The sequence below is a fragment of the Ahrensia kielensis DSM 5890 genome, assembly GCF_000374465.1.
GTDB classification, from domain to species: Bacteria; Pseudomonadota; Alphaproteobacteria; order Rhizobiales; family Rhizobiaceae; genus Ahrensia; species Ahrensia kielensis.
In genome coordinates this window covers 1-57,671 of sequence record NZ_KB894534.1, presented here as the reverse complement: position 1 = coordinate 57,671, position 57,671 = coordinate 1, and the positions used below count along the sequence as shown (strand labels likewise).

General features: G+C 46.8%; 51 protein-coding genes and 1 pseudogene (1 of these 52 running past the window's edge). 17 read left to right on the top strand and 35 right to left on the bottom strand.

Annotated elements, in window-relative coordinates; all coding sequences use genetic code 11:
• Positions 1-592, bottom strand: partial view of an ABC transporter substrate-binding protein gene (locus tag C504_RS0115780; protein WP_018690339.1) — the 5' portion only. 455 nt of this gene lie to the left of the window's left edge; only the first 592 of its 1,047 coding nucleotides appear in the window; its start codon is at positions 590-592; its stop codon lies beyond the left edge, outside the window.
• A gap of 158 nt (positions 593-750) precedes the next feature.
• Between C504_RS0115780 and C504_RS0115775 the strand changes: the two genes are divergently transcribed.
• A complete protein-coding gene (locus C504_RS0115775) occupies positions 751-1,656 on the top strand; it encodes a LysR family transcriptional regulator (protein WP_018690338.1) in 906 nt (301 codons plus the stop codon).
• Between the two features lie 421 nt (positions 1,657-2,077).
• Here C504_RS0115775 and C504_RS0115770 read toward each other — a convergent pair whose 3' ends face one another.
• Both C504_RS0115770 and C504_RS0115765 read right to left on the bottom strand, forming a co-directional pair.
• Positions 2,078-2,974, bottom strand: a complete 897-nt coding sequence (locus C504_RS0115770) for an MBL fold metallo-hydrolase (protein WP_026317574.1) — start codon at positions 2,972-2,974, stop codon at positions 2,078-2,080.
• 22 nt (positions 2,975-2,996) lie between these two features.
• Positions 2,997-3,638 carry a DsbA family protein gene (locus tag C504_RS0115765; RefSeq protein ID WP_018690336.1) on the bottom strand — a complete coding sequence of 214 codons (642 nt, stop codon included), beginning with the start codon at positions 3,636-3,638 and terminating at the stop codon, positions 2,997-2,999.
• 95 nt (positions 3,639-3,733) lie between these two features.
• Between C504_RS0115765 and C504_RS0115760 the strand changes: the two genes are divergently transcribed.
• Positions 3,734-4,642 (top strand): LysR family transcriptional regulator, encoded by a 909-nt coding sequence (locus C504_RS0115760; RefSeq protein ID WP_026317573.1) that lies wholly within the window; start codon positions 3,734-3,736, stop codon positions 4,640-4,642.
• A gap of 303 nt (positions 4,643-4,945) precedes the next feature.
• On the opposite strand, the gene C504_RS0115755 is transcribed toward C504_RS0115760, so the two are convergent.
• From C504_RS0115755 to C504_RS0115740, 4 genes are all read right to left on the bottom strand, one after another.
• The gene (locus C504_RS0115755; RefSeq protein WP_018690334.1) at positions 4,946-5,722 is read right to left on the bottom strand and encodes an IclR family transcriptional regulator; all 777 of its coding nucleotides are present in this window, start codon (positions 5,720-5,722) and stop codon (positions 4,946-4,948) included.
• Positions 5,723-5,731: 9 nt separating this feature from the next.
• Positions 5,732-7,090 (bottom strand): TRAP transporter large permease, encoded by a 1,359-nt coding sequence (locus C504_RS0115750; protein WP_018690333.1) that lies wholly within the window; start codon positions 7,088-7,090, stop codon positions 5,732-5,734.
• Positions 7,091-7,092: 2 nt separating this feature from the next.
• Complete coding sequence (locus tag C504_RS0115745) at positions 7,093-7,758, bottom strand: TRAP transporter small permease (RefSeq protein ID WP_018690332.1); 666 nt, start codon at positions 7,756-7,758, stop codon at positions 7,093-7,095.
• Positions 7,759-7,869: 111 nt separating this feature from the next.
• Positions 7,870-9,102, bottom strand: coding sequence for a TRAP transporter substrate-binding protein (locus tag C504_RS0115740; RefSeq protein ID WP_018690331.1), 1,233 nt, complete (start codon positions 9,100-9,102; stop codon positions 7,870-7,872).
• Between the two features lie 123 nt (positions 9,103-9,225).
• On the opposite strand from C504_RS0115740, the gene C504_RS0115735 reads away from it, so the two are divergent.
• The 4 genes from C504_RS0115735 to pta all read left to right on the top strand — a co-directional run bounded on the left by C504_RS0115735 (position 9,226) and on the right by pta (position 14,847).
• The gene (locus C504_RS0115735) at positions 9,226-10,842 is read left to right on the top strand and encodes a GMC family oxidoreductase (RefSeq protein WP_018690330.1); all 1,617 of its coding nucleotides are present in this window, start codon (positions 9,226-9,228) and stop codon (positions 10,840-10,842) included.
• A gap of 48 nt (positions 10,843-10,890) precedes the next feature.
• Positions 10,891-12,672, top strand: a complete 1,782-nt coding sequence (gene xsc, locus C504_RS0115730) for a sulfoacetaldehyde acetyltransferase (RefSeq protein WP_018690329.1) — start codon at positions 10,891-10,893, stop codon at positions 12,670-12,672.
• A 64-nt stretch (positions 12,673-12,736) separates the two neighbouring features.
• Complete coding sequence (locus C504_RS0115725) at positions 12,737-13,777, top strand: YeiH family protein (RefSeq protein WP_018690328.1); 1,041 nt, start codon at positions 12,737-12,739, stop codon at positions 13,775-13,777.
• A gap of 38 nt (positions 13,778-13,815) precedes the next feature.
• Positions 13,816-14,847, top strand: coding sequence for a phosphate acetyltransferase (pta, locus tag C504_RS0115720; RefSeq protein ID WP_018690327.1), 1,032 nt, complete (start codon positions 13,816-13,818; stop codon positions 14,845-14,847).
• A 113-nt stretch (positions 14,848-14,960) separates the two neighbouring features.
• On the opposite strand, the gene C504_RS0115715 is transcribed toward pta, so the two are convergent.
• The 11 genes from C504_RS0115715 to C504_RS0115665 all read right to left on the bottom strand — a co-directional run bounded on the left by C504_RS0115715 (position 14,961) and on the right by C504_RS0115665 (position 26,884).
• The gene (locus tag C504_RS0115715) at positions 14,961-16,238 is read right to left on the bottom strand and encodes a TRAP transporter large permease (RefSeq protein WP_018690326.1); all 1,278 of its coding nucleotides are present in this window, start codon (positions 16,236-16,238) and stop codon (positions 14,961-14,963) included.
• A 12-nt stretch (positions 16,239-16,250) separates the two neighbouring features.
• Complete coding sequence (locus C504_RS18085) at positions 16,251-16,796, bottom strand: TRAP transporter small permease (RefSeq protein ID WP_018690325.1); 546 nt, start codon at positions 16,794-16,796, stop codon at positions 16,251-16,253.
• Between the two features lie 59 nt (positions 16,797-16,855).
• Entirely contained in the window at positions 16,856-17,845 is a 990-nt protein-coding gene (locus tag C504_RS0115705) for a sialic acid TRAP transporter substrate-binding protein SiaP (protein ID WP_018690324.1), read from the bottom strand.
• Between the two features lie 56 nt (positions 17,846-17,901).
• Positions 17,902-18,672, bottom strand: coding sequence for an SDR family oxidoreductase (locus C504_RS0115700; protein ID WP_018690323.1), 771 nt, complete (start codon positions 18,670-18,672; stop codon positions 17,902-17,904).
• Positions 18,672-19,703: a zinc-dependent alcohol dehydrogenase gene (locus tag C504_RS0115695; protein WP_018690322.1), complete on the bottom strand. Its 1,032-nt coding sequence runs from the start codon at positions 19,701-19,703 to the stop codon at positions 18,672-18,674. Before C504_RS0115695 ends, C504_RS0115700 begins: the two co-directional genes overlap by 1 nt.
• A 7-nt stretch (positions 19,704-19,710) precedes the next feature.
• The gene (locus C504_RS0115690) at positions 19,711-20,808 is read right to left on the bottom strand and encodes a mandelate racemase/muconate lactonizing enzyme family protein (RefSeq protein ID WP_018690321.1); all 1,098 of its coding nucleotides are present in this window, start codon (positions 20,806-20,808) and stop codon (positions 19,711-19,713) included.
• Positions 20,805-21,806 carry an ABC transporter permease gene (locus tag C504_RS0115685; protein WP_018690320.1) on the bottom strand — a complete coding sequence of 334 codons (1,002 nt, stop codon included), beginning with the start codon at positions 21,804-21,806 and terminating at the stop codon, positions 20,805-20,807. The genes C504_RS0115690 and C504_RS0115685 overlap by 4 nt, the downstream gene beginning before the upstream one ends.
• Before the next feature lie 5 nt (positions 21,807-21,811).
• On the bottom strand, positions 21,812-22,804 hold the full coding sequence (locus C504_RS0115680) for an ABC transporter permease (protein WP_018690319.1): 993 nt from the start codon (positions 22,802-22,804) through the stop codon (positions 21,812-21,814).
• Positions 22,801-24,303 carry a sugar ABC transporter ATP-binding protein gene (locus C504_RS0115675; RefSeq protein WP_018690318.1) on the bottom strand — a complete coding sequence of 501 codons (1,503 nt, stop codon included), beginning with the start codon at positions 24,301-24,303 and terminating at the stop codon, positions 22,801-22,803. Before C504_RS0115675 ends, C504_RS0115680 begins: the two co-directional genes overlap by 4 nt.
• Before the next feature lie 89 nt (positions 24,304-24,392).
• Entirely contained in the window at positions 24,393-25,364 is a 972-nt protein-coding gene (locus tag C504_RS0115670) for an ABC transporter substrate-binding protein (protein WP_018690317.1), read from the bottom strand.
• Between the two features lie 50 nt (positions 25,365-25,414).
• Positions 25,415-26,884, bottom strand: a complete 1,470-nt coding sequence (locus C504_RS0115665; protein ID WP_245555243.1) for an aldehyde dehydrogenase family protein — start codon at positions 26,882-26,884, stop codon at positions 25,415-25,417.
• 209 nt (positions 26,885-27,093) lie between these two features.
• Between C504_RS0115665 and C504_RS0115660 the strand changes: the two genes are divergently transcribed.
• Both C504_RS0115660 and C504_RS0115655 read left to right on the top strand, forming a co-directional pair.
• Complete coding sequence (locus tag C504_RS0115660; RefSeq protein ID WP_018690315.1) at positions 27,094-27,804, top strand: FCD domain-containing protein; 711 nt, start codon at positions 27,094-27,096, stop codon at positions 27,802-27,804.
• A complete protein-coding gene (locus C504_RS0115655) occupies positions 27,805-29,421 on the top strand; it encodes a GMC family oxidoreductase (protein ID WP_018690314.1) in 1,617 nt (538 codons plus the stop codon). It begins immediately after the preceding gene.
• 260 nt (positions 29,422-29,681) lie between these two features.
• On the opposite strand, the gene C504_RS18975 is transcribed toward C504_RS0115655, so the two are convergent.
• The 3 genes from C504_RS18975 to C504_RS0115645 all read right to left on the bottom strand — a co-directional run bounded on the left by C504_RS18975 (position 29,682) and on the right by C504_RS0115645 (position 33,467).
• A complete protein-coding gene (locus C504_RS18975; protein ID WP_245555242.1) occupies positions 29,682-29,984 on the bottom strand; it encodes a transposase in 303 nt (100 codons plus the stop codon).
• A 520-nt stretch (positions 29,985-30,504) separates the two neighbouring features.
• Positions 30,505-32,364 carry a TRAP transporter large permease gene (locus C504_RS0115650; protein ID WP_018690313.1) on the bottom strand — a complete coding sequence of 620 codons (1,860 nt, stop codon included), beginning with the start codon at positions 32,362-32,364 and terminating at the stop codon, positions 30,505-30,507.
• 68 nt (positions 32,365-32,432) lie between these two features.
• On the bottom strand, positions 32,433-33,467 hold the full coding sequence (locus C504_RS0115645) for a TRAP transporter substrate-binding protein (RefSeq protein WP_018690312.1): 1,035 nt from the start codon (positions 33,465-33,467) through the stop codon (positions 32,433-32,435).
• Between the two features lie 184 nt (positions 33,468-33,651).
• Between C504_RS0115645 and C504_RS0115640 the strand changes: the two genes are divergently transcribed.
• From C504_RS0115640 to C504_RS0115610, 7 genes are all read left to right on the top strand, one after another.
• Positions 33,652-34,317, top strand: a complete 666-nt coding sequence (locus C504_RS0115640; RefSeq protein WP_245555240.1) for a GntR family transcriptional regulator — start codon at positions 33,652-33,654, stop codon at positions 34,315-34,317.
• A 365-nt stretch (positions 34,318-34,682) separates the two neighbouring features.
• Positions 34,683-36,176 carry a Na+/H+ antiporter NhaC gene (nhaC, locus tag C504_RS0115635; RefSeq protein WP_018690310.1) on the top strand — a complete coding sequence of 498 codons (1,494 nt, stop codon included), beginning with the start codon at positions 34,683-34,685 and terminating at the stop codon, positions 36,174-36,176.
• 360 nt (positions 36,177-36,536) lie between these two features.
• On the top strand, positions 36,537-37,013 hold the full coding sequence (locus C504_RS0115630; protein ID WP_018690309.1) for a YciE/YciF ferroxidase family protein: 477 nt from the start codon (positions 36,537-36,539) through the stop codon (positions 37,011-37,013).
• 372 nt (positions 37,014-37,385) lie between these two features.
• The gene (locus tag C504_RS0115625; RefSeq protein ID WP_018690308.1) at positions 37,386-37,904 is read left to right on the top strand and encodes a DUF421 domain-containing protein; all 519 of its coding nucleotides are present in this window, start codon (positions 37,386-37,388) and stop codon (positions 37,902-37,904) included.
• A gap of 193 nt (positions 37,905-38,097) precedes the next feature.
• On the top strand, positions 38,098-38,382 hold the full coding sequence (locus C504_RS0115620) for a BON domain-containing protein (RefSeq protein WP_018690307.1): 285 nt from the start codon (positions 38,098-38,100) through the stop codon (positions 38,380-38,382).
• Between the two features lie 462 nt (positions 38,383-38,844).
• A complete protein-coding gene (locus C504_RS0115615) occupies positions 38,845-39,204 on the top strand; it encodes a PRC-barrel domain-containing protein (RefSeq protein WP_018690306.1) in 360 nt (119 codons plus the stop codon).
• Between the two features lie 115 nt (positions 39,205-39,319).
• The gene (locus tag C504_RS0115610) at positions 39,320-39,937 is read left to right on the top strand and encodes a hypothetical protein (protein ID WP_018690305.1); all 618 of its coding nucleotides are present in this window, start codon (positions 39,320-39,322) and stop codon (positions 39,935-39,937) included.
• A gap of 77 nt (positions 39,938-40,014) precedes the next feature.
• On the opposite strand, the gene C504_RS0115605 is transcribed toward C504_RS0115610, so the two are convergent.
• The 12 genes and pseudogenes from C504_RS0115605 to C504_RS19130 form a co-directional block, all read right to left on the bottom strand.
• Positions 40,015-40,773 carry a flavodoxin family protein gene (locus tag C504_RS0115605; RefSeq protein WP_018690304.1) on the bottom strand — a complete coding sequence of 253 codons (759 nt, stop codon included), beginning with the start codon at positions 40,771-40,773 and terminating at the stop codon, positions 40,015-40,017.
• A gap of 88 nt (positions 40,774-40,861) precedes the next feature.
• Entirely contained in the window at positions 40,862-42,706 is a 1,845-nt protein-coding gene (locus C504_RS0115600; protein ID WP_156815979.1) for an acetyl-CoA hydrolase/transferase C-terminal domain-containing protein, read from the bottom strand.
• Positions 42,699-44,771, bottom strand: coding sequence for a 3-hydroxyacyl-CoA dehydrogenase NAD-binding domain-containing protein (locus C504_RS0115595; protein ID WP_018690302.1), 2,073 nt, complete (start codon positions 44,769-44,771; stop codon positions 42,699-42,701). Before C504_RS0115595 ends, C504_RS0115600 begins: the two co-directional genes overlap by 8 nt.
• Positions 44,771-46,066, bottom strand: coding sequence for an acetyl-CoA C-acetyltransferase (locus tag C504_RS0115590; RefSeq protein ID WP_018690301.1), 1,296 nt, complete (start codon positions 46,064-46,066; stop codon positions 44,771-44,773). Before C504_RS0115590 ends, C504_RS0115595 begins: the two co-directional genes overlap by 1 nt.
• Entirely contained in the window at positions 46,063-48,348 is a 2,286-nt protein-coding gene (locus C504_RS0115585) for an acyl-CoA dehydrogenase (protein ID WP_026317571.1), read from the bottom strand. The genes C504_RS0115590 and C504_RS0115585 overlap by 4 nt, the downstream gene beginning before the upstream one ends.
• A gap of 201 nt (positions 48,349-48,549) precedes the next feature.
• Positions 48,550-49,632 carry an endonuclease/exonuclease/phosphatase family protein gene (locus tag C504_RS0115580; RefSeq protein WP_018690299.1) on the bottom strand — a complete coding sequence of 361 codons (1,083 nt, stop codon included), beginning with the start codon at positions 49,630-49,632 and terminating at the stop codon, positions 48,550-48,552.
• A gap of 236 nt (positions 49,633-49,868) precedes the next feature.
• Positions 49,869-51,527 carry a sensor histidine kinase gene (locus C504_RS0115575; protein ID WP_018690298.1) on the bottom strand — a complete coding sequence of 553 codons (1,659 nt, stop codon included), beginning with the start codon at positions 51,525-51,527 and terminating at the stop codon, positions 49,869-49,871.
• Positions 51,528-51,813: 286 nt separating this feature from the next.
• Positions 51,814-52,299 (bottom strand): MgtC/SapB family protein, encoded by a 486-nt coding sequence (locus tag C504_RS0115570; RefSeq protein ID WP_018690297.1) that lies wholly within the window; start codon positions 52,297-52,299, stop codon positions 51,814-51,816.
• 307 nt (positions 52,300-52,606) lie between these two features.
• Positions 52,607-52,825 carry a hypothetical protein gene (locus C504_RS0115565; protein ID WP_018690296.1) on the bottom strand — a complete coding sequence of 73 codons (219 nt, stop codon included), beginning with the start codon at positions 52,823-52,825 and terminating at the stop codon, positions 52,607-52,609.
• Positions 52,826-52,961: 136 nt separating this feature from the next.
• Positions 52,962-53,552 (bottom strand): exopolysaccharide biosynthesis protein, encoded by a 591-nt coding sequence (locus C504_RS0115560; RefSeq protein WP_018690295.1) that lies wholly within the window; start codon positions 53,550-53,552, stop codon positions 52,962-52,964.
• Between the two features lie 23 nt (positions 53,553-53,575).
• Positions 53,576-53,770, bottom strand: coding sequence for a DUF3008 family protein (locus C504_RS0115555; protein WP_026317570.1), 195 nt, complete (start codon positions 53,768-53,770; stop codon positions 53,576-53,578).
• A 261-nt stretch (positions 53,771-54,031) separates the two neighbouring features.
• Positions 54,032-54,151 (bottom strand): annotated as a pseudogene (locus tag C504_RS19130) (DDE-type integrase/transposase/recombinase); the annotation flags it as partial.
• A 370-nt stretch (positions 54,152-54,521) separates the two neighbouring features.
• Between C504_RS19130 and C504_RS18080 the strand changes: the two are divergent.
• Positions 54,522-54,914, top strand: coding sequence for a response regulator transcription factor (locus tag C504_RS18080; protein ID WP_018690293.1), 393 nt, complete (start codon positions 54,522-54,524; stop codon positions 54,912-54,914).
• 102 nt (positions 54,915-55,016) lie between these two features.
• Here the strand turns inward: C504_RS18080 and C504_RS0115545 are convergent, their stop codons facing one another.
• Positions 55,017-56,075 (bottom strand): sensor histidine kinase, encoded by a 1,059-nt coding sequence (locus C504_RS0115545; protein WP_018690292.1) that lies wholly within the window; start codon positions 56,073-56,075, stop codon positions 55,017-55,019.
• 141 nt (positions 56,076-56,216) lie between these two features.
• Between C504_RS0115545 and C504_RS0115540 the strand changes: the two genes are divergently transcribed.
• On the top strand, positions 56,217-56,576 hold the full coding sequence (locus tag C504_RS0115540) for a response regulator (RefSeq protein ID WP_018690291.1): 360 nt from the start codon (positions 56,217-56,219) through the stop codon (positions 56,574-56,576).
• 268 nt (positions 56,577-56,844) lie between these two features.
• Here the strand turns inward: C504_RS0115540 and C504_RS0115535 are convergent, their stop codons facing one another.
• Positions 56,845-57,429, bottom strand: a complete 585-nt coding sequence (locus tag C504_RS0115535; RefSeq protein WP_018690290.1) for an Arm DNA-binding domain-containing protein — start codon at positions 57,427-57,429, stop codon at positions 56,845-56,847.
• Positions 57,430-57,671 lie beyond the last annotated feature (242 nt).

The window sequence follows — 57,671 nt, the reverse complement described above, 5'->3', positions numbered from 1 at the left end:
CCCAACCCGTAGCAACATCGACCTGCCCGGTCATTAGCGGAGACATATCACCACCCATAACTGAGACTTCTACATCGTCTTCAGAAATACCATTTTTAGCCAGAAGTGCTCTGATTAAAATGCGCGCGGTACCCTGCGTAGCGACTTTCTTACCAATCAGATCTTGCGGAACTTTAACATTACCCTTGTCGCTAAGCGAAAAGTAAGTGAATGGGTGTTGCTGGTAACCAGCGGCAATACATTTAATTGGAAGTCCAGCAGAGCGCGCCAACATTAGCGAAGGGCTGGATGAAATTGACCCCAAATTATTGGCACCTGATGCAACAGATGCAACACCATCAATATTTGGACCACCGGCGACAATCTCTAATTCGAGGCCTTCTTCTTCAAAGAAACCACGGCCAGCAGCAACCACTTCACCAAGAACACCATTTGAAGCAAGCCAACCAAGTTGCAATTTAATTTTATAAAGATCTTGAGCGCGACCAGGGACAACTGAGAGCAGCGAACCAGCGCTAGCAAGCCCTGCAGCCGCACCAACCCCCTTTAGAAGGGTTCTGCGTCCTATGGACAAAGCGGGGTCGTTTTTCATGTTACTTACTCCTTTATTGAGGGGGGATTGTCGGAAACAAACGAAACTGAAAACCTCTGATTTGAAGCTAACAATAGAATTTGCAATGCTGATAGTGCTATATGATGCTAACCGTGAGGCATTTTTTGCACCGGCATAAACAATAGGCAGTGATAATCATGCACAGCACATTTCTTAGGTATTTTGATGAGGTTGCGCGTCAGGGTTCGATTAGAAAAGCAGCAGCCGTGCTTAATATGTCATCAACAACGGTCAACAGAAAAATCATCAGCACGGAGAAAGAATTAGGCATAAAACTTTTCCACAGAAATCCTGGCGGCGTGAAGTTGACCAGCGCGGGCAGTATTGTCCTAGAACATTGCCGAAAGACATTGTTCGAGTATGATCGAATGAGTGTCTTAATTGAAGATATTCGTGACATGCGTACGGGGCATATGGAGATTTTATCTCTAGACTCAATTACATTAGGTATACTGCCGCGTGTCCTCAGCCAGTTCTCAAAGAACTACCCGCAGGTTACTTATTCAGTAAAAACGGCACAGCCAGACGATGTGGTAAAGGCCATTGCAAATGGTGATGCGGATATTGGTTTATCATTCTGGTTCGAGGATCAACCAGGAGTTCGTACTCTTACTGAAAAATCTTGCCCAATCGGTGCCGTTATGGTGCGTAATCATGCACTGGCAGAACGCAACAAATTATCTATTGAAGATTTGAAAGGCTACCCGCTGATCCGTACTATTGATGCGCGCGGCGGTCACTCTTTACTCGATCGAATCTTTGATAATCTGGCACCATCACTGGGCACACGTACGTTCACAAACTCTTTGCCGTTAGCCAAAGAGATGATTTTGCAAAATTCTGGCATTGGAATGTATACCAAGCTTGGCTTCTTGGATGAGATAGAAGCTGAGACTGTGCGGTTTATACCGCTTGATATTGCCGAACTAAACAGCTTAAAGATTGCAGTGCTTGTATCATCGAAAGTGAATTTCGCACCAGTAAAGCATCTACTTTGTAACGAAATCGCAAAAACCTTTAGGGCAATTCGAATGGACTCATGACCTGCAATCTATGAAAAAAACACTATTTTTTTAATAGTAGCTAAGTAATGTCAGTAAATGATATTAGAGCCTCTGCTAAAAATTTTGCAATTCACTTAATCATGGAGACTGGCAAAGAAACTTCATGAAGCGCTGTAAAAGTAGCGCCACAGTTCTGTTAACAATTGGTATTGTAAAGTTCTGGTTGCTCACGAAACAGTTTTAATGAGCTCATAATTTTAAAACGAGAAACATTCGCGAACAGAGATCGAGACGCGATTTAACATAAATTACGTATACTTCACCACTTCATGCCACGGTGAATACTGACAACACTTGCGCCTTCGATCACAATATAAAAGGAAAACGCCCTAACAGATTGGCCGTTTTCCTCTTACGTTTACTCAAAGATCGAATGATACCCTAGTCAAAATGGGCTAAACTATCCCCACTTCATTTCGCCAGTTAAAACCTTTGCACCAACACTTAATGCAACGCCCATTCCCAGTTCAGGAAAGCGTGTTGTCATTGCTTCAATTAGTTCTGCTGATGAGTTTGTTTTCTCTAATTCTTCTTCTATGGCTAAAAGATAATCCTTGGTAAATTGCGCGGCTGCAATTCCCAATGGCGCGCCAATCGTCATGTGGCCTGGAATAATAATCTGAGGATTTAGAGCAATTATTGAATCCAGAGTATCAACCCATGCACGTCGCTGTTCTTTAGTTGGCGTATCTGCTGTCCACACATGCGTGCCAGAGAATACCAGTACACCTCCAAACACAGCTTTCAGGTCATCAACCCACAGATAGCGACGATTGGCCAATCCTTCAGAAGGGATAACATCGATTATATGGCCGTCGACGTTGAGCGTTCTGCTGTCATCAATCACAGGAATGATAATGTCACTAACAGATTGCGGGCCATTTTCTCCGAGTTGAGAACTCCAAGTCTCAACTTTCTTTGCAACATTAGCATTGATTGCATCAACTGTTTCTTTTGCCGCAATGATGCGGACATTGGGGAATGCTTCAACAATTGGTCGCAAGCTGAAATAGAAATCAGGATCGCTTTGGCTAACATAGATCGTTGACAACCTAACGCCCATAGCCTTAATTTCATTGGCAACAGCAAGACCATCCTTCAGGGTAAATCCGCCATCAATCAAAACGCCTTCATTCTCGCCGTACACAAAAACCGGTGCACGGTTGAAGCCGTTTTCTCCTGCCGGAAAATGAACCCATTTTAGTCCTTGCGATTCTGCAAATGAAATGTTGGGTGATATTATGGCGGCTAAGCTCGCTGTGCCTGTAAGTTTTAAAATAGTTCTACGATTCATCATTAAGTCCTTATGAGATGAGGGGTTAAGCTAGATCGAGTGAAGTCAGAACAGCATCTGTTCCAGAATAGAGTACGTCTGCGTTTAGAACGCGGTTTTCGCCGCCCGCGCCTGCTATCAGAGCTGGGACCCCTTGCAGATTGAATGTCGACATCATCTGCCGTGCGGTTACGATGCTCTCACGCACCAGTTGTAATAGAGATTTATCAGGCGCCTTAATGCGTGCAGCCGCATTAAGGAGGCCTAGATCTTCAAGAAGCAAAGCGACAACAACAGGTGATGTCACATCCTTGCCATGAACATAGCGTGCCGTTTGGATGGTCACGAGCGCTTCGACAACGCGATCGGGAGTAGTGTTAGCCACCGCAGTGACCGCTTGTGTGGCGACAGTAGAATCGAGCAACGCAACCTCAGATCCCAATACGTCACGACGGTAAAATTCGCTAAATTCTTTTCCACTCAAGGCGGCAATACGCTGATCATTAGCCCATGCTTTTGCTGCAAAGCTTTTGATCGGGCGTGCGCCATTGTATGAAAATAACCCTGTCACCAATGGGTTCAGATTAATCGATGGATGTTGTCCAAGTGCAACTATTGTGTCTGAGGCGCCGTAGCACCACCCACATAGGGGATCAAAAAGGTAATGCAAATTGATTGTCGGGGTCATATATTGTCTCCTTAATCGGAGATATAGAGGCTGGAACAAGTCATGATAAGATAAACGTTTTTGACAAGCTGTATGCTAAAAGCTTACAATCATTCATGTCCAAAGCTCACAATCTAAATAGACTTTCATATTTTGCAGCCGTAGTCGAAACTGGGTCTTTTACCAATGCTGCCGAACGCCTAAGCGTGACTAAAGCTGTAGTCAGTAGTCAGGTGTCACAGCTCGAACAAGAGCTTCAGGCAACGCTTCTGGTTCGCAACACTCGAAAAGTTAGCACAACCGAAGTTGGCAAAATTTTTTACGAGCACTGCGCATCGATTTTAAATGAGGCAGAAGAAGCATTCAGCGCACTTTCGCAACTGACTGAAAACCCAATAGGAACATTGCGAGTTACAGCACCCAATGACTACGGGAAGGCCATAGTTACACCGTTAGTTGCAGCCTTCCGGCGCAACTATCCCGATTGCCAGGTTGAGCTATATTTGGGGGACAATCATAGCGACCTCATGGCTGGGAACCTTGATCTAGCAATACGTGTTGGTTGGCTTCGCGATTCAGGATTACTTGCACGCAAATTGGGAGTATTTAAACAACTTCTAGTCGGCCCTGCGGATAAATTCGCTCTGCTATCTCACATCAAGCATCCCAATGATTTAGTTGGCATCGATTTCATAGCAAACACCGCAATATCAGATCCCTTGCAGTGGCAGTTCAAAACGACTGGCAATAAACGAATATCGGTAAAACTAAAAAGTAATCTATCGATTAATAGCGCGCCTGCGATCAAAGAGGCAGTCAAAAATGGTGCTGGCCTTGCTATACTGCCAGACTATCTTGTTCAAAAAGACCTAATCGAAGGAAAACTAATACAGGTTTTACCAGATTGGCAGCTCCCAGAAGGCGACATCTCCGCGGTCCTCCCTGCATCAAAATTCCGCGCTGGGAAGGTCACTGCCTTTATTGAAATGCTAAGACGTGCAGAAAAAGCGCGTATCGATAGTTGATATAGGAGAATATCAATGAGTTGCATCTAATTCCAGTACAGAAAATTTACTGCCACAGAATAACCGCGAGGCTTGATATTATTATACCTCTAATGAAGTTTGAGCTTCAATTTCCAGCAACGTAAATGGCAAATCATTTCAAGAAATATCCCGCCTCTCATTGCAACCTGCATTTAGAACTGGTGGCCTGCCCCCTTACTTTGGAAGGGGCAACGTAGAATAGAACATCAATTAAAGTGCTCTTTTCTCTATACTTACCAAACGCTTCACCTACAGCACACGATTACTTGTGGGATTAAACAGTTAGACTAACAAAGACGATAAGTGCGCAGCGGCCTGTTTCAGCGCGTCAATATGCTGTAGCGCGCCCTTCATAGACAGACGTTGCACCGGTGCGTGGAAAGAGAGCGTTGATACCAGTCGACCATTTGCTTCGGTGATGGGAACGCCAACGGCGATCATACCATCCATGAACTCTTCCTCATCTATGGAATAGCCTTTTTCGCGCACGCCCTCAATTTCTAGGATTAGCTTATCCGGATTGGTCAAAGTTCGTTTGGTATGTTGTTTTAGTATGGTGGCGTGGACATAATTATCCAAGTGCCGAGGACTGAGCGAGCTAAGATACAGTTTTCCACTTGCGGTACAGTAAAATGGGACTCGCGTTCCAATCGGCAGCTGTATCCGTAAGGGCCACTTTGTTTCAACACGGTCAATATATATCATACCGTCTCGTTCAGGCAGCGCTACATTCAAGGTCTCCCCGATTTCTTCGCCAAGCCTAGTCAATATCGCCAATCGTGCAGTTCGAATACGTAATGACGACAGAATACCAGATGAAAGAGCCCGCATCCGCTGTCCAGGTGAATAGCTGCGTCCGTCTATATCACGTTGGATAAAGCCTTCGGCTTCCAACGTGGCGAACAGTCGATGAATAGTGGGTTTAGGTAAGCCCAGAACTTGGTTGACTTCGGTCGGTGTTATGGGAACACCGACCGAAGCCATTTCTTCAAGAACCATCAATAGACGAAGATTGGTCGGGATGACCCCATCTTCATTGGTATTTCCAGGTTCGATCATTTAAATTCTCTATATTTTCGGCACCAGCACCAGCGCCAATTGCGGTATCAGTGCTACAAGGAACCATGTAGTGAGCAAAGCCACTAAATACGGTAATGTATATTTCAGCAACCGAAAGTATGGAACCCCAGTTACGCCAGATGCGACATAGAGATTCAGACCATAGGGCGGTGTGACAAATCCGATTGACGCGCCGACAAGAAATATCACTGAAAAATGGACTGGATCTATACCCACAGAGGCTGCAATCGGCGCCAAGATTGGAGCGAGAATGATGGTCACCGGAAGCGATTCCAAAACCATGCCTGCAACAAAAACAATCGCCATACTTGTCAATAGAACCGCATAATAGCCGCCCATGCCCGTGACAAAATCGCCAATGATCTGCTGTGCGCCTAGCAATGACAGGTTTTGTTGCATTACCACTGAAACGCCGATCAGTGGAGCGAGAATGCCCGTAATCTGCGCGGACCTCACAACAACTGAAGGAACTTCAGTTAATTTGAAACCTTCAACCACCAGCATATCAGCATAGGTTTTATCCTGAACCGGTGTCTCCGCATCATTTTTCATCATCTTATTCAGCGGATAGCAAATTATACCAACGATCAAACAGAATCCAACGGTCACTGCCGCAGCCTCTGTAGGAGAGAATTTTCCTGTGTAAATGCCCCACAGCACAAGACCAATAGCAAAAAAGCCAAGCCAAGCACCAAAGCCGGTTTTCAAAATGCGATTGATGTTCAGCGGTATGAGGTGTCCCCAACCATTAATGCGGCAGATGATCCAGCAGACGAATTGCATAGCGAACACCATCAACACGCCAGGAACGATACCAGCGATGAACAGATCGGAGATCGACAGGTTCATCAGATAACCATAGACAATAAATATGATCGACGGAGGAATGATGATGCCCACCGTTCCGCCCGCTGCAGCCGTTGCAGCCGAGAACCGTTCGTCATAACCGCCCTTGACCATTTCTGGATGAAGCATCGATCCAATTGTGGCGGTCGTGGCCGAGTTCGAACCTGATATCGCAGCGAACAAACCACAGGCGCCGATCGCGGCCATCGCCAGACCGCCGCGCAGCCAGCCCAGACAAGAATAAGCAAAATCAGACAAGCGTTTGGCGATGCCGGACTTGTTGATTAGATCTCCTGTCAAAATAAATAACGGCATAGCCAAGAGTGCAAAGCCATCGGTAAACACATCTGACAAAGCTGAGCCAATGTTGTCCAGTGACTGCCCCAAAACAAAGGTGGTGCCGACCACCCAATAAGCTATGATCAAAAAGACAGGGACGCCCAGCATGAATAAAAATGTGACGCCCAGTGAAATGATAGTAATTATAGTACTGTCAGCCATGATTAATCCGCTCCGATCACGGTTGGTTTTATCAACACTTCGCCACTGCGAAAGTTGGCAATATCCTCGAACCAGTTTTCCAATACACGCCCAGCCATAAGGATAAAGGCGATGGGAACCGTGATAAGATACCACCACTGCATGAAATTATCGGTGCCCGCCAAAATTTGGAAATTCGCTGCGGAGTTGGCTGTAACGCGTGTCGCGGTGACCACGACGATGACGCAAAAACCAATCCATAAAATCATGTCCAGCGTCAGGCATCCCATCTGCAGCCTACGCGACATCACGCTGCGAAACTCGGCAAAGCCAAGATGCGTACGAAGGCGGATATTGTAAGAACATCCAAACCAAGTCATCACCAAGAACAGGACCGGCGGAAATGTCGTCGACCAAGGTGCTTGAACTGAAAAAACGAACCGCCGGATCACCTCAACAAAGATGATGATAGCAATGGCCAAGTATGTATAGACCATCACGCTGCGTTCAAAATGCCGACTGATCAGCGGGAACTTTTTGTATAGTATCGTTACGATCAAACCGCCTAACACGGTGGCAAATGTGCCGACGACCCATATGCCCTGACTGCTTAACGATTTGCTGATTGTCCAAGAATCGCCGCTGCCTAGAGCAGACAGAATTTCCATGACATCTGACCATAAGGACATTGTCGTCTCCTCCCTGAATTGGCCACCCCGCGTGCGAGAACCCTCTGGCCAATGTGTTTAAAATGCCAACTGCCCCAGATTAGGGGCAGCCAAGTTTTTATCGGTTGCTTGTTAGCCTTTCCACCATCGGCGTGGCTCGACATTCTCCGCTCTCATGTCGGCAGGAATTTCACGCGCAATATTGTAAATCTCTTGGTAGGTGTCGATGCCGCCAGCCCAATTATTAAGACGCTCGCGCCACTGTTCCCACAACTGAGGTTGGAACTCCGGAGAGCACATTTCCTCGGCCATCTTGATCTCGCTGTCCGGCAAGAAGGCGCAACGCACATTGTCCTTCACAAACATCGTTTCTGGCAATTGCGGGTCTGAGAAGCCAACCGTATTGACCAGCGCAGCTTCGTTTGCACCTTGTACGTGAACTTGTGCCCAGTAGGCTGATTCCATGACAGCGTCTTGTAGATATTCTTCAAGACCATTGAAAACCTTGCTCGACATAGATGTATGTTCAGTACCGCAGAAGAATTTCAAATCCACAGATTGCGATACAACCGGTGTCATTCCGGCATAGGCTACAGCAGAGGCCCAAGTTTCCGCACCATCAATCAACCCCTGACGAAGACCGTCGAGAGTTTCCTCCCAAGCAACAGGTACTGGGTTGAGGTTCAGCGCTTCCATCGCGATGCGGCCCAGCTGAGTGCCTGTCACGCGATTTTTGGTGCCAAATAATTGCTCCAATTTGGTTACAGTGGGCTGATCCTCCCATTTCAAACCCAGTTGAAGACCCCGCAATTCGCAATGCGAGAACAGAAACTTCAAGCCGTGCCGTTCTTCCAATGGATCACGTAAGATGCGCTGTGATTCGGGACTATAAAGGAAGTGATATTGCGACGCCCGAGTTGGGAACATGTAAGCATAGTCAAGAACGTTTAGATATGGTGCCGCCCCTGCCGAGTTCTGGGTCGATGCAGCATAGATGTCTACAATTCCCAACTGGGTTTTTTCGACACAGCTCGTCTGACCGCAAATCTGGTTGTCGCCAATAAATTCAATGCGGATTTCGCCATCAGTGCGGGCCTCAAGATCGCGTGCGAACTCCAGTGCTCCCATACGTTCTATTAAAAGGTTACGGGCATTGAAACCAGATGCACCGAACTTGAGTGTGTGCTTGGCTGGCTTTGAAAAACGACGCTCATAAGTCGACTCAGCGGCACGCGCCAGATTGCCGATACTCATCGCGCCGCCAAAGGTTCCGGCGGCCAACAATGTTGAACTCATTCCGTATTGTCCTGCCAGTTTAAACAGATCGCGTCTGCTGATCTGGCTCAGTTTATCTCCAACGCCCATGTGGTTCCTCCCTAAATGGTGATTGCATTATTGATACTTGCAGTCTCATTAATAATCACATATTGAAAGCTACGCAAGGGAAAAGATTCGCCGCTAAAGGCCCTTTTTCAGAAGGAGAATGCGATGGGAATTATTGAGGCAGACTACATAGTCGTGGGCGCAGGCTCTGCTGGATGTGTACTGGCGAATCGCCTGAGCGCCGAACCGTCGGTTAAAGTTGTCCTGCTTGAAGCTGGCGGCCGTGACTGGAACCCTTGGATTCATATCCCTGTCGGTTATTTCAAAACCATCCATAATTCCAATGTCGATTGGTGCTATAAAACTGAACCCGATCCTGGTTTAAACGGACGATCTATCGAATGGCCGCGCGGCAAAGTTTTAGGCGGATCATCCTCACTAAATGGACTTCTATATGTACGCGGACAGGCACAGGACTATGACCGCTGGCGTCAGATGGGCAATACGGGCTGGGGCTGGGATGACGTATTACCACTGTTCAAACGCGCTGAATGTAACGAGCGCGGTGCTGATGAATTTCACGGCGATCAAGGACCGTTGTCCGTATCGAACATGCGCATCCAACGTCCAATCACCGATGCTTGGGTCGCCGCAGCGCAGGCAGCAGGATATAAGTACAACCCCGATTACAACGGCGCCGATCAAGAAGGCGTCGGTTTTTTCCAACTGACCACACGCAAAGGTCGGCGATGCAGCGCGGCCGTGGCCTATCTGAACCCGGTCCGTTCACGCGACAACCTGCAAATAATCACCCATGCGCAGGTCGAAAAGATCGTAATTGAAAACAAACGTGCTGTTGCCGTCACCTACACGGATCGCAATGGAACACTTCAAACCGTAAAAGCCAACAGAGAGATTGTCTTGTCAGGCGGCGCGATCAATTCGCCGCAATTATTGATGTTATCAGGCATCGGCGAGCCTGAACAATTAGCAGAACACGGCATAGAGGTGCAGCAAGATTTACGCGGCGTTGGCAAAGGTTTGCAGGATCATTTACAGGCTAGGCTAGTTTACAAATGCAATGAACCTACGTTGAATGACGAAGTCTCCTCGCTATTGGGGCAAGCCAGAATCGGGTTGAAGTATCTATTATTCAGATCTGGCCCCATGACTATGGCAGCTAGCCTAGCAACAGGTTTTTTAAAAACACGAGAAGAAGTCGAAACGCCCGACATTCAATTTCACGTTCAACCTCTGTCTGCCGAAAACCCAGGCAAGGGAGCTGACAAGTTTTCCGCCTTCACCATGTCGGTCTGTCAATTACGCCCGGAAAGCCGTGGAGAGATCCGCTTGGCCAGCAACGATGCCCGCGCTTATCCGAAGATCATCCCAAATTACTTGTCCACCGAAACCGACTGCCGCACCATCGTCGCTGGTGTGAATATCGCCCGAAGCATTGCTCGTCATGCACCATTAGATAACAAGATTTCAGAGGAATTCCGCCCTCACCCCGATCTCGACATGAACGACTATGACGCAACTCTCGATTGGACGCGCAACAACACCGCCTCGATCTATCACCCGACAGGTACCTGTAAAATGGGTCAGGGCATAGACGCAGTCGTCGACGAACGTTTGCGCGTACACGGCATTCGCGGTTTGCGTGTAGCAGATTGCTCGATCATGCCGGAAATCGTTTCGGGCAACACAAACGCCCCCGCCATAATGATCGGTGAAAAGGCCAGCGATATGATCATCGCCGACCAAAACAATTCGATCTGACAGCATCACCCCCACGACACATCTTTTATTTTCTAGAGGAGACAACCAATGAAGATGACCACCGAAGAGGCCTTTGTTAAGGTTTTACAGATGCACGGTATCGACAATGCCTTTGGCATTATCGGGTCCGCAATGATGCCAATTTCTGATCTGTTCCCAGCCGCAGGCATTAAGTTTTGGGATTGCGCTCATGAAACTTCAGGCGGAATGATCGCTGATGGCTATACCCGCGCCAGCGGAAAAATGAGCATGGCCATTGCGCAAAACGGCCCTGGCATTACAAACTTCGTCACGCCAATCAAAACGGCGTACTGGAACCACACCCCTATGTTGCTGGTGACACCACAAGCCGCCAACAAAACCATCGGACAAGGTGGGTTCCAAGAGATTGAACAGATGAAACTGTTCGAGGACATGGTTTGCTATCAAGAAGAGGTGCGCGACCCTAGCCGTATCGCTGAGGTTTTGAACCGTGTGATTGAGAAGGCATGGCGCGGATCTGCTCCAGCGCAAATCAACATCCCGCGCGATTATTGGACACAAGTAATCGATATCGAGCTTCCCCAGATTATTCGTCTGGAACGCCCCGCTGGCGGTGCGCAGGCTGTAGCCGAAGCTGCAAAATTACTCTCCGAAGCCGAGTTTCCGGTGATATTGAACGGAGCGGGTGTCATTCTAGCAGGTGCGATTGACGCCAGCGCGAAGCTGGCTGAGGCGCTGGATGCTCCCGTAGCGTGTGGTTATCAACACAACGATGCTTTTCCTGGTAGCCATCCGTTAGCTGTTGGCCCACTGGGTTATAACGGTAGCAAGGCCGCGATGGAGTTAATCCAAAAAGCTGACGTTGTGCTAGCCCTTGGCAACCGCTTGAACCCATTTTCAACACTACCGGGCTACGGTATCAATTATTGGCCGAAAAACGCCAAGATCATTCAAGTTGATATCAATTCCGACCGGATTGGCTTGACCAAGAAAGTAGATGTCGCAATTCAAGGCGATGCAAAACGAGTAGCCGAACAACTACTCGAACAACTAAAGGACGGTGCGGGCGACAAAGGTCGCCAAGATCGCAAAGAGTTGATTGCGTTTACTAAATCACGCTGGGCGCAAGAACTCAGCTCAATGGATCATGAGGATGATAACGACGAAGGCATCACATGGAACGAACGCGCGCGAAATCGCCAACCTGACCACTTGTCACCACGTCAAGCTTGGCGCGCGATCATGTCGGCGATGCCTAAAGACGCGATCGTCAGTTCTGATATTGGCAACAACTGTGCAATCGGTAACGCCTATCCGTCATTCGAAGCTGGTCGCAAATATTTAGCACCAGGTCTGTTTGGTCCTTGTGGATATGGCCTACCTGCAATCCTTGGCGCCAAGATCGGTTGTCCAGATGTACCGGTAGTTGGTTTTGCGGGCGACGGCGCGTTCGGCATTTCAATGAACGAGATGACAGCTTGTGGTCGTGGCGACTGGCCACCAATAACCATGATCATCTTCCGCAACTACCAGTGGGGTGCCGAAAAACGCAACACAACCCTGTGGTTCGATGACAATTTTGTTGGCACTGAACTGGACTTGAATGTGAACTATGCAAGGATAGCAGAGGGGTGCGGACTAAAGGGTGTTCAGGTAACAACAATGGAGCAATTGACAGATGTCTTGAGCACCGCCGTTAAGGAGCAGATGAACGACAACGTCACAACCTTCATCGAAGTTGTTCTGAACCAAGAGCTTGGCGAACCTTTCCGCCGTGACGCCATGAAGAAACCGGTAACTGTAGCTGGCATCAACAAATCAGACATGTGCCAACAGCTCATCAATTAACTTAATCAAGGGGGCGGTCCTTTCCGCCCCTTACCTATTTCTAAAGCCGTTGGAGACTTGTTAAATGGCCGGAGCAATTGCCTCGAACCAAAAGCTAAATGCGCGTATTTCTGAGTTCATGGCGAACAATGCGCCGGGATTTTTGGTGTCTGTTATCATTGCTATAACGGCACAATTCCTTTCAGAGCACTATGGTGCACCGGCTATGTTGATGGCCCTACTTTTGGGCATTGCTTTTCATTTTCTCGCTGAAGAGGGTCGTTGCGTGCCGGGTATCGCATTTACTTCGCGTACGGTTTTGCGTATCGGCGTGGCTCTTCTTGGTACGCGCATTAGTGTCGAATTACTCGTTGGGCTCGGTCCAAGTTTAATTGCACTGGTTGTTCTTGGCGTTATCTTAACGATTTTGTTCGCCCTGTTAGCTGCTAAAATGTTAGGGCGAGGCTGGCGGATTGCACTTTTAACCGGAGGCTCCGTGGCAATTTGCGGTGCATCTGCTGCTATGGCAATTGCCGCTGTGCTTCCCAAGAACGAACATTCCGAGCGCAACCTGATCTTTACTGTGCTCAGTGTCACAGTTCTGAGTACCGTGGCGATGATCGCTTACCCGCTCATCACTCAAACACTGCAGTTGGATGAGCTGCAAACTGGTGTGTTTCTTGGCGGCACCATTCACGATGTAGCGCAGGTGGTCGGCGCAGGCTTCTCGGTATCCGAACAAACTGGTGAAACCGCAACATTAGTCAAGCTGATCCGCGTCACCATGTTAGCACCCGTGGTACTGGTATTCTCGTTGGTGATACGCAGCTTTGCCGACGACGCGGCCAATGATGGCGGCAAGCGCCCGCCGCTGATCCCGTTTTTTGTCCTAATGTTCCTGCTACTCGCCGCGATCAATTCTTTTGGCCTGATCCCGGCCATTATGCAGACCGCCCTCAGCGATCTGTCCCGTTGGGCGTTGCTGATCTCGATTGCAGCCGTGGGAATGAAAACGTCGCTCAAAACCATTCTCGATGTTGGCGGGCATGCCATCATACTCATTGTGGCCGAAACAATATTTATCGCAGGATTCATTCTGTTCGGCATCAAGTGGCTGGCTGGATAATCCCCCTTTCCTATTCCTGAAATCGACGGAGCCTTATTATGAAGCCTCTACAAATCCTGTTGGCCAACGCCGCCAAGTCAGATCACAAGATCGCGCTCAGCGAGGGGAGCGATCCACGCGTGATTGAGGCTGCGATCATGGCTCGAAAGCAAAAAGTCGCACGAATTGTGCTCGTGGGAAATGCTGCTGAAATCTGCTGCAAACTAGCCGCAGCCGGTGGCGGTGCGTTAGACGGTATCGAAATTCACGATCCAACAGACACACCCTTAGCCGAACAAATGGCAGGCATTTATCTTGAGTTACGCAAGCACAAGGGCGCAACATCAGAAGCAGCCGCAGCTGCCGTTCAAAACCCTCATGTCTTTGCCGCCTTACTCGTTCGTATGGGACTTGCCGATGGCACTGTCGGAGGAGCCGCGACCCCTACGGCCGAGATTGTGCGCACAGCAATCCAAATCATTGGCACGGCTCCCAATGCGCGATTAGTATCCAGCTTTTTCCTGATGTTGTTCTGCAAGGATCATCACGAAACCAAAGGCGCACATATTTTTGCAGATGCTGGTCTTGTCATTGAACCTAATGCCCGCGAGATGGCCGAAATCGCTTGTGCATCAGCATCATCGCTAAAACAGCTCGTGGGCGATACTCCTCGGGTGGCAATGCTGTCATTCTCCACCCGAGGCAGCGCAAGCCATGTAAAAGTAACAAAGGTTGTAGAGGCCACCCAACTGGTTCGCGAGATGGCTCCAGACATGATCGTAGACGGTGAGATTCAGTTTGACGCTGCTTTTGTGCCTGATGTGGCCAAATCAAAATCCCCAGATTCGCCTCTCGCAGGGGCTGCAAATGTCTTTATCTTCCCCAATTTAGAATCGGGAAACATCGCTTATAAAGTCGCACAGCGCATCGGCGGGGCAGTCGCGATCGGACCAATATTGCAGGGGCTTGCTAAACCCGCCAATGATCTATCGCGCGGGTGCACAGCTGAAGATATTCTACACATCATAGCTGTAACAACAGCACAGGCGGGTCAATTGCGGAGCCATTCTAAAGACCAAGCTTGCCATTAAGCTCGCTACAAGTTCTTTATTCGCCCCTAAGCTCCGCAATATAAGGATAACAGCCTCTTAGTTAAACCAGAGAGATGACGGCATGAGCAACAAAAAGCTCGAAAGTTCATTTTTCAATGATAGAGCACTTCTGGCAACCACAGAGCGATCTGCGGAAAGACCATAATGAGAAATAGGACGGCCAATAGCGGGATCAGAAACGGCATGGTCGCACGCACGCAATCTTCGAATCGCACATTGGCGACCTCAGCGAGTACATAAAGAACCATCCCAATTGGCGGCGTTAAAAGCCCGATCATGAGGTTCAAAACCACTAAAATCCCCAAATGAATTGGATCGATGCCAACAGTGTTTGCAATCGGAATCAGAACAGGAACAAGTATCGTGATTGCCGCAATTGTCTCCATGAACATACCGATGAGCAACACCAATATCATCATCATGAAAAGAACACCCATCTTACTATCTGTGATGCCTAGCATTGCATCGCCTAGAACAACCGCGGCCTGATTCGCAGTTAAAATCCAAGCAAAGATCGCAGCAGCAGCCACAATCATCAAAATCGCAGCAGATGTTTCGATCGTATCCATTGAAACACGCATCAAGTGCTTCCAGTTCAATGTGCGATATATGGCGAGCCCCAGAAACAATGCATAGAACACGGCTGCGACAGCAGCTTCAGTTGGCGTAAATGCACCCGTTGCAATACCGCCCACAATGATAACAGGCGTCAGTAACGGCAAAAATGCCGCGCGAAAAGTGTGCCACAAAGTACACAGCTCGAAACCACCATCTTTGGGATAGTTACGCCGTATGGAATACCACGCAACCATGATCATTAACGCCACCGCCATCACGAGCCCAGGCACAAGTCCAGCAGCGAACAATTCACCAATAGATACAGATGCCATAACCCCGTAAATCACTAGCGGCAATGAAGGTGGAATAATCGGCCCAATGGTCGAAGATGCGGCGGTCACGCCAACGGCAAAATCACTGTCATAACCAGCATCGCGCATTGCCTTGATTTCCACATTACCAAGCCCGCCAGCATCAGCAACGGCAGCACCTGACATGCCTGCAAAAATGACACTTGCGCCAACATTCACATGGCCAAGACCGCCCGGCAGCCAGCCCACAAGAGAACGTGCAAAAGTGAATATCTTAGCGGTGATGCCGCCAGTATTCATCAAGTGGCCTGCGAGGATAAAAAATGGAATTGCAAGCAGCGGAAAACTATCCACGCCAGCAACCATATTATGCAGGACTACAACATCAGGAATGCCTGCGATTAAAACATAGATAAGGGATGCGGCACCGAGCGAGACGGCGACGGGCACCCCCATAATCAGAAACAGAACAAGAAAGACGAAAAGTAATGCAAGAGCCATGATATTTCTTTCTTAGCCGAAATTATCGAGCTTCTCGGCGGCAATGACATGCGCATCGCGGCGAAGTAATTGGATAATTCGAACGAATGCAATCGCCGCCATTAAAAAGCAGGATGCGGTGACCGTGTAATAGATGAGCGATTTCGGAAGCGGCACCGAGGCCATATATTGCGCCTTGGTTTTATAAGCCAATTCCATTCCCAAAAAGCCAAGCCATCCGAAGAAAAATGCTGTAATAAATTCGGCGCTTACCGCAACGGGCTTAATCATCCAGCGTGGTAAAAAAAGATAGAAAAATTCGAGGTAAATATGCGACCCTTTGCGCACACAAGTAATCGAGCCCACAAAACAAAGCAGGACGAGAAAATAGCGTGAAACCTCTTCGGTCCAACCAAGACTATCATTGAGAACGTAGCGCGTAAAAAACTGGGCCGCGACAAGGCCAATCAAAGCAACAAAAATAGCAATCACTGGATAATCCATCCAGCTTATATCCGAGATATCATCCGTTATCTCTAAAACGTCAGGCAATTCAGCCTGCTCTTTTTCAATGTCCATCAACGCCCCTCCCCAATGGACGCGCCCAAGCAATTAAGGGCGCGCCACAAAGTAATAGTTTAATTACTGCCAGTCAGTGCTTGAAGTCTTCCATACAGCTCTGGCGAAAATGGAAGATCGCCAGCGGTAAGAGCTGGTTTAACGGCCGCTATGAAAGGCTCGCGGTCAACTGTGTTCACCGTAATGTTCTTCTCCTCAAACCAAGCCACCAATTCCTTTTCGGCCTGTTCGATTTCATCGCCCGCAGTTTCTGCAGTTTCTATAAGTGCAGTGACGACGGCCGAGCGATCCTCTTCGCTCAAACGTTCCAACACGCTGCTTGTCGTGACGGTCAAAATTGAATTATTGATGTGGCCCGTCAAGTTGATATTGGATTGAACTTCATAGAACTTTTTAGCTTGAATTGTAGTCAGAGGGTTTTCCTGAGCGTCAACAACACCTTGTTGCAAACCAAGATAAACTTCTGAGAATGCCATTGGCGTTGGGTTTGCGCCCAGTGCTTTTGGAAAGAGAACATAGGCTGGCGCATTCGGCACCCGAATTTTCAAGCCCTTCATATCTTCTGGCGTTAAGATCGGTTTATTCGCCGTCACATGGCGAGAGCCATAATAGCTGATCGCGACAATCTCGTTACCGCCTGTTGCTTCTTTATACCCTTGAGCCAGCTCTTTAAAAAGGTCGCTATCTCTGTAGAGTTTCCAATGGTCTAAATCACGCAAAGTGAATGGAAAGTCTGTGATTGAAATTGGACCGTAAGATGTGCCTGCAAAGCCAGCACCTGTATAAATAATATCAACCGTTCCAAGGCTCAAACCTTCGTTGATCGCATCTTCTTTTCCAAGTGCTGACGCTGGAAAAACTTCGACTTTAACACGTCCGTCAGTCGCGCTTTCTATTTGCTCTGCTGCGGCCAACGCTGCCGTATGCAGCGGATGAGACACCTCATAAACATGAGCAAATTTGAGTATATCGGCTGCCCAAGATGCTGATGCTGCAAATGAAACTGCAGCCGTAATGGCTACACCACTAAGTATTTTAGATAACTTCATAAACGTCACTCCCATTAAGTTTAAAGTTTAATTTTGATGGCATCTTAAGCCGGTTTTCACCGGCCCATCCACCCGCCATCAACCGTTAGAATCTCTCCGCTTACATAGTCAGAAGCAGAGGAGGCCAAAAACACCACAGGACCGGCAAAGTCTTCTGGTGTACCCCAGCGGCCAGCTGGAATACGTTCAAGGATAGATTTTGAGCGCGCAGCATCGGCTTGCAATGCTTGCGTATTGTCAGTCGCGATATAACCAGGGGCAATGGCATTCACATTCACGCCTTTGCCTGCCCATTCATTGGCCAAAGCTTTGGTCAATTGGCCAACACCGCCCTTAGATGCAGCATAACCGGGAACTGTAATCCCGCCCTGAAATGTCAAAAGAGATGCGGTAAAAATTATTTTTCCGCTTCCACGCGCAATCATGTGCGCCCCGATTTGCCGCGTCAAAACAAATTGCGCTGAAAGATTGGTTTCAATAACTTCATCCCACAATTCATCATCATGTTCAGCAGCAGGCTTACGTTTGATGGTGCCTGCATTGTTTATTAAAATGTCAATCGCGGGGTGATCTGCAAGCACCTGATCTGCAAACTTCCGCAAGGCTGCACGGTCAGAAAAGTCGCATTGATAGGAAGAGAATTTACGGCCAAGCGCACGTACCGAACGGCCCACTTCGCCCCCATCTTCTTCCAGTGTTGCGCTAACACCAATGATATCTGCGCCAGCACTTGCAAGCGCTTCGGCCATTCCCCGTCCGATACCGCGCTTTGCACCTGTTACGAGCGCGGTTTTACCTGATAGGTCAAATGATTTGAGAATATTCATTATGCATCCTGCTTAATTTTAATCATGGATTTCATGGCGTTCGGGTTAGATGTAAGCGCCTCAAAAGCTCTTTGAATTTCATCAAGTGACTTGATGTCCGTGATAAAACTATCGCAATCAACCACGCCTTCGGAAAGTAATTTCATTGCCTGCTCATAGTCGGATTTGAGATAAACGCGGGCACCAATCAATTCGAGCTCGCGCCAGAAGAACCTAAACATATCGATCTGCGGTTTGCTCGCATGAATAGCAACCATAACGATCCGGCCGCGTACCGATGCAGCTTCTGTCATCAAATCAACGCCGGGCTGTGTGCCCGAAACTTCAAAAACAACATCAGCACCTTTGCCACCAGTTTGTTCTTGAATGGATTTGGCAACATCAACATTTTTCGGATTGAGTGTCTTGAACCCAAGCTTTTCAGCATAGGCGAGCCGGTTTTCATTGATCTCAGAAATAGTCACATTGCCGCCCGCATGGCGCGCAACAAGTGCGATCAACATTCCAATTGGCCCACCGCCAATAACCAGAACGTCTTCACCTTGAGAAACTTTACCGCGATCAACATCATGACACGCAACCGCCAATGGTTCGATTAATGCTGCATGAGACAAGTCGAGATCATCGGGAAGCACATGTATGGTGTGCGCAGCGACATTCCATTTTTGTTGAAATGCACCCTCGGTATCAATACCGATGAATTTCAAATTATGACAAATATGCTCGTGACCTGCATCACATGCCGGACAATCACCACAATGATCAAGTGGGCGCACAACAATATGCTGGCCGATTTCTAGTCCCTCAACATTATCACCAATGGCGGCGATAACGCCCGACATTTCATGACCAATCGTGCGTTCAAAACCAACGCGCGGGTCCATATGGCCAAGGTAAATATGAAGGTCAGTGCCGCATATACCGCAATAAGCCACATCAATTTGCACTTCACCTGCGCTGGGCGGTGCAATTGATTTATTGTCAACGGTGAACGTTTTATTGCCGCGATAAGTGGCTGCCTTTATGGACATAAATTTCTCACTTTTTAAGAATGTTAGCAGTGTTTAGTTTTTCCCAATCAAACGTCACACCAACACCCGGCGTGTCGGGCGCAATGGCGCGTGCATTTTCGATGACCAGTGGACGCTTTGTGTATTCATCGATCGGGAATGAGTGAACTTCCAGCCAGCCACTATCGGGCAATCCGGAAAGCAAGCTGACGTGCAATTCCTGCATGCCATGGCTGCAAATCGGAACAGCATGTTTTCTTGCAAGTTCGGCGACCTGCAAAAATCCGGTTATGCCACCACAGTTGGAAGCATCAGGCTGGATGAAGGAAAGCTTGGCATGATTGAACGCCAGTTCAAATTCATGAATTGTGTGTAGGTTTTCACCCATTGCAAGCGGCATGTTTGCAGTATCTGCAATCTTCGCGAAACCGAAATAGTCATCAGGAATAGTCGGCTCTTCAAACCACAAGAGATCAAACGGTTTGAACGCTTCGCAAGCCGCAATTGCTTGATCAACAGACATCGAATAATTGGCATCCACCATGAATGCGACATCTGGACCGACAAGATCACGAACAGCAGCGATGCGTTGAATATCCTCAGCCAATGTTGGCTGCCCGATTTTGATTTTTACGCCATTAAAGCCGCGTTTAAGATGCTCGTTTATGCCTGCCAATAGTTTCGGCAATGGGAAGTTGAGATCAATACCGCCGCAATAGGCTTTACAGGATTGACCTGCACCACCTGCCATTTTCCAAAGTGGTTCACCGCGTTGTTTTCCGCGCAAATCCCACAAGGCAATATCAATTGCAGAAATTGCAAAGGAGGCGATGCCGCCGCGCGCAACATAATGAACATGCCATTGCATCGCGTCGTAAAGAGCTTCGATTTCGCTTGCGTTTTTGCCAATCAAAGTTGGCGCAAGATCATGCTCAACCATCGCTAGGATTGAGTGTCCACCCTTGCCGCCAGTATAGGTGTACCCCGTACCTGTGCTGCCGTTTTCAAGTGTAATTGTAACTGTAACCAGTTCGAAGAAATGATGATCGCCATGCTTAGCATCGACAAGAACCTCGGCGAGAGGAATGTGAAATAAGCGCGCATCGATTGACTTAATTATACTCATGCGACACGGCCTTTTCTTTTGTTGCGTGACATCACACGCGCTTGGAAGAGAATTACAGCAAAGAGGAAGCCGCCCCGGATAACCATCTGCCAATAGGCACTAATCGTGATGGTACCCAGTCCGTTTTCAAAATTGAGAATATTGAAAACAAGGCCAAGCAACAGCGCTCCGGCAACCGTTGCAGGAACCGAACCCAAACCGCCCGTCAGCAACGTGCCGCCGACAACGACAGAAGCGATTGCAGTTAACTCCCAACCTATGCCTTCAAGGGGTTGGCCCGCACCAAAACCAGATGCGAGAATAACGCCGGCTAATCCTGCACAGCCGCCTGACAGAAGATAGACGAATGCCTTCGCGCGGTTAACTTTCAAGCCCATCAACATTGATGCGTCTTCGCCGCCGCCAATCGCCAAAACTGTACGGCCCAGCGATGTTTTCTCAAGCAGAAACCACAATGCAATGACGACGATACCCACAACCACAATGGACCAAGGCAAAATATTGTATATTTTTTCCATACCCATCTTGGTGAAGTTTGATCCCCAATCTACCGCAATCGTGTTGGCACCGGAAATAACAAGCGCGCCGCCTTTAGCGCCGAGCATAGTTGCTAGAGTGGCGATGAAAGGCGGGATGCGAAGAACGATAATAAAGAACGCATTCAACCCGCCAAATGCCACTCCCGCCAGCACAGCCAATGGCAAAGCAATCTCAATACCGTGCGGTGAAAGATAAGCGGCAATCACCGAAGTAAAAGCTGCAACAGAACCAACAGACAGATCAATTCCGCCTGTCATAATGACAAAGCTCATTCCAACCGAGATGATGATGAACATCGAATTGTAGTTCAAAAATGAGGATATGTTGTAGGCACCGCTAAAATTATCATATCGGAGCAATCCAAATAGGATGAGCGTTGCAAGTGCTACCCACACGGCCATCGACTGAGGATTTCTGGATATATACTTACGCAAATCAAAAGCGTTGGAATCTAACATAGCTATTACTCCTTACGCGCTTGCTGAATATAAACGGCTGCGACAATGATGAGAGCCTTGGCAATCAAGGCCACTTCATCTTCAACCCCATTTGCCAGCAGCGTATATTTTACGAGTTGAATTATGACGGCGCCCAAAATGGCTCCGAATATCGGCGCTCGGCCGCCTTGTAGAAGCGCGCCGCCAACAACGGCTGCCGCAATAGCATCAAGCTCCATAAGGTCGCCGTTACGCGCAGCATCCGAAGCCGAGTTAATGGCAACAACGATCAATCCAGCCAAACCTGACAAGGCACCACAAATGATATAGACCGCAATTTTTACGCGCCGCACGGGGCCACCAGACAAGGTCGCCGCGCGTTCATTACCGCCAATAGCAAGCACATAACGGCCAAAAATTGTACGGCTAATAATCCAAAAAAGAACACAAGCAATGGCTATTGCGAGCCAACCCTGAAACGGCAAGCCGAGGATTTTTCCAGTACCAAGATAACTAAAGTTTGGATTTTTAAACGTTTGCAAATTGCCGTTTGTGAGCACCTGAGCAATGCCGCGCCCTGATATAAACAGGATAAGCGTGGCAATGATCGGCTGCACTTTGAGCACCGAAACCAAAACACCATTGAAAAGACCGCACGCCATTGCAACCAGCAGCGGAAAACCAATAGCCAAGGCAACGCCAAGGGCTGGGTACATTTGCCCAAACTCAGATTGGAAAATCAGCGGCGCAATAGCACCGGCCAAAGCCATGATCGCACCAACAGAAAGATCAATGCCCCCCGTTGCAATAACCAAAGTCATACCCATTGCAACGATAGCGATGGTTGCAACCTGGCTAATATTCACAAACAGCGTTTGTAACTGCAAAAAGTTCGGCGTTACTAAAATATTGAATCCAAGGATCACGACCAGAGCAACAAGGCCGCCATGGTTTTTCAAAACCTTTTTCCAGTTAAATATCGGCTGCGAAGATCCGCTGACATAACTTTGAGTACTCATGCCGCTTCCTCGCCTGTATGTGCCAATGCGCGCACAAGAATATCTTCGGTAATGCCAGGATTTTTGAGCTCTTTTATTGACCGCCCTTCATTGAGAACAACGATCCGGTCTGCGCCCTCAACAAGCTCCTCGAACTCGGAACTTATCAACACCACGCCAAATCCCTTGCTGACATAATCACGAATGATGGCTTGAATTTCACGCTTTGCACCGACATCGACACCGCGCGTTGGCTCATCAAGAATGAGAAGTTCCGGCTCAACAGCCAACCATCGAGCGAGCAAAACCTTTTGTTGGTTGCCGCCTGAAAGTTCACGTATCGGCTGCTCCATGCCTGCCGTTTTAATGCCCAACGCATCAATAAAACTTTGGACGATTTCGCGTTCTCTAGCTCTATCGATTTGCCCATTGCGCGTTAGTTTTGGCAAAAGTGCCAATGTCAAATTCTCGCGCACACTCATATCAGGAATAATGCCCTCGGCTTTGCGATCTTCGGTCAAAAGAGCAATGCCGGCTTTAATTGCTGCGGCTGGTGTTTCTAAACGAGCGCTTGCCCCCTTCAAAGAAACGGCACCACCCGTTAGTGCGTCTATGCCAAAAAGTGCACGCGCAGCTTCAGTTCTACCGGAGCCTAAAAGGCCTCCAAGACCGACAATTTCACCGCGGTGAACGGTGATGTCGAGCTTGGTTAAGCGCGGACCTGTTGCAATGTTTTCAGCGCACAAAAGCACTTCACCATGCTTGGCTTCCCCGCCCGAAAATTCCGTCATGCCTGCTTCAGCGATCTCACTTGAAGCGCGGCCCAGCATGCCTGAGATAAGGTCAAGCTTAGTGACACCTTTCATCTTTCGGCAATCTACTGTTCGCCCGTCGCGCATAGTCGTGACGCGGTCGCAAATCTCGAAAAGCTCATCAAGAAAATGAGAAACGTAAAGGACTGAAACGCCTGCATCGCGCAGACCGCGAACGACACCAAACAAAACTTTAACTTCCGAAACATCGAGCGATGAAGTCGGCTCATCCATGATGACGAGTTTGGCATCAAGAGAAACAGCGCGTGCAATCGCAACAAGCTGCTGAATGGCCGTTGAAAAACTGCCCAAGCGTGCGGTCACATCAATGTCGATGCCAAAGCGCTGCAATATTTCACGTGCGCGCTTATGGGCTTCATCCCAATCGATGAATACGCCCATTCGTTTGGGCTCATAGCCCATGACAATATTTTCGGTAACAGAGCGCAACGGAACAAGGTTTAACTCTTGGTAGATCGTCGCAATACCAGCGCTTTGTGCTTCCCTCGGGCTGCTGATAAAACTTTCAGCGCCATCAAAGTGCACATGACCACCATCACTGTGGTAAACGCCCGTCAATATTTTGATCAGTGTGGACTTACCTGCACCGTTTTGGCCAATCAGCGCATGAACTTCGCCCTTTTCAATATCGAGCGATGCGCCGTCGAGCGCAACCACGCCGTTAAACGCTTTCTGCACTGCGTCCATTTTTAATAATTGTGTCAATTATCCCCCCAAGCTCCTCAATTAGTCAAGGAGGCGCAATCGAGTGCGCCTCCTCTTCGGCAGGGAGGCCGTTAGTAAGCGTCCTTGATGTTTTCTGCTGCGTTCGCTTGCGTGAAGATCCGGTCTTTCACCTGAACCCAAGGTTCAATTTCTTCACCGGCAGCATAACGCTTCATCGTTTCGCAGGCCAAAGGACCAAAGAAAGGAGAGCTTTCAACAGTTACGCCCATTTTGCCGTCAATGATCGCTTGAAGTGCATCGCGTGTGCCATCGATAGAGACGATCAAAACATCCTCGCCCGGCTTGCGCCCTGCAAGTTCCAAAGCTTGAATTGCACCAATCGCCATTTCATCATTATGCGCATAAACGACATCAACATCGGGATGGGCTTGAAGCACAGTTTCCATGACTTGGCGGCCTTTATCGCGTGCAAAGTCACCTGTCTGAGAAGCGACAATTGTAAATCGCGGATCTTTAGCGATTGCATCGTCAAAGCCTTTTTTGCGGTCATTAGCAGGTGATGAACCTGTCGTGCCTTCAAGCTGAACAACAACAGCTTTATCGCCTTTGAAATTCTCGATAGTCCATTCGGCAACACGGCGGCCTTGGTCAATAAAGTCTGAACCTAGGAAGGAAACATAATCGACACCCGCTTTGGCATTATTTGGATCAACCGAGCGATCAACAAGAAATGTCGGAATGCCTGCAGCTGCAGCTTTTTTAACAGCTGGAATAAGTGGTTTTTCTTCACGTGGCGGCAAGAATAGAACGTCAATACCTTGTGCAATCATACTATCCACATCGGCCACTTGCTTGGCAGCAGAACCGCCTGCATCCGTGCTGATGAGATCCCAGTTACATGCTTCGGCTGTGTCAACAAATGACTTCGATTCTGCAATACGCCAAGGGTTGTTCGATTCCATTTGCGGAAAACCAACCTTGTAGCGTTCTTTTTGTTCAAGCGGCGGCAAGCTTTGAGCGATCGCCACTGTTGACATTGCAAGCGCTAGAAAAGAAGCGCCCAAAATTGTTCTACGTTTCATTATAGTTCCTCCTCATTGTGCGGCCATATTCCTCGTGACCGCTGTTTGGGTTAATCCCAATTCAAATAGCTGGTCTGCTTGCGCATATAGCCATCGAACCCGTATTTGCCGTCTTCACCGCCAAGTCCTGACATTCCCCAGCCAGTATGAAATCCTTGAACAGCCTCGCCATTGCTTCGGTTGAGATAGAGCTCACCGAACTTCAAAACGTGCGGAGCACGTTGAATGTGCTTAAGATTTTTCGTGAACAGATAAGCCGACAGCCCATATTGCGTGTCATTGGCGAGCGCGACCGCTTCGTCAAAAGACCCAACATTCATGGCAACAGCAACAGGACCAAAAACCTCATTGCGAATGGCTGGAATATGATTGTCTTTTACCGATAATACGGTTGGTGCCATCCAATGGCCCCGAGCGTATTGGTCGTTTTCCAAAACACCGCCTTCAAGCAGCACGTCAGCACCGGCTTTGACGCTTGCTGCAATAACATCAGCAACTTTATCACGCTCAAAACGGCTGACTTTAGGGCCCAAATCCACATTGCCCATTGGATCACCAATTGTAAGCGCTTGGGAGGCCGCAACAAATTTGTCCATGAACTCGTTTGCAATAGCGCTATGCAAATACATGCGCTCATTGCAGGTGCAAATCTGTCCGCAATTTGTATAACGCGCCGTCACCGCTGCTGCGACTGCGGCATCTATATTCGCATCGTCCATCACGATAAACGGCGCTTTGCCGCCAAGCTCAAGACGAACAGTTTTGACTGTATCTGCAGCAGCACGGAAAATTTCTTTACCAGCCCGCGTGCTACCGGTCATCGTGACCATACCCGTTAAAGGATGCTCGACCATCGCTTGACCAGCAACACGACCCCTGCCCGTAATTGAGTTAAACACCCCTGCTGGAAAACCAACATCATGGGCAAGTTGCGCAAGCGCCAAACCAGACAATGGCGTGTTCTCATGAGCCATCAACACAAAGGTGTTGCCCGCAACCAATGCTGGCCCCAATTTACGTGCAGCAAGTGCAGCTGGATAATTCCAAGACGTTAAACCAACAACCACACCATAAGGATGGCGACGAATTTGAATTTCTTCATTTAAGTTATCAGAGGCAACAATATCGCCCTCAATGCGCCGCGCGCTTTCTGCTGCATATGTCAGGAAGGTGATAACAGCATCGATTTCGCCGCGCGCTTGCGCGATTGGTTTGCCTTGCTCCAACGTTATGATGTGAGCCAAAGCTTCATGGTTGGTTTGCACTTCACCCGCCAGCGCAGCGACAAGTCTTGCGCGCTCAATCGCAGGTCTAGCTGCCCATAAGGCAGAGGCCTTATGCGCCGCTTCAACAGCCATTGCAGCATCTCCTGCTGAACCATCAACGATGGAAGCAATAACAGTCTCATTCGCTGGGTTCTCAACCTCAATCAGCTCTCGTCCGGTTGGATTCGTCCATTTGCCATCAACATACATGCCGATGGTAGCAGGCTTAGAGCTTGTAAAAGTTAAATCGAACACAGCTTATCCAGTTTGGTATGACCAATATGGTTCTACCAAATATATATAGTTCGGGTTTGTCAACACTGCAATTTCGCTTTTACATATAAAAAATACTGTCAATAAGAGCAATTATCGCACTGAAATGGCTTATCATAGCGTTTGCATTAAGCTTGCATATTTGTCATATTGCTTTTCAAAGACTAATTTTAGTAGGACCATATTTGCATATGTCTTTAGATACGAACATCCGTGCAGCCGATGCGATTGTGGCAGAACTTGAATCTCAAATTGCATCTGGCCGCTTAAGAAACAAAAGCCCATTGCCTGCTGAACGTGAATTAATGGAGCAATTCGGAACCAGCAGGACGGTTGTCAGAGAAGCGATATCAACGCTTTCAAATCGCGGCCTTGTTGAGAGCAAACCTCGGTTTCGTCCAATCGTCAGCAAGCCCGATTACGCGACCGTGTTGAGCGCGACTGGAAATGTGGTCAGGCACCTTCTTAACGAACCGGGCGGCGTTAAGAACCTGTATCAAAGCCGCGTCTTTATGGAATGTGGATTGGTGAGGCAGGCAGCTATATCTGCGACAAAAACAGACATAAGTGATCTAAAGGCCGCCTTAGAAGCTAACAAAAATGCGATAAACGATTCCGAAGAATTTTATAGAACCGACAACGCTTTTCATGGTGTTCTCTACCAGATACCGAAAAACCCAATCTTCCCCGCCGTTCATGAGGGTTACACATCGTGGCTTGCCCCACAATGGGCGCAGATGAAGCGCCTACCTGAACGAAACTTGGCCAATTACGAGGCACACAAAGCTATACTTGATGCCATTTTAGAACGAGACGCAGACGCGGCTGAAGAAGCCTTGAACGTTCACTTGAAAGCTGCATGGGAATATGTGCGCGTTACATTCGACATGGAAGCCGACTAGATGGAAAGCTTCGATCATATTGTTATTGGCGGCGGCTCATCTGGCTGTGTAGCCGCCGCAAGGCTTAGCTCTGATGGCAATGCCAGAGTTCTTCTACTCGAAGCTGGACATTCAAACAGACACCCTTTGCTCGATATGCCGCCGGGCATTTTCAAAATGATAAACGGCTCGAAATTTATGCGCTATCATAAAACGATACCGCAAGAGCACTTAGACGGCCGTGTTCACGAAATCCCTCAAGGGCACGTATTGGGCGGCGGATCATCCGTCAACGCACAGGTTTACATGCGCGGAAGACCATCTGATTACGATGAGTGGCAAGAAATCCTGCGCGGCAATAATGACAGCATTGGCTGGGGCTGGAGGGACGTTCTACCTCACTATCGCAGGATGGAAGCAAACAACCGCCTTAACAATGACCTGCATGGAACAAATGGGCCGATGCTGGTCTCTGACCCCGGCCACATCGATGAAATGTCGCGTTGGTTTGTGCAAGCGGTGCAAGCAATTGGCGAACCATTCAATCCAGATTTCAACGGGCAAACACAGCGCGGCGTTGGCTTTTATCAATTTATGAATCGTCACGGTAAACGCAGCTCGGCAGCCTACGCTTATATTGAACCACAAAAAAACAATCCAAACCTGAACGTTCGGCTAAACGCTGAAGTAATGCGTATCGTGATTGAAAATGGATGCGCCAAGGGCGTAATCTATCGCGACCGCAAAGGGGAAATTAAAACCGTCTATGCCGATGGTGAAATTATTGTTGCCGCAGGCGCGCTGATTACACCTAAACTGTTGATGCTTTCTGGAATTGGCCCTGCAGAGCACCTTCAAGAACATGGCATCGACGTACAAATTGATTTGCCGGGCGTTGGCCAAAATTTAATCGACCACCCTGAAGTGCCGACAACAGCATTGGCAAATGGACCATACGGTTATTACAAACAGGGTGAAGGTTGGCGCATGCTGAAAAACGGCATCCAATTCAAACTCTTTGGCTCCGGCCCCATCACATCTGCAGGCGTCGAGGCAGGCGCTTTTGTAAACCCCATTTCACCGGACGCACTGCCAACAATTCAGGCATTTTGTGTGCCCATAGTTTACCTAGATCGCGATAGCGTTGGCCTTGTAAACGATGGACATGGGCTGACCATTACGACCGTCGTTGTGAAACCGAAATCACGCGGCGAAGTGCGGTTAAAATCGGCCAATCCATCCGATATGCCTGCCGTCTCACCCAACCTGTTAAAACATCCCGATGATATGCGCGAGATGGTGGCAGGGCAGCGCTTCTTCATAAATGCGCTTAAAGCTTCACCGCTTGCTGAACACCTTGAACGGATCGCAATCCCGCCCCAAGATGATTTATCCGATGACGCATTAAAAGCGCATTGCAAACGGTTTGTGAAAACAAATTATCACCCGTCGAGCACTGCAAGGATGGGCGCCGATGGCGACCCAATGGCCGTGCTCGATGCAAAATTGCGTGTGCGCGGGATTCAGAACTTAAGGGTCTGCGACATGTCCGCAGTGCCGAACATCAATGCTGGTAACACAAATGCCCCTGCTATGATGATTGGTGACCGTTGTGCGGACTTGATTATAGACAAATGAACCTATTACTCGACCACTTAATGCAAGAATTTTGGTGATTTTTGCAATAGCAGAAAGGGCTTTCGTTGTTATGCTCTGAAATTTGCATGCACTGGGAACGTGGCAAGTACCTCTGACAACCGATCTTATCAGAGTATCTTTAAGCTCGCGTGAAAAGCCACACAAACAATCATTATACCGCGCACAAAATACGCCAATCGTTTAACGACTGATCTCGTAAATATTAAAAATTGGGGCGGCTTAGGAAATGAAGTTGGTGGTTAAATTGGTAGAAAATGGTAGCATGAATGGACGAGAATTTTTTGCAAACTTGCTATGGATCGGAAACGTCCCATAGCTCGTTCTCGTCGCCTAAAATGAAGATGTAAAATCCCAATTTGGTTATTCTTATATTGCCCAATTTTGTGGCGATGACGGATACCAAGGTTTCTTAAAGCTGCGCTATAGGAGCCAAGTTTACCCGTGTCTATTTCAGCAAGAGAACCGTATCTGGAAAGCAATTTCCTTAATACCTTCAATACAACACGACGATCTCGACGCTTTGAAACATAGCTGTCCAACATAGTGCCCTCATGATCAATGGCGCGCCAAAACCTCTCGGTGATTGCTTCGCATTCACCTGCCGGTCAACGGATATAGTTTCTCACCATTGATTTTGACGAAAACTTCATCAATGTGCCAGCGACAATTTGAGTGTTTCCCTGCCCGATGCTGCCTAACTTCATTTGCCAACATCGGCCCAAAACGGTTCCACCAAGAACGCACTGTTTCGTGGCAAATGTCGATTCCGCGTTCGTGCAGAATATCCACCACCTGCCGTAAACTGAGTGGAAACCGAACATAATACATCACCGCTAGTTTGATGATTTCAGGCGAAGTTTAAAATACTTAAAAATATTTTTCGTTTTCATGTTCGAAAATTACCGCGGTTTTCAAATAGCGGAAAGTTCCCCTGACAACACCGCCTCAAAGCATAAAGTAGCTCTTTCATAAAGGCGACCGTAAAAATCATCACCTTCGCTTCATATCCAGTACCCTTCTTGGATGCGAGCTAGATGACAATAAGGAACATTGATCTTCTCATTATGGTCCAAACCATTTTATAGGAAGCATCGTTATCTGAGGCACCAACGTGATGAGTACAAGAATGACAAGTTGCGCAGCCACGAATGGCAATATTGCTTTGAACACTGCGCTTGAATCGGCGCGACCTACCCGTGCTGTCGTGAAGACAAGTACACCGAGTGGCGGGGTTAGTGCACCGATCACAAGATTGATAACCATCACAACACCGAAGTGCAGCGGATCAACACCTGCAGCAACGACCACAGGAACCAATATTGGCACCAAAATAACTAGCGCTGCAATCATTTCGATAAACAGACCGACGAACAAAAGGAACACGTTAATCAACAGCAACAAAAGTATTGGGTCAGAGCTTAATGAACCAAGCCATGCTGCAATTTTTTGCGGTGCTTGTTCGAATGTTAAAATCCAAGCAAATGGAGATGCTGCAGCAATAATGACTGCAACAGCGACTGTATCTTCTACGGCTTCGCGCAGTGCACCTACAAGATTGGCAGCGGTTAAAGCACGATAAATAAAGGCCCCGCAAAACAGCGCAAATAGAAACGCCATTGCACCAGCTTCGGTTGCGGTAAAAATGCCAAACCGAACGCCCCCGACAATAAAGACAGGTAACAAGAGTGCAGGCACGGCAAGTCTAAAAGCACGCCAACGTTCTGTTCCTGTCGAGCGGGCACGGTCTCCGCCATACCCTTTGACAGTGGAAACAATATAAACTACCACCGATAGTGCAAGCGCGACCATCAGTCCTGGCACAATGGTGCCGACAAAAATGGCACCGACGGATACAGATGCCAGGGCTGCATATATAATCAACCCAAGGCCGGGCGGAATCATGTTCGCAAGCGTTGAGGCCGCAGCCGTTAGAGCGCAGCTAAATGCACGGTCATAGCCATGTTTTTCCATTTGCGGAACGAGCAGTTTGGCGGTTGCTGAAGCATCGGCTGTTGATGAACCTGAAACGCCTGCAAGCATAACATTGGTAACAACATTGGCCTGACCTAGACCGCCCTTGAAGTGACCGACCAAGTGTGAAGCAAGATCAACAATACGAACTGTAATACCGCCAGCATTCATGACCGCTGCTGCCATTATGAAAAATGGAATTGCCAGCAGTGTAAAAGAGTTAAGTGAGCCGGACATGTTCTGTGTGATGATCACGAGCATTGAAGCTGGTTGCGTTGACATGGCAGCAAAGGAACCAAGCACAAGTGCAAACATTATTGGCACTTCAAGAAAAATCAAAAGCAAGCCGACGATCATCAATATTGAGGAAATACTCAAATTTCCCCACACATTGCTGCCCGTATGACGCAATATGTAATACAATCCAATACCTGCCACCAGCGTTGCTAAACCTGACCACCAAGTTGAGCCAGCAATAGGCCTTGCTAGGAAAATGAGCCCCATCAAGCTACCTGTTGGTACGGCCATAAACATATATTTCAACGGGATTTGAAGTGCAGGTGTAACTTGCATGGAGCGCTGTGCGAAATCGATACCATGCACGACCATCAAATAGCATGCTGTCACTGTAACAATTCGCAAGAAGATAGTTTGGCCATATTGCGCTTTTTGCGGTAACATTTTCACAAACAGCGAAATTGCAATATGTCTATCGCGGTGTACCAAAACCGCCATGCCGAGGAAAATAGACCAGACAAAGAGAAATTGTGCTAACTCCTCTGGCCAAGGCAGGGATGCATTAAGAACATAGCGGCAAAAGACCTGCAAAATGGCAGCTCCAGTTGCCATCAAAATGGTCGCGACCGAAAGTGCTTCTAAGGTTCGGTCTAGCCAAGCAAATCCCAAGCTGGCAACCGATGGGTTGGCTGCTTTGTGATGTGTCTCGATCATCTAATTTCCCCGTAATCAAAGTCGTAAAAAACCCGCCCAGTTTTAGGGCGGGTAAGTTGTTGGGAGGATCAGCCTAAAGCGCGAATCTTAGCGATCATTTCAGCTGTTTCTGGGCTTGCTTCACCCATTTTTTCAAATAGGAAGTCCGTTTTCTCTTCCCATTTTGCACGTTCTTCAGCAGGGAATGGTTGAACTGTACAGCCAACCGCTTTGAGGTCTTCAAGTGCTTTGTCAGCACCTGCGCGGTTAATTGTGCGTTGTTCACCAAACACTTCTTTCGCAGAGGTGCGGCATAGTTCCTGCAAATCAGCAGGTAATGAATCAAGCCATGCAGCATTCATGCGAATAGCCTTTGGCAAGAACCAGTGATATGTAGGCGTGATATTTTTAGCCTGCTCATGCCATTTAAAGCCGAGCACAGAGAAATAGTCTGAATCAAGCCCATCAATGATGCCAGTTGAAAGTGCAGAATACTGCTCAGAATACGGCAATGGTGTTGGGTTAGCGCCCAAGGCCTTCCAAAACTCTACCCATATATTGACCTCTGGAACGCGCAGCTTAACACCTTGAAGGCTAGCAAGACCTGTGACCGGTTCTTTGGTCAGCAAATGTCTGAAGCCAACTTCACCATAAGCAATGAACTCAACGCCCGTTTTTTCACGTGCAATTTTGCTGATTTCGTCACCAATATCGCCCTGCAGAACCGCATCAACATGCGCTTCATTTTTATATATAAAGCCAGGTGCACCAGCCGTAGCTGCAATCTCAGGCGCTATAGCTTCTTCACTATCAGGGCCTGCGGCTGTAACCTGAACAGTACCAATACGGCTCATCTCCAGCAACTGTGCTAGACCACCAAGCTGGCTAGCAGGGAAATGCTGAGCATCAATGCGCCCCTCACTGCGTTCGTTTAATATTTTTGCCCATTTATCAAATGCGTTTGTAAAAGGTGATCCAATTGCTTCAGAGTGAGCAATTTTACAAACAAATTTTTCCTGACTGAATGCGTTGGAAATCAATGCAGGCATTGCAAGCGTCGCAACTCCGCCCCCAATTAGCTGACGCCTGTTAATTGAGAATCTTTTGTTAGATTTGTCATTCATGTTAGTACCCTCCCTTAAATGTTTCAAATAAGCTGGTGACGTTCTCCCTCCAGAAAATACATCTTCACCATACCGGTATGGTAGTGTATAATATGCAAAACGTAAAATGCAAAATGGAAATTAGATGATAAATCCTCTTCGGCTTGATCAACCTATAGCGCCGCAACTGTTTTTTGAGCTGCGAATGGCTATTATTGAAATGCGCTTCAATCCAGGCGAAGCCCTATCGGAGAAGGAAATATCCCTTAAGTATGGCGTTAGTCGCCAGCCCGTTCGCGAGGCTTTCATTAAACTATCAGAAGCTGGCTTGGTAGAAATACGTCCAAGCCGCGGAACATATGTTAGCAAAATATCAGTCCGTAGGGTCGCTGACGCAAGATTAGTACGAGAAGCCGTCGAATGTTCGTTGGTGCGCAATGCTACTCGTTTAGCAAAGCCAAAAGATATTGATTTTCTTGATGAATTGCTTGAAGAGCAAGACCAAGCCTTCAGTGAAGATAACTTTAATCGGTTCAACCGCAGTGATAACTTTTTCCACCGTGCAATCGCGAATATAGTTCAGTGCGATTACGCCCTTAAAACAGTTGAAGGTGCACGCAACGAAATCGATCGGGTCCGTTATTTGAGTCTAGGTATCGCGACTCCCATGAAACGGCTCATTGAACAGCATAGGAATATTGTATCTGCTATTCGCTCTGGCGAACCAGACGCAGCTGACAAAGCGATGCGCGAACATTTGCGCGAAATCCTATTGGCCTTACCTCACCTTGCAGAGGTTAATCCGGATATTTTTGAAGATAGATCACTGCCTGAGCATACAATTCAGATTATCAACGATATATCTCACTGAATTAAGACGGTGTTGTCAGCGGAACCTTAAACGGACGCAAAAGACCACACAAGAAATCATTATGCCGTGATCTGCCCCCCAGTAAATAGCCCTATTTATCGGTCGCAAATCAGCAATGGTGCAAACTCAACCAACATCACATTCCACGCTCAGTCACCGAAGCCTGATATGCTTAAGACTACGGATCATGTGCAATATAGGAGCATGATTTAAGAGCCCTAAAATATGGAATAAATCGCGCAAGCAGTATGAATAAACTTTGTTACTGAAAAGTCTGGCCTTTCCATTTTTCATTCCTGCAATAAGTAAGAAACTATAAGTATGCATATCACGGCATAACAATAGTAATTAGGGAAACAGATAAAATGGATAAAAATAACCTGCCATCTCTACCTCTGGCGCTTTTACCAGTTGTATTGACACTTGGTTTACTTGCACTTCAGCTGTTCTACTATGGTGATTTTACGCCTCACATCCCCTTAATTTTGGGCTTAGCCATTACTTCTTTGCTAGGTGTGCTGCGCGGACAAGGTTGGATGGATATCCGAGAAGGTGTTTTCCACGTAATACATGTTTCGATGCCCTCTCTGGCCGTATTGATCGTTGTTGGAATGATTATCGGTGTCTGGATAGCATCGGGTACTGTGCCTACGTTAATTTACTACGGCCTCACGTTGCTTACACCTTCTATTTTTCTGGCTGCTGCAATGATTCTTTGTGCTGTTGTTTCGCTTTCGCTGGGAACGAGCTGGGGGACAGTTGGTACGATTGGCTTGGCTCTGATGGGCATCGGTGCAGGCTTCGGCATTCCTGCTTATTGGACTGCAGGTGCTGTTGTTTCGGGGGCTTTTTTCGGCGATAAAGTGTCGCCATTGTCCGATACCACCAATCTGGCTCCGGCGGTCACTGGCACAAATGTTTTCGACCATATTAAGAACATGTTACCAACAACAGTACCGGCGATGCTGATTGCACTGACGATTTACATTGCTGCTGGATTTTTGCTGATTGGTGAAACCGTTGGCGATGTCACCAGCATCAATCAGATTACATCTGGACTAACAGAGCGGTTTAATCTTGGTTTTGTACCGCTAATTCCAGCAGTAATTGTGGTAGGGCTGGCACTCATGAAAAAACCACCGCTGCCATCTCTTTTTGCAGGTGTGATTGCAGGTGCCATTGTCGCAATCTTCTGGCAGGGTGTTGGCCTTCATGATGTGTTCACGTTCGCACAATCAGGTTATTCTATCGAAACGGGTATCGCGGATATTGATACTCTTCTCAATGCAGGTGGTATTCAATCTATGATGTGGACCATCTCTCTGATGCTGATTGCGCTTGGGTTTGGCGGCGCTTTGGAGCGGACCGGTTGCTTGGAAGCTATTATTATGGCGATCATCAGCCGCGTGAAAAGCTTTGCCGCTGTGCAAACGTCGGCAATTGGTACCGCGTTTGCGACTAATATGGTTGCAGGAGATCCCTACATCTCTATCGCCTTACCAGGTCGGATGTTTGCACCTCTTTACCGCGGCATGGGGTATTCAACATTAAACCTTAGTCGGGCGGTTGAAGAAGGCGGAACGATGATGAGCCCACTGATCCCATGGAACGCAGGCGGCGCTTTCGTGATCTCAGCACTTAGTTTGGGCGTTATGGATGGCAACATGACTAATCTACTTTATATTCCTCTCGCTTTTGCCTGCTGGACTGCTCCGCTGATCGGTATATTCTATGCGTTGACCAACTTGTTTTCGCCTATGGCAACCGAAAAGGACCGTTCAGAATGGGCAAAGCAGAACGAAGAGATAATGGATCTTGGTGATCACGAACTTGCTTATGATGAGACTGCAGTTACCTAAGTTGATGGGGGTGAGTCAGTATAGCGCTGGTCATTGCGGGCCAGATCTGCTTCTAAACTTTAAAGCGTTCATCTGGTGTGTTTCCCGAGTAATTCATTCTGAGCGATGTGGGTTGTGCGCCCAGATCAGGGCAAAATAAACACGTATATCGTGAATAAGCTTACCGCTGTGAAGACTCATAACATGCAAGAGAAAAGGACTTACTGCATAATGTAATCTCCATCAGATCAACATCATAATTACATTGTTGAGGTTTATCTTTAAGCAGTAATCCGCACCGTTAAACGTCATCGGTGCGGAACTTTTGTTGTGACCCATCGTTCTACAGTTCTTCAAGTAGAAACACAGAAGGGATCAAAAATGAAAACGCTATCAGATATTTTCGAACACACTTTACAAGATGTTTATTATGCAGAAAATGCCTTGATCAAAGCTCTACCTAAGGTGCACGACGCTGCAAACGGTAAAAAACTTAAGACAGCAATTGAAGAGCATTTAGAGGAAACAAAAGGTCAAATAAAAACACTTGAAAAAGTTTTCAAATCCATAGGTAAAAGCGCATCTGGTGAAAAGTGCGACGCTATAGAAGGCCTGATCAAAGAAGCTGAAGGGCTCATGGATGAAGCGACTGGGGAGGCAAAAAACGCAGGGCTTCTGGCCGCGTGTCAGGCTGTCGAGCACTACGAAATAGCGCGATATGGAACACTGCGTGAATGGGCAAAAGTGCTAGGACATACGGAAGCTCATGAATTGCTTACTAGTATATTGGACCAAGAAAAGGCAGCTAATAGTAAACTTACTAATCTCGCTGTATCGAGCATCAATCAAGCTGATTAAAGCATTAAATCAATAGTGGCGAAAATGGGAATTTACCATAATCGCGTTGCCTCGTACTTTTTTGCACGCCAATAGCTCTATTGGCGTGCAGCAATATCAAGGTAGTAATTTGCCGATCATAAGGCAAAGGTAAAAGTCATAGATCGCAACGAACTAGTTAACAGTTCCGATGGGCTTCTAATACGCCCGCCCTCATAAAGCTGCCTACGATTGCTCACTGTGTTTTCAATGACCGACTTAATAATGTACCGCTTGAGCTTTGATTAATTTAATATCCAGCAGTCTGATACCTCTAATTACATTGATTAAATGGAAACCAGAGACACCACCATCACTGAAGGTACAATCGACCCACACCCAAAGGCGCTGAACATGTTTTTATCGATTGAACCTTATGACACGATTATAAGAGCAGTGCTCTTATCAATCTTGGCAATTGTTTGGATCATATTCGTGGTTCGAATTATTGGCTTACGTTCTTTTTCAAAAATGACACCATTCGATTTCGTGGTAACTGTGGCAACTGGATCCCTCTTAGCGGGGGCAAGCCAAGCCTCGAACTGGGTGGCATTTCTGCAGCCCTGCGTCGCTATTTCAAGTCTTCTAGGAATTCAATATGCTGCTGCCCGTTTGCGAAAGGCTTCAGCTATATTTAAGTCGACCGTTGAAAATCAACCAGTCTTACTTATGAGGAATGGTGAATTTTTACACGATGCATTGAAGGCCACACGTGTTGCTGAAGAAGATGTAGTAGCAAAGCTACGAGAGGCAAACGTCCTCGACTTCGCACAAGTGCGTGCTGTTATTTTAGAAACTACAGGCGACATTTCGGTTCTTCATGGTGAAAAACTACAAACGCAATTGCTTTTAGGTGTTCGCAAATTCGATTAATTCTATCTCCTTTCACTGACTTGGATGAATCCCGACATGGGTACATGCAGTTTTCTCAGCGCAGAACTTACGTATCGTGCCGCTCTGATAAATTCTTTTTTTGGAACAAAAGACTTCAACGTTAGTTGGCGAGTAAATCCCTCTATAAGAAATATAAAATGAAATTTCTTCGAACTATGGAAAGCGAGCACAAATGGTTTACAAAGAACCCGAATTTTTCGGCGAACCTGCCGGCGCTGCAAAAGGCTATGAAGCTAAGCTTGAAGCACAAATCGCAGAAGCTTTAGCTGTCGATGGCAGGGTCGATGCCGTCGATGTAGAGGTTACAGTGACATCTGGTGGACATGTAATATTGAGTGGATATTTGTCACAAGCCACGGAAGTTCAAAGGTGCCTCGATATTGCCTCCGCTGTAAATGGGGTAGAGAATGTGCAAAGCCATATTTCTATCCGTGTTAGCAACATTGTGCCGGAGTAATAAAGCTATCGTTCTCATTAGCTGATGCGCATCGTGAAAGGAGTGACCTTCAAAATCCGAAGCGACAGAGCTGATGACTTCAAACTGGTATATCACAGTGTTTTAAATTTTTTCGTATTTGCTAAAGTAAACGGCAGTGACATTCCATGTTATCTGTGAACAGAAATATTAACCTACCTAAGTTCACGTGAATTTCCTTCTAGAAACCTAAGTGATAACTTTGGCGAGCGATGCATCAGATTTTCATTCTTTCAGTATGTGACTTAAATCCCCTCCCTTGAGTTGTGCATTTTCTAGATTCCCTTCTCAAATTGATGCTTGGAATCGCTTCGAAAGTACGGATTTGGTAGATCGATAATTCACGAAAAGTTCTAAATCGTATTCAGATTTTACCTCTAAAACGAGGAACAATCTGACCCTATTTTTATTTATTATGTGAACTGGCAAGATAAGGATACGATAATGACTACAAGCAAAAAATCGAATATCATTTCCTCAAAAGACGTAAATGGAACTGAAGTCTATGGTAACGACGGAGACAACGTCGGACATATCGATCACCTCATGATAGATAAAAAATCAGGCCATGTAGCGTACGCTGTAATGCACTTTGGTGGTTTTCTCGGCATGGGCGAAGAATCGCACGCCATACCTTGGGCAAAACTTCGTTATGATACCGCGAAGGAAGGTTACATCACTGACATTACTGAAGAGCAGCTAAAAGGTTCGCCCTCACGCACCGAAAACTGGCAAGATGATCCGGACTGGGAAAAAAGAACGCATGAATATTATGCCGTAACGCCGTATTGGGGCGCATTCTAAATATCTAGATCTAACCCGTAATCATCCAATGTTTGATTACGGGTTCCATTTATCTATAACGAAATTACTTCAAGTCACATCATAATAAATAACTCAACATTTTGGGAAGACTAACATGTGGCAATGGCTGCTAGATAATAGCGCGGCAATTCAAACTGTCATGGCTATTCTCACAGCTTTTGTATGGCTGTTTTACTTACAGATACTTGTCTCCGGCCTTAGAAGACAGCGCCGCACAGAAATTCTCATACATTTAGGTGGCAGTCAAAATTTGAATGCTCGGGTGTTTGTCAGCAATCTTGGATTTGAACCGATCTATATTTTGGAAATTATTTTAACCGTACATACAAAGGATGGTACTCACGAAACCTCCATTGCTAATCGCACAGAAGTCACCGTTGAAGAATTAAAATCGCCCAGTGCAACCACTCTTCAAGGTCCGCTCAATAGCGGCGAGTTTGTCGACATAGGAAGTGTGGAAAACATACTACAACGCGTGAAGCATAACACTTACGAAGGATACGATATCAATAATTTCGAGGGCATCGAAATTAAGGTAGCCGCAATTACAGCTGCAAGTACCAATATCGTTGCGGCATATCGCAAATTTGTCTTAAGATGCGATAATAACGAATATCGGATTAGACCGACAACGCTTTACGCAACTCAAATTCGAGGTTGGTGGGGTCGATATCAACTAAAAAATAAACTACTTCGCTATTTAAACAAGTGACTGTTCATATAAGACCATTTTATCGTCAAGTTATCCTCGCCACACGCCTTTATGGCTTTTTTATACGATAAATTTGTTCATCTTCGGTGCTCTGGATTTTCATAATCGAACCGGCAACCGGCCTTCCAAGCGTTACGGTCGTTACCGTGATTAGGCAATCCACCGGCGTCTTTGAGCATCCGCGCCGTGTGCATAAGGTTCCATGTCATGATCGTTGCATTGCGCTGCGTAAAATCATTATTAAAGCCTGCAGGCCCTCCTTCAATGTCATCACCATATGATGGACCAGGACCAGCCTCACCGATCCAACCACAATCGGCCTGCGGTGGAATCATATAGCCTAGATGTCCAAGCGCATATAGGATTGTCATCGCGCAATGCTTGATCCCGTCCTCATTGCCGGTGATGACCGCACTTCCAGTTTTGCCGTAGAAAACACTTTGCCCTTTATCGTTTAACATCCCCGACATACCATATAATCGTTCGATCAAAACACGGCAGAGGGAACTCTCCTCGCCCAACCAAATTGGTGTCCCTATGATCAAGATGTCGGCATCGGCAACTTTCTCCCAAAGCGCGGGCCAATCATCGCGGTCCCAACCATGGTCGGTCATATCTGGATAAACCCCATAAGCGATTTGATGGGAAGCTGCATGAATATGTTCCACGCTAACCCTGTTACGTGACATGATTTCGCCAGCCACAGAGAGCAACAATTTAGTGTGCGATTTCTCTTTTTCTCGCTTTAAGCTTGTGTTGAAAATGACAGCTTTCAGGTCCGAAAAGTCAGTTTGATTATCATCGCACAACTTTGATTGGGTTTCATTCAAGGTCATAATAAAAGTACTCCTACTGTGGGATTTTAGGGCTCATGTAATTTTGCCAGTTAATTGTCTCACGGGATGGTCGTATGACCATCTACAATCAAAAATTATTTTTGCTAACTCGACGCAATGCACCTCGCAACGCGCGCGCCTGAGGGCTTTCAAAAAAATGTTTTTTACGATCAAAGCCCATTCTTTCCATTGCATCCTCTTCGCTCGGATGGGCGCTTTCAAAAACTGAAGACCAAATCAATCTCACCAAATCCATTTTACTAGTGGTCGCTTGTGACAAGCGCGATAACGCAGGCAAGAGAACCCGTTCAATCTCTTCAAAATCGCTACCCAATGGAAAATCTGGCAAAAACACATCTCGATAAGGCGTTAACCAGTTTTCAAGCGCTTGCGGCGTGTTGTTTCTAAACTCTTCTGGTATCTGATAGTTCTCCGAAAGCTTACCGCAGTTCTTTGCCTTTTTTACGAGAGCAGTCTGAAATCGACTATCAGTGATAGCGATCATGCGCTTGATGACCTCTTCATCTGTTTGCCCTCTCAAGTCGGCTGCACCATATTCTGTGATGACGATATCGCGCATATGGCGCGGTACTGATGTGACGGACAATTGCCACACAATATTGGATGTGGTTTTGCCACCACTGAATCGTGTTGCTGGCACAGTTAGGATTGCGCGGCCATCATCCAGCGCAAATGCTTGTTCAAAAAAGTTAAATTGGCCACCTATACCGCTTACAACCGCCCCCGTTTCGGCCGCATCCGACATGGCATCGCCTAAAATGCTGACTTTCATCGCACTGTTGATAAACCGTGCGTCTACACGCGCAGTGCGCTTAGCCTCCTCATCGCCGTAAAGCGCATTGGTAAAGCTGACTGGCATCATCGCGATTTTTGCGCGTTTAGAGGGGGCCATCGCACGCAGTTGTTTATACATGTCGCGCGCTTCGACGAAAAATCCGGCATGAATTGAAACGCCATCAACTTCGCGCCGTATGATACCGCTTTCAAACAGAGCTAGAAGACCGCCAACCAGCATTTCGCTGACCGCATAAAGTCCCGTTTTGAAAGGTGCTATTTCGCCGCCACTCAGCACAAAGGGCGACGTTTTCCAAACATCACCCAGAGCCGCTTTATCGCGAAGCATCAGCGCATGGGCAACAGCATCACCAATCGCCCCGATACCGATCTGTAATGTGCCGCCATCAACAATCATTCGCGACACATGCAGCCCCATTGCATACTGCGCGTCTGAAACAGGTCGCCGCACAGCCGAGAACAAATCAATTTGCTCGGCCGGCTGCAGCATCATTTCCAGTTCATTTTCAGGCAGTGCCGCGGGTCCGTCCATAAATGGCAGCGCGTCACACAACTCACCAACAGCAAGGAAATCCATTTTCCCTTGCTTTCGCATTTCAAACAGATCAGCCGAAATATCCGTATTGCATGAAAGACTGATGCGATTTCCATCGCGAGGTACAAGTTGCGATAGCAAATTGGGATTTTGTGCAATCAACACATCACGGGCATGGGTGTAGTTAGCGGAAATATAGTGACGTTGAGCGTAGCTATTGCCCAGCCAAGTTGCGGCTTGAAAGAAAAACTCTGACACTTCGATATTGTTTGGCAATTTATTCGCAGCAATTAAATCTGCATAAAGCAAAGACGGGTATCGACCAAAGAGACGCTCCATAGCCGGTTCTAAAAAGCGTTTTTCTATGTCCGATCCAGTTTTGGGCCGTTGCAGCGTAAGCGCAGTAAATATCGACAATTTAAGATCAGGATCGGCAACGGCGAGCCGTGTCAATGCGTTCACAAGCGTTACAGGCTTTCCTAAACCCAAAGGCAAAGCAAGGCGAATATGATCACCCAAACGTTCAAACAGCGCCCGCGCCATCCTGTCAGCATTAGTATAAATACTTGGCCGCTTAACCAATGGTGTTCCAACCGTCATCCGGTGCAAAACGAGGGCCGTGCGCGGCTTCCAACTCCTTCAATCTTGTGACGATTTCTGATACTCCACGGCTATGAGCGTAATGCATAGGACCGCCGCGAAACGGTGCCCATCCGGTTGCAAATATCATCGTCCCATCCACTTGATTTTCACTCTCAGCGATACCTTTGCGTAGCACTTCAACACACGCATTAATCATCGGCAAAATCAGGCGGTCAGTCAAATCCGCCGGCAGTTCTCCATCGAATTTCGGATGCGGTGTGCCTTCGGACCAATCATAAAATCCTTTACCAGATTTTTTGCCAACTTCGCCGCTTTCAACTTTACGGCATAACGTTTCGGATATTTTCGCCATTGGTTTGTCGAGATTATCCGCAAGCGACTCGGCCACATGCAGGCCGATATCAAGGCCTACTTGATCGGCTAATGTTACAGGCCCCATCGGCATGCCAAAGCGCAGCGCGGCAGTATCTATAACTTCCTTCGAAACCCCTTCATCCATGAGCACCATTGCTTCCATAAGGTACGGTGTGAGCGCGCGGTTGACGAGAAATCCAGGATAATCACGCACCTGTGCGGGTAATTTTCCAATCGTACCACAAAAAGCAGCCAAGCGTTTTGCGGTTTGCGAATCTGTCGCCTTTCCTTTGATAACCTCCACAACGTCAATTTTCGACACCGGATTGAAAAAGTGCAAACCAGCAAAAGAGGAATTCAGTGGTGCATAGGTAGCAAGCAAATCAACTGAAAGGCTGGATGTATTGGACGCTAATATAGCGTCCTTCTTCATTTTACCTTTAAGTCCAGCATAAATTTCTTCCTTAATATCCACGCGTTCTGGCGCTGCCTCGATAATCAAATCAGCTTGCGCAATGCCATAGCCGTTCGGGTCCGGCATAAGACGGTCCAGTGCATCACGGGTCTCGATATCGCTTAAATGCTTTGCTTTACAGATTTTTGCTGCCAATTTAATGGCATTACCAAGAGCATTGATTTCCAGATCGCTTAACGTGACCTGTTTACCCTTGATAGCGCAGACCGTTGCAATTTCCGCGCCCATCGCCCCTGCCCCGATTACATGCACATGTGCAATATGATCGTCGCCGCGCGCAGCATCCTTCAGAGATTGACGAAGGAAAAATACGCGTCTGAGATTTTTAGACGTGTCTGTTTTAAGTAAATCTGCAAAAGAGCTGATTTCCGCTACCTGCATTTTCTTCTCATCGGTGCCATGCTCTTCCCAAAGATCAACTAAAGCATAGGGCGCAGGGTAATGCTCTTTGGGCGCCTTCTTTTCTGTTTCTTTGCGCATGGTACGCGCCACCAGACTGCGCGCCTGATCAAATTCAAGCGCACGGGCTTTTAGCCCTTGTCTGGTTTTTTCAACATTACCGTCGGCAACATCGCAAACTGCACTGGCGACATGACGCTCTTCCACGACAAGTTCGGCAATACCCAGTGTTTTCGCGCGCTTGGTGTATGCCTTTTTTCCGGTCAGCATCATTGTCATCGCTTCCGTAGGATCAATCAACGACGGAAGTCGGAAAGTACCACCAAGCCCTGGGTGCAAACCCAGTTGAACTTCAGGAAAGGCAAAGGTCGCACCATCCACCGCGATGCGGTAATCGCATGCCAGCGCCAATTCAAAGCCTGCGCCAAGCGCTGGACCATGCACAATACAAATCGTTGGGCAGCTTAATGCCTCAATCCGGTCCAGCACATCATGGCCCTGCTGGAGCAATTCGGCTGCACCGCTGCCCGACATTGCTTCGAAACTTGTAATATCAGCGCCCGCTGCAAAACCTGTTTTTTTGGCCGAACGGATAACCAGTGCTTTGGGCAGGTCAGATTCTGCAGATCTGATATGCGCATCCAATTCACGGATTACATCTTCTGAAATCGTATTGGTATTTGTGTCCGCCTTGTCGAGCACAAGCCATAAAATACCGGCTTCGTCACGGCCCGAGCGCCAATTACCAATATGCGCGCCTGCCGGACCCAATTCCAATTTTTTTTCGCTTAAAAATGTGAGAACTTCGCCCGTCATTAAACTGCCTCCAATAGCATTGCACCGCCGAGGCCGCCGCCGATACATTCGGTTGCGATACCGCGTTTGGCACCGCGCTTTTTCATAGCGTTGGCCAAATGCAACACAATCCTGTTGCCGCTGGTGCCAACAGGGTGGCCCAATGAAATCGCTCCGCCATCAACATTCAACCGATCACGGTCTATGCGCCCAAAGGCATTGTCCATGCCCAGTAATTCACGGCAAAAATCAACATCTTCCCAAGCCGCTAGACAGGCCAGCAATTGTGCTGCGAAAGCCTCGTTGAGTTCCCATACATCAATATCTTCAAGTTTTAACTTATGCCTCTGCACGATCGGCGACACAGACATGACGGGCCCAAGGCCCATAATTGATGGGTCCAAAGCTGCCCATTCGCTGTCTGTAATCTCGGCGAGCGGCTCCAAGCCATGCTCATCGACAGCCTTTTGCGATGCCAGAATGACCCAGCTTGCACCATCTGTGATCTGGCTTGAGTTACCAGCAGTTACCTTGCCATAAGGTTTCTCAAAAACCGGTTTGAGTTTTGCCAGCCCTGCCATATCGCTATCGGGGCGCACGCCATCATCATGATCATACACCGCCCCGTCTCGGTCAAAGGCAGGTATCACTTCGCCGTTCAAAGTCCCGTCATTTTGCGCTTTAGCTAAGCGGTGATGACTCTGCATGGAATAAGTGTCAGCCTTTTCACGATCAATATTAAAACGGTGCGCGAGCACTTCTGCTGTCTGTCCCATATTTAACTCTGTAATCGGGTCTGTCAGACCGCGCTCCAGACCAATTACTGGTTTGAGAAACTCTGGCCTTACTCCCGCCATTGCGCGCGCTTGTTCCAGCGGTCCTTTTGCAGCGTTCATTCTGCCAAACCATTCTACTGCTGAATTGCGCAGTACCAACGGAGAATGACTGAGCGCTTCTGCGCCGCCAGCCAAAATCATTTGGTGCGATCCATCACGTATATAGCGGTAAGCTGTATCAATACTCTGCATACCGGAGCCGCAATTGATCTGCATTGTGAACGCGACCATCTGTTCGCCAAGTCCAAGACGCAGCGCGGCCACACGTGCAGGATTCATTTCATCTGCAATAACATTGACACAGCCAAGGATAACCAGATCAAAAACTTTACGGTCAAAATATTGCCGTGCCAGCAAAGGGCGCCCACACTGCACAGCAAGATCAACGGGAGTAAAAGGCCCCGGACCACCGCGTGCTTTTAAAAAAGGTGTTCGAGCGCCATCGACAAGAAACACTCGTTGCTTTTGATGTTTTTTCATTCTGCAGCCTCTATCGCTCGCTCATCCGAAGATTGATTATCTTTTGCAGTTGGGTTGCGATATAAATCTGCAAACTCGTCCGGCGAATATTCATCGACAGCAACAACCTTATCAACAAGCGACTTCATCTCTTTGAGATTTGCCCATTCCGCATCATCGAGCAATCCAGCTTCGAGTGCTTCCTCAGGTGATTTTTTCGCATCGCGCAAGCGCTTCATCACTGGCGCCATATCTATCACTTTAGCGTAGCAATCGTTGAGCACCTGCAAAGCATCACCATTGGCACCTTTAAATAATTGCCCCGTAATGCGGTTGCGCGTGGCAGAAGGTTCAAAAATCAGGTCACTACATATTGCTGCAAGTTGATCGCTTGGTCCGGCAACCGTTGCGCCAGGCAATGTGAATAACTTCAATATCCAAGCAGCCCAACGGGCCGGTAGATTATCTATCACTTCATCCAAGGCCGCTTGAACACGTTTCAAACCTGCCGCTGCAGCATATTCTAAGACGGGAAGATCTGCGTCTTGTCGCCCCTCGTCTTCCCACCGTTTAAGAGCAGCCGATAGAATATACATTTCTGATAGGATATCGCCCATACGGCCAGAAATCATCTCTTTGCGTTTGAGTTCACCGCCGAGTGTTAGAAATGCAAAATCAGCAGTTAGCGCATAAGCAGCCGACCACCGCGCCAACTGTCGATAAATGGGCGTTGCTTTTCCGGCATCAGGCGCAGGCGCAAATCGTCCGCCTGTCCATGCCCTGCCCCAAGCGCGAAACAAAGTCATGGTTGTGTGGCCGACATGCGCCCAAAATGATATATCAAACATTTCAAGTGATTTATGTGGATCATTCTCCTGCAATGCCAAGATATTGTCGAGCATATGGGGGTGCGCACGAATTGACCCCTGCCCAAAAATTATCAAACTGCGCGTAACGATATTTGCGCCTTCCACCGTAATTCCAATTGGTACAGCGCGATAGAGTGGCAAGAGATAGTTTGAAGGCCCATCAATTACAGCCTTACCAGAATGAACATCCATTGCGTCATTGATAGCTTCACGCATCTTGAACGTAGCATGAGCCTTCATGATAGCTGATATAACGGATAGAGCGCGTCCTTCATCAAGACCTGCACATGTTAAATGTCGAGCAGCATCCATTGCATACGCATCAGCCGCAAGGCGTCCCATACGAGCTTGAACCCCACCAAATTTACCAATGGGAAGGTTAAACTGTTCGCGAATACGCGCATAAGCTCCTGTCGTATGAGCACTATAAGCAATCGCCGCACACCCCATTGACGGTAGTGAAATACCCCGCCCTGCAGCAAGTGCGCTCATTAGCATCATCCAGCCCTTGCCCGTAAATTCAGGACCTCCGATAATATAATCAAGCGGTATGAAAACATCTTTACCTGTCGTGGGTCCATTCATGAACATTGTCGATGATGGCAGGTGGCGACGACCCGTTTCAACACCATCAAGATCAGTGGGTACCAATGCGCACGTAATGCCTAATTCTTCCTCATCACCTAGAAAAGCATCAGGATCGCGGAGCTTAAAAGCCAACCCCAAAACGGTACAAACGGGTGAGAGCGTGATGTACCGCTTGGCCCAGTTGAGGCGAATACCGAGCACTTCCTCACCGTCCCAATGGCCTTTACAGATAACGCCTTCATCCACCATTGCCGACGCATCCGAACCAGCCTCAGCGCTTGTTAAGCCAAATGCAGGTAATTCACGCCCATCAGCCAAGCGTGGGAGCCAGTAGTCTTTTTGCTCGTCAGTACCAAACTGGTGAAGCAATTCACCGGGGCCGAGCGAATTGGGCACCATCACAGTAACCGCAGCAGCAACGGAACGAGTGGAAATGTAACGCACTATCTCTGAGTGAGCGAAAGCAGAAAATCCTAACCCGCCATGTGATTTGGGAATTATCATGCCAAAGAACTTATTGTCGCGTAAGAATTGCCAGACTTCTGCGGGCAAATCGCCGTCAATTTGATTGATTTTCCAATCATCAATCATGCTGCAGAGTTCTTGGCATGGACCATCAAAGAATTGTTGTTCTTCAACGCTCAATTGCGGCGTCTTCACATCCAGCAATTTAGACCAATCCGGGTTGCCAGAAAACAGTTCAGCTTCCCACCAGACTTCACCAGCTGTGAGTGCTTCACTTTCTGTCTGTGACAGTGCGGGCAGAGCCTTCTTCGCCCATCTGTGAATTGGTCTTGTAAGTATCTTCACGCGCAAACTATTCATGACTAGGAACCTCCAAGTCATTAACGCGGTATACGCAACCAAAGTTCCAATTGCCTCAGATCAAATCCTGGAATTTTCTGGATTATAGTATGTATGTACATTTCCGAGTGCGCGGATCTATACCTTTAAACGGCTTCACAAAACTAATTGGCCTAGTTTCATTTCATGAGATGTCAAAAATCTAGCTATTTATTCTCTTAATAATGACCACATTTGTCGCGTTCACTTCTCCCAATCAGTACCCACGGCATCATCGTCTTTATCTTTGGCTTCCTCAATAACATCATCTGTCTCATCGATATCTTTATTATCGGCATCACTAATCTCTGTAGATTGCGCTTTTTTTGCATCCAACGCCAATTTATAGAACATAGGGAAATGGTCAGAGCCAATCTTTGGCATGCGTTCCATTTGTATTATTTTAAAGTGACCAGAATGAAAAATATGGTCCAGTGGCCACCTGATAAAAATGTATCGCGCATCAAAAGTATTATACATCCCGCGTCCTTCTCGCGGATCTAAAAGCCTTGAAACTCTCATGAACCGGCGGGTGGTTCTCGACCATGCGACATCATTGAGATCGCCAGCAACGATGAGAGGATCGTCATAATCTCGCACTTTTTTTGCAACTATAGATATTTCGCCGTCCCGACCAACGGTGTCTTTAGTCAAGACAGGAGGCTCAGGATGCAATGCAATTAATCGGAACTGATCGCCACTATCGTGCTCCATGACAATATCAAATGATGGAACTTCACTTTTCAAAAGATAGTTTATTTGGCTCGATATGAGCGGAAATTTCGAGACGATAAGCATTCCGTAGCTTGTTTCGCTTGGGCAGGAAACATTATATTTATACTCCTGAACAATATCGCTAAGAGCTTCCATCCATGCATTATCAACCTCAATCAACAACGCGATATCCGGATTGCGTTGCTTGATCAAATGAATAAGTCTGCCGTACTCACGGTTTCCCATTTTGACGTTGGAAACCATCAAGTTTACGGTCGAAACGTCGGCTTCATTCCCATCAAATGTGCAAACAACACGCTTCCATAAAGGACTAAATTTTGCAATTTTTGTGAGCTGCAAAGCTAAGGCCGCTACCAGCAACAAAAAAACGCTCCCAGAACTAAACGTATAAGGCAAAACAATTAAAGCAATTAGGAAGGTAACGCCGGAGAGTGTTGCAATTTGTAGCCGCGGGAAATCAAAGGCCCGCACCGCGCCATGTCCAAATGGCAATAAAGGTACAGTGCTAGCTAGCAAGCAAACCACTGCAATAGAACCTAAAAACCAGATCACGAACTTTACACCCTTACTCCCGATCTAGCGGTAAGCACAGCTAAACTCGGCCATAGTACTTCATATCTGAAAGCGGGCAGACAAACTACAGAACCCGCTCCAGTCTAACTCTTAGGAGGCCTGCTTAGTTGCAAAGATTCGCTAATTCCTATTAGCTTTTTGACCAAAACCACGAATGCAAAAATTGGCGTGTTCCTAATGGTCTACATTTTGCTTATAACCCGTTGATACCGCTTCTACGAATTTGACGGGTGGTCCGTTAGCGTCTCCAGTGGAACCGTTAGTGACCATATCAATCCTGCGGGTTCATAAGTAATTGTACTTACGCCATTAAGAGCCATCGCCGCAAACCGTTCTAATATTTGCGAGCCAAAGCCTTTGTCTTTTGGTATTTTTACTTTTCGTCCACCTCGCTCTTGCCAAAGAAATTCTAATTTCTGGATACCATCGACATCGAATGTTTTCCATGAGACATCAACGCGACCGTTAGCATCTCTCAAGCTTCCATGCTTACCAGCATTTGTTGCTAGCTCATGAATTGCCATACCAAGATGCTGTACGGCTTCTGCACGCAAACTGATGTCGGGCCCCTCAAGGCAGATATTTTGACCTATATTACCAAAATTTGATAATTGCTTTTCAAGTAAGTCACTTATTGGCACCCCGCCCCACTCACGTGCAGTCAGCAAGTCAATGGAAAAACCCAATCCCATGACACGGTCAATTAGGGTTTTTGTCATTTCTTCAGTTGAATTAGCGCGACGGGAACTTTGCCTAACCATCGAAATGACGACAGCGATGAGATTTTTAGTTCGATGGGCAAGTTCGCGCATGACCAGAGTAATCGTATCTTCGCGTTGGCTACGGTCAAATGATGCATCGGAAAGTGCTTTAGCCACTGTGTCGATTTCAGAAATACGTGAGGCAAGTGGGGATACAATTTCCCCAGTACCTAATTGCTTCGCCATACGAGCAATACCGCGAATAGATTTTCGCAGGTAAAATGAAAAAAGATAGAAAACTACGGCCGATAGAATTGCAAAGAATAGACTTCCAAAAATCAAGATTTTCCAAGCGTCATATACCGACTCTTGCGCCGTAGCCACTGGTCCTTGAACGATGACCTTCCAATCTGATCCTCGCACTTTTACAACTGTTAAAACATCTCCTTTTTCTCTCATGAACTCATTTTGCTGAATGTCAGAGAGCACTCTTGCTAAATCGACATTATCAGGAACACCAACTAAATCACCTGGGCTTTTTTTAGTTCTGTCTGATGACACCACAACGCGTCCCGATCCGTCCACAATTGAAGCAATCCAAGATTTAGGCAGTGATATTGTCTGAAAAACACTTTCCAATTCTTGGGCATTGCGTGTGGTTATGATCGCTCTTGCCGTGGTTTCACTTCGAGGAGGCAGGGCTTTAGTGACGTTAAACACCCATTGATCACTCGTCCTTCCCTTAAATATGCCGGAAACGTGAATATCATCACGGGATAGTACAGTGGCAAGACCTGCTAAGTCAGATATAGCACCTAGTTCCGTGTTGTATGGAACGCGCGTGTTTAATAGCTGTTGGCCGTCCTCACGAACAACAATGATAAAATTTGCGGTATCCTTAAGTGCAAATCGTGTTTTCGCATGAAAATCTTGTAGGTTTCCTTCGGCTAATTCCTGAGCAGAGGAAACTACATTCAAGGTTTGCGTCATACTCTCTATAATATGTTGAGTACCTTGGGAAACGGAAACCGCCGTCCTCAATGTGCGTCGCTCAAGTGCTGCATCTTCAGATATTTTTAATTGCGCAACCAGAAATAAGAAAAACAAAAAAAGTGGCAGAAATAGCAAAAACAATAATGCTGTTAGCCAAACAGATATTGAAAACCTCTTCATTTATTGCCTCGCAGCGATACAAATTTATTGAATGCTCAAATAGATTTACCATTGTTGGTATCCTTTTCATGCACGGCATGACGAGGTCTTCAATAAGATAATTAAAAACAGAGCCTTATCAATCGAATTGATTTGAATTATCAATTTTATCTGGGGAAATCATAGCTGTTAGATATCGATGATCGATGGATCAGTGTCGGCTTGTTCTTGCTGATAATATTTCAGCGCTTGCACATTGCTACTCCATGTTTAAATCAAGTGCAGTGAGGCTTAATAATATAAATTGCTAGCTTTTATCTTTCATGCCAACGGCAAACTGTACACGTCTTAAAAAAGCTAACACAATAACACCAAGCAGTGTTGTGATCAGCGCAATAGGCCAATAGCCAAGCCCTGCCGCCAATCCAATTGCAGCACTAATCCACATGCTGGCACCAGTTGTAAGACCCTTCACTTTACCCTGAGTGAAGACAACGATTCCAGCAGCTAGAAAAGCGACTCCGTTTGTAACAGCTTCCACAAGCCTTATTGGGTCAGCTTGAACATCTTCACCAGCTAAGGGCGAATTCAACATCGTTAGCGTAATTATTGCGAAACAAGCGGCAGCGGCGCCAACAAGCATATTTGTGCGAAGACCAGCGGTATTTTTATGCACCTCACGTTCATAACCGATCAATCCGCAAAGAATGGCTGCACCTATTAACCGCACTGTGATGATAAGAATTGATGGATCGCTGATTGTTGAAAATTCACTTTTCAGTTGTTCGAACATTTCACCTCGCCAGTTTTTATTTAAAAACCAAACGGCAAAATATGCGTAAAGTTCCCATGCAAATCTTCGAATTGGTGATCGGTGCGAATACTAGGATCCGTTGTTCCGAATTAAACCAAAAGGCAGAACTGAACAGCTAAAGTATCTTCGGAAACTTCTAACGCGATAAGCGTCATATTTCTGAAAGGGAAGATAATAAAATTATGAACGCTGGAATGCTGGAAAACAACTCTAAAAGATTAACTTCTTAATGTGACGTTTTTCTCGAAAAAAAAGCTGCAGCCTACCAACTGCAGCTAATTTAAGCTTATGCCTTCTTATGGAGATCACGCTTAGCGCGAACGTCTTTGTCCATTTTCTCAAAACTTTCTACCACACCGTCTGCCTCTTTCTTCACATCCGGCACCGCTTCGCGCTGGTTGCGCACATTGCGTTGGTCATTAGCCTGAAGGTCATTGTCGCCCATTTTGTCCTGAGCCAAGTCCACTTCCTTGATATTGGTATTAGATCTTTCAGTTTTTGTCATTTTCATCTCCCTTCGCTGTTATTAAAACCAATGCTCAGACATGAAAAAAGTTGCTGAAAATAATTGCTTTTGGGGCACCCAAGCATCAAGGCGATTGTCTCACACTGTCACTTATTAGCTTCTCAGCTTGGTTCTTCTACACAATGAGATAAATACCAAAAACATAAGGCAAGACCGCAAGGAGAAAAAACAATCCATCCTCGGTCAACATAGAGATAACAAGCAGCGTCACGCCTATCGCCGCGATTGAGGAGGAGAAAGGAACAAATTCCAAAAAAGGCATTGAAAGCCCTGTTAATAGGCACACCAATTGCGGAATCCAGATAAACGGTCGATGAAATAGAAATTGTATTCGCGACCGAGAGTGCTTGTCGATCCACTTTATTATTGGCGTAATTCTATCAATAGAACGACTAAGCTTATCCGGATCAATTGAATGCGACCGCAGCTTTTTTGGGAGATAGATTTCTCGGAAATTAAATATAAGCTCAAAAGAAAATAGCGCTATAATCAGGCCGCCCACAGAAGAAACGCCAGGAATGCCCGAAAGCGGGGTTGCAACAATGAGTGCGGGCAACAACATAGCAGGCAACAGGCTTTTATCGCCGATAATTGAAAGCAAGTCCGTTACTTTAATTTTGTCGGTTGCGTCCTCGCAGCCCGACTTTACCTCATCCACTATCCGGCTGAGGCGACCTGGTTTGCCACTCGCTTTATCATCGCACATACGTACATTGCTCCGTTTCCATCTCAATTATCCTCATTATTTACAGTTTCTGGCAAATCATCATGATCAGTCGACGCTAAGTCTTCCAGCTCTTGCTCTTTCATTGAATCATACATTTCTTTTGATGCGCCTTTCAGCTCAGAGACTTTGGTTTCGCCACGCTTTGCCGAAAGAGCTGCACCAGCTGCCTTTTGCTGTGATTTGGATTTTGCAGGCATAAAAACCTCCGGTGTTATGATTGGGCTTTTGAGTTGAACATCATAGAAACGCACGAAGTTAGAAAATGTTGCTGTAATTGAGCGCAAAATGCATCGAGAATGTCGATAAGCAACGGTGAGCGGCCCCTTTGAAAACCACAATCGTAGCTCCAATAGAATTTATTCGACGTAGCTCAGGCAAAATGGAAGCTGAATTGCGGGCAAATCGCGCGGGCGATAATCTAAGTCGGTAAAGAGTATTTGCGAAATGAAAGAGGATCACTAATCCGCAACGATATCAGCAGGACACCCGTAGTTAAAAAGCAATTTTCTCAACACTTTCGATGCCGCGCGACGATCTCGACGCTTTGAAATATAGCTTTCCAACAAAGTGCCTTCGTGATCAACGGCACGTCAGAGGTAATATTTTTTACCACTGATTTTTTTACAAAAACCTCGTCAATGTGCCAACGCCTATTTGAGTGACGCCCTGCCCTATGCTCCCCAACTTCTTTGGCAAACAATGGACCAAAACGGTTCCACCAAGATCACACTATTTCATGACAATTGTCGATTCTGCATTCGTTCAAAACATCTTCCACTTGCCGCATACTGAGTGGAAAACGAACATAATTCATCACCGCTAATTTGATGATTTCAGGCGAAATTTTAAAATACTTGAAAGGGTTTCTCGTTGTCATGGCTGAAAATTATGGTGCATTACAAATCAAGGCAAGTTCCTCTGACATCACCTTTATGCTAAAGAGAAGAAATGGTTCTGAAATCTGTTACAAGAAGCGTACTCATAATTGATGATGACGCATTTGACAGCTCAATCATCAAAAACTGTATTCTTTCATGTGAAAGTGATATCGCAGTATTTGAGGAGCATGACAGCACTATTGCAGTTTTTAAATTTCTAGAGATAGAACCTGACCTGACATTAATTGACATCAGCATGCCTCATCTCGACGGTTTTCGAGTATTAGAGAAATTAGCTCCGATCGTGAAAGCGACTCCAAGTCGAGTTATCATGCTTTCCGGCTCCACTAACGCTTATGACAGGCTTAAATCGCTTCAATTAGGTGCCGACGACTACAAAGTGAAGCCTTCTGAAATGGCGAGCTACAGAAATTTAGCAAAAGAACTGCTTTACACCTTATAAATACCAAAGCCTCAGCTTCGACCTATAATTTATACAAGGATGTTTTAGGCAAATTTCAAAACCTTTCTTGAGGCAAAGTCCGCCAGTATTTTCTGCTACATATCAGCGTAATATCTTTCCTTTTAATGAAAAACTTACCGTCGCTCCTGCAGCTAGCTTCGCTTCATCTAACCAAATACGCCCTTGCCGAGCCTCGATCAATGATTTTGTTAATGGCAGGCCGAAACCTGTTTTATTTTGCTTAGTAGGCAAAGGCATTGAGGATTCAAAGTAATCTTTTTTGAAGCCTACGCCATCATCAGAGACAGAGAATGTAATTTTACCCTCGCAATCGCTAATATCCACCCGGACCTGCGAGACTGCATATTTGGTTGCGTTCTCAATTATATTACGCAAGGCAATATCTATAATGAACTTTTCACATTGTATAATATTATTAGGATAATCGATCTGCAATTCTGCCAGGGGATCAAGTATTGCAATTATATCCGAACACCAATGCCCCAGATCAATTTCCATTGAATTGTTATCAAGATCATTATTTTCAATGATTTGGCCAAGTTTGCTATCAATGAAGTCTAAAGCACGATCAATTACATCGTTGCCTGTTTCTAATAATTGAATTTTATTATCACCTAAATCCTGAAAACCTTCATATACCATACTCATGATAAGTTTGGCTTGGCGCAACGGACCGCGTAAATCGTGTGCCATGGTGGATGTAAGAGCTCGCAAATCCACATTCATTTTACTGACTTCTTGCACAGCTGCCGCCAAGTCTTGTTCCGACTTTCTGGCAGGCGTGTTATCACATGCAACTCCGATTATACCAGTAATTCTACCATTCTCGAAAATAGGTGAAAGTGTTGTGCTCCACCATTGCTCCCCTTTTGCTAATGCCAGCACTTCTTCATAATTATAAGACTGCTCTGTACGCACGCAATGCATGTAATTGCGCATCAACGTATCTGCAGTACGACCCGGGAACACTTCGTGAGGGGTTTTGCCTGCGACAGTCGCTTGACTGACACCAGTAGCATCTTGATGAAATTGGTTCAGGCCAGCGAAACGAATGACTTCATCTTTATCTACTGAAAGCACAAAAACAGGAACTTGGTACAAATCAATTGTTTTGAGAACCAAATGAATTTTTTGTTCCATAAAACTACTTTCGCGCAAGGCCCATATGCATACTGTTACACATTGAGGGCACCAAAGTCGGCATCTTACCAATTGGACAAATGGCTTCAATTATTAAATGATACTATAGTTTTTTAGATGGTTATATAAAGGTGGACGTCTATGAAGAATATTTTGTTGATCGATGACGACCCAAATGAAGCAAAACTTTTTCATGCTTATATTGATCTTCTTTCGCCGGGAGCCTACGAACTTTATTTTGCAGAGACACTGGAAGAAAGCGTGGAAATGTTTTCTCAACGTGATTACAGCGCAGTGTTTCTAGATAACAGGTTACGACCTTTTGCCGACTTTCGTGAAACTCTTCCTACGATTGAACAATACGTAGGAGATGCTAGGCTTTATGTTATTTCAGCGTCAATTAATGATGATTGTTTTGAATTCGCCAGCAGATTTCCAGATGTAACTTTCCTCGACAAATTTCATATATTAAAAAAATTCAGGTTAGGAACTATCATTTAACCTACTTTGTCCAGTAGAGTTTGCTAGCGATCAGATAGAATATTCAAAGCAACGATTGAAGCCTCGTTTAGTAATTTTCTTCTGGCAAGCTATGTAGCAACAGTCCGGCGAATATCGTGGTAGGTCCAATCAGAGAAGCCTACTATTCGGTCGATCCTAGTTTTAGCTTTCGAAAACCCTGAAATTGGCTTGTGCCCAGCGGCGCTAGAAAACAAGTGATCCGCACCGTCGTAAACAAGGCTCGGCATTTTAGCACCCGCCAGCAGGTTTACAGCAATGTCTCGCGATCTGCAGACCAGTTCAAAAGTGCGACAAGATGCTTTCTAACTTCACGCGCAATAGCTTCACCACGCTTAGCGGTCACAGCATCAAGCAACTGAAAGAATTTACCTCTATCGATTTCGGAAATCTGAAGCCCTATAAATTCAGGAATCACAAAGCGCCTTAGAAGACTTTCAGTATCTTTCCACTTCTTCGTTTGAGGCTTTACATAAAGCTCGATAAACTCTTCGCATACCACTTCAAAACGGCAGGCGTTACGCCGCAAGAGTTCTAACTTTTTAAGATCCGAAGGATCATTCCCCTCCTCTGCGTGCTGATATGCTATCCGTGCTTTTTCACGGGCCTCTTCCAACTTAACGATAGGGTACTGGCCTAGTGTCAGGCGCTGCAATTTGCCCCGCATACCATCCTCACCACGACCGGCAATTCTGTACATAAGAGACCACGACTTGCGGCCTTTGGATCCGACTCTGAGCACCAATCCAGGCGTCAATGTATCGAAGACATCGTATCTTTCACCTGCATTTACAGATAAGCGCTGGATAGAAAGTTCAGTTAGCCGCTTCTTCATGTCCAGCCTCATTTCTGGGTAACAGTGGGGTAACAGAAACCGCTGTATTCACAAACACACCGATGAACGTCAGCATACAACAAAGGAAATTAAGTAACTGAATATAATATACAATTCTAGATAGCGCAACACCGTCAGGGACGTAGAAAAACGCTAGGTCACTCCCTTGGTAAGGGAGAGGTCGAGAGTTCAAATCTCTTCGACAGCACCAGTTCTCAAGCAATTTCAATCAATTAGCTTTT

Coding starts and splice junctions, on each gene's coding strand:
- C504_RS0115775 (WP_018690338.1), top strand. CDS start 751: ATGCACAGCACATTTCTTAGGTATTTTGATGAGGTTGCGCGTCAGGGT.
- C504_RS0115770 (WP_026317574.1), bottom strand. CDS start 2,974: ATGATGAATCGTAGAACTATTTTAAAACTTACAGGCACAGCGAGCTTA.
- C504_RS0115765 (WP_018690336.1), bottom strand. CDS start 3,638: ATGACCCCGACAATCAATTTGCATTACCTTTTTGATCCCCTATGTGGG.
- C504_RS0115760 (WP_026317573.1), top strand. CDS start 3,734: ATGTCCAAAGCTCACAATCTAAATAGACTTTCATATTTTGCAGCCGTA.
- C504_RS0115755 (WP_018690334.1), bottom strand. CDS start 5,722: ATGATCGAACCTGGAAATACCAATGAAGATGGGGTCATCCCGACCAAT.
- C504_RS0115750 (WP_018690333.1), bottom strand. CDS start 7,090: ATGGCTGACAGTACTATAATTACTATCATTTCACTGGGCGTCACATTT.
- C504_RS0115745 (WP_018690332.1), bottom strand. CDS start 7,758: ATGTCCTTATGGTCAGATGTCATGGAAATTCTGTCTGCTCTAGGCAGC.
- C504_RS0115740 (WP_018690331.1), bottom strand. CDS start 9,102: ATGGGCGTTGGAGATAAACTGAGCCAGATCAGCAGACGCGATCTGTTT.
- C504_RS0115735 (WP_018690330.1), top strand. CDS start 9,226: ATGGGAATTATTGAGGCAGACTACATAGTCGTGGGCGCAGGCTCTGCT.
- xsc (WP_018690329.1), top strand. CDS start 10,891: ATGAAGATGACCACCGAAGAGGCCTTTGTTAAGGTTTTACAGATGCAC.
- C504_RS0115725 (WP_018690328.1), top strand. CDS start 12,737: ATGGCCGGAGCAATTGCCTCGAACCAAAAGCTAAATGCGCGTATTTCT.
- pta (WP_018690327.1), top strand. CDS start 13,816: ATGAAGCCTCTACAAATCCTGTTGGCCAACGCCGCCAAGTCAGATCAC.
- C504_RS0115715 (WP_018690326.1), bottom strand. CDS start 16,238: ATGGCTCTTGCATTACTTTTCGTCTTTCTTGTTCTGTTTCTGATTATG.
- C504_RS18085 (WP_018690325.1), bottom strand. CDS start 16,796: ATGGACATTGAAAAAGAGCAGGCTGAATTGCCTGACGTTTTAGAGATA.
- C504_RS0115705 (WP_018690324.1), bottom strand. CDS start 17,845: ATGAAGTTATCTAAAATACTTAGTGGTGTAGCCATTACGGCTGCAGTT.
- C504_RS0115700 (WP_018690323.1), bottom strand. CDS start 18,672: ATGAATATTCTCAAATCATTTGACCTATCAGGTAAAACCGCGCTCGTA.
- C504_RS0115695 (WP_018690322.1), bottom strand. CDS start 19,703: ATGTCCATAAAGGCAGCCACTTATCGCGGCAATAAAACGTTCACCGTT.
- C504_RS0115690 (WP_018690321.1), bottom strand. CDS start 20,808: ATGAGTATAATTAAGTCAATCGATGCGCGCTTATTTCACATTCCTCTC.
- C504_RS0115685 (WP_018690320.1), bottom strand. CDS start 21,806: ATGTTAGATTCCAACGCTTTTGATTTGCGTAAGTATATATCCAGAAAT.
- C504_RS0115680 (WP_018690319.1), bottom strand. CDS start 22,804: ATGAGTACTCAAAGTTATGTCAGCGGATCTTCGCAGCCGATATTTAAC.
- C504_RS0115675 (WP_018690318.1), bottom strand. CDS start 24,303: ATGGACGCAGTGCAGAAAGCGTTTAACGGCGTGGTTGCGCTCGACGGC.
- C504_RS0115670 (WP_018690317.1), bottom strand. CDS start 25,364: ATGAAACGTAGAACAATTTTGGGCGCTTCTTTTCTAGCGCTTGCAATG.
- C504_RS0115660 (WP_018690315.1), top strand. CDS start 27,094: ATGTCTTTAGATACGAACATCCGTGCAGCCGATGCGATTGTGGCAGAA.
- C504_RS0115655 (WP_018690314.1), top strand. CDS start 27,805: ATGGAAAGCTTCGATCATATTGTTATTGGCGGCGGCTCATCTGGCTGT.
- C504_RS18975 (WP_245555242.1), bottom strand. CDS start 29,984: ATGTTGGACAGCTATGTTTCAAAGCGTCGAGATCGTCGTGTTGTATTG.
- C504_RS0115650 (WP_018690313.1), bottom strand. CDS start 32,364: ATGATCGAGACACATCACAAAGCAGCCAACCCATCGGTTGCCAGCTTG.
- C504_RS0115645 (WP_018690312.1), bottom strand. CDS start 33,467: ATGAATGACAAATCTAACAAAAGATTCTCAATTAACAGGCGTCAGCTA.
- C504_RS0115640 (WP_245555240.1), top strand. CDS start 33,652: ATGGCTATTATTGAAATGCGCTTCAATCCAGGCGAAGCCCTATCGGAG.
- nhaC (WP_018690310.1), top strand. CDS start 34,683: ATGGATAAAAATAACCTGCCATCTCTACCTCTGGCGCTTTTACCAGTT.
- C504_RS0115630 (WP_018690309.1), top strand. CDS start 36,537: ATGAAAACGCTATCAGATATTTTCGAACACACTTTACAAGATGTTTAT.
- C504_RS0115625 (WP_018690308.1), top strand. CDS start 37,386: ATGTTTTTATCGATTGAACCTTATGACACGATTATAAGAGCAGTGCTC.
- C504_RS0115620 (WP_018690307.1), top strand. CDS start 38,098: ATGGTTTACAAAGAACCCGAATTTTTCGGCGAACCTGCCGGCGCTGCA.
- C504_RS0115615 (WP_018690306.1), top strand. CDS start 38,845: ATGACTACAAGCAAAAAATCGAATATCATTTCCTCAAAAGACGTAAAT.
- C504_RS0115610 (WP_018690305.1), top strand. CDS start 39,320: ATGTGGCAATGGCTGCTAGATAATAGCGCGGCAATTCAAACTGTCATG.
- C504_RS0115605 (WP_018690304.1), bottom strand. CDS start 40,773: ATGACCTTGAATGAAACCCAATCAAAGTTGTGCGATGATAATCAAACT.
- C504_RS0115595 (WP_018690302.1), bottom strand. CDS start 44,771: ATGACGGGCGAAGTTCTCACATTTTTAAGCGAAAAAAAATTGGAATTG.
- C504_RS0115590 (WP_018690301.1), bottom strand. CDS start 46,066: ATGAAAAAACATCAAAAGCAACGAGTGTTTCTTGTCGATGGCGCTCGA.
- C504_RS0115585 (WP_026317571.1), bottom strand. CDS start 48,348: ATGACTTGGAGGTTCCTAGTCATGAATAGTTTGCGCGTGAAGATACTT.
- C504_RS0115575 (WP_018690298.1), bottom strand. CDS start 51,527: ATGAAGAGGTTTTCAATATCTGTTTGGCTAACAGCATTATTGTTTTTG.
- C504_RS0115570 (WP_018690297.1), bottom strand. CDS start 52,299: ATGTTCGAACAACTGAAAAGTGAATTTTCAACAATCAGCGATCCATCA.
- C504_RS0115565 (WP_018690296.1), bottom strand. CDS start 52,825: ATGACAAAAACTGAAAGATCTAATACCAATATCAAGGAAGTGGACTTG.
- C504_RS0115560 (WP_018690295.1), bottom strand. CDS start 53,552: ATGTGCGATGATAAAGCGAGTGGCAAACCAGGTCGCCTCAGCCGGATA.
- C504_RS0115555 (WP_026317570.1), bottom strand. CDS start 53,770: ATGCCTGCAAAATCCAAATCACAGCAAAAGGCAGCTGGTGCAGCTCTT.
- C504_RS18080 (WP_018690293.1), top strand. CDS start 54,522: ATGGTTCTGAAATCTGTTACAAGAAGCGTACTCATAATTGATGATGAC.
- C504_RS0115545 (WP_018690292.1), bottom strand. CDS start 56,075: ATGGAACAAAAAATTCATTTGGTTCTCAAAACAATTGATTTGTACCAA.
- C504_RS0115540 (WP_018690291.1), top strand. CDS start 56,217: ATGAAGAATATTTTGTTGATCGATGACGACCCAAATGAAGCAAAACTT.
- C504_RS0115535 (WP_018690290.1), bottom strand. CDS start 57,429: ATGAAGAAGCGGCTAACTGAACTTTCTATCCAGCGCTTATCTGTAAAT.